47 protein-coding genes, 1 tRNA gene and 10 pseudogenes (1 of these 58 running past the window's edge) are annotated in these 57671 nt (G+C 56.8%); 37 read left to right on the top strand and 21 right to left on the bottom strand.

What is annotated here, in order from left to right; all coding sequences use genetic code 11:
• Both OLZ32_RS09250 and OLZ32_RS09255 read left to right on the top strand, forming a co-directional pair.
• The coding region (locus OLZ32_RS09250) for a transposase domain-containing protein (protein WP_264420649.1) at positions 1-443 on the top strand (443 nt) is incomplete at its 5' end.
• Between the two features lie 73 nt (positions 444-516).
• Complete coding sequence (locus OLZ32_RS09255) at positions 517-831, top strand: hypothetical protein (protein ID WP_264420651.1); 315 nt, start codon at positions 517-519, stop codon at positions 829-831.
• Positions 832-1148: 317 nt separating this feature from the next.
• On the opposite strand, the gene rfbA is transcribed toward OLZ32_RS09255, so the two are convergent.
• From rfbA to OLZ32_RS09280, 5 genes are read right to left on the bottom strand one after another with little or no spacing between them, the layout of a single operon-like run.
• Positions 1149-2012, bottom strand: coding sequence for a glucose-1-phosphate thymidylyltransferase RfbA (rfbA, locus tag OLZ32_RS09260; RefSeq protein WP_264420653.1), 864 nt, complete (start codon positions 2010-2012; stop codon positions 1149-1151).
• Positions 2009-2902 (bottom strand): dTDP-4-dehydrorhamnose reductase, encoded by an 894-nt coding sequence (gene rfbD / locus OLZ32_RS09265; RefSeq protein ID WP_264420655.1) that lies wholly within the window; start codon positions 2900-2902, stop codon positions 2009-2011. Before rfbD ends, rfbA begins: the two co-directional genes overlap by 4 nt.
• Before the next feature lies 1 nt (position 2903).
• Positions 2904-3959 (bottom strand): dTDP-glucose 4,6-dehydratase, encoded by a 1056-nt coding sequence (gene rfbB / locus OLZ32_RS09270; protein WP_264420657.1) that lies wholly within the window; start codon positions 3957-3959, stop codon positions 2904-2906.
• A gap of 13 nt (positions 3960-3972) precedes the next feature.
• Complete coding sequence (rfbC, locus tag OLZ32_RS09275; RefSeq protein WP_264420659.1) at positions 3973-4539, bottom strand: dTDP-4-dehydrorhamnose 3,5-epimerase; 567 nt, start codon at positions 4537-4539, stop codon at positions 3973-3975.
• Entirely contained in the window at positions 4527-4778 is a 252-nt protein-coding gene (locus OLZ32_RS09280; protein ID WP_264420661.1) for a hypothetical protein, read from the bottom strand. The genes rfbC and OLZ32_RS09280 overlap by 13 nt, the downstream gene beginning before the upstream one ends.
• Positions 4779-5164: 386 nt before the next feature.
• Between OLZ32_RS09280 and OLZ32_RS09285 the strand changes: the two genes are divergently transcribed.
• Positions 5165-6076: a glycosyltransferase family 2 protein gene (locus OLZ32_RS09285; RefSeq protein ID WP_264420662.1), complete on the top strand. Its 912-nt coding sequence runs from the start codon at positions 5165-5167 to the stop codon at positions 6074-6076.
• Positions 6077-6279: 203 nt separating this feature from the next.
• Here OLZ32_RS09285 and pseI read toward each other — a convergent pair whose 3' ends face one another.
• The 3 genes from pseI to OLZ32_RS09300 form a co-directional block, all read right to left on the bottom strand.
• Entirely contained in the window at positions 6280-7332 is a 1053-nt protein-coding gene (gene pseI / locus OLZ32_RS09290) for a pseudaminic acid synthase (protein WP_264420665.1), read from the bottom strand.
• A gap of 285 nt (positions 7333-7617) precedes the next feature.
• The gene (gene pseF / locus OLZ32_RS09295) at positions 7618-8319 is read right to left on the bottom strand and encodes a pseudaminic acid cytidylyltransferase (protein ID WP_264420667.1); all 702 of its coding nucleotides are present in this window, start codon (positions 8317-8319) and stop codon (positions 7618-7620) included.
• Entirely contained in the window at positions 8316-8567 is a 252-nt protein-coding gene (locus OLZ32_RS09300; RefSeq protein WP_264420669.1) for an SAF domain-containing protein, read from the bottom strand. The genes pseF and OLZ32_RS09300 overlap by 4 nt, the downstream gene beginning before the upstream one ends.
• 234 nt (positions 8568-8801) lie before the next feature.
• Between OLZ32_RS09300 and OLZ32_RS09305 the strand changes: the two genes are divergently transcribed.
• Positions 8802-9716 (top strand): glycosyltransferase family 2 protein, encoded by a 915-nt coding sequence (locus tag OLZ32_RS09305; protein ID WP_264420671.1) that lies wholly within the window; start codon positions 8802-8804, stop codon positions 9714-9716.
• Positions 9717-9825: 109 nt separating this feature from the next.
• Here the strand turns inward: OLZ32_RS09305 and OLZ32_RS09310 are convergent, their stop codons facing one another.
• The gene (locus OLZ32_RS09310; protein WP_264420673.1) at positions 9826-10260 is read right to left on the bottom strand and encodes a GNAT family N-acetyltransferase; all 435 of its coding nucleotides are present in this window, start codon (positions 10258-10260) and stop codon (positions 9826-9828) included.
• Between the two features lie 696 nt (positions 10261-10956).
• On the opposite strand from OLZ32_RS09310, the gene OLZ32_RS09315 reads away from it, so the two are divergent.
• The 9 genes from OLZ32_RS09315 to OLZ32_RS09355 all read left to right on the top strand — a co-directional run bounded on the left by OLZ32_RS09315 (position 10957) and on the right by OLZ32_RS09355 (position 20053).
• Entirely contained in the window at positions 10957-11994 is a 1038-nt protein-coding gene (locus tag OLZ32_RS09315) for a 4-hydroxy-2-oxovalerate aldolase (protein ID WP_264420675.1), read from the top strand.
• A 7-nt stretch (positions 11995-12001) separates the two neighbouring features.
• Positions 12002-13429, top strand: coding sequence for a class I adenylate-forming enzyme family protein (locus OLZ32_RS09320; protein ID WP_264420677.1), 1428 nt, complete (start codon positions 12002-12004; stop codon positions 13427-13429).
• A gap of 1 nt (position 13430) precedes the next feature.
• Positions 13431-14237, top strand: coding sequence for a hypothetical protein (locus OLZ32_RS09325; protein ID WP_264420679.1), 807 nt, complete (start codon positions 13431-13433; stop codon positions 14235-14237).
• Positions 14234-14890 (top strand): cyclase family protein, encoded by a 657-nt coding sequence (locus OLZ32_RS09330; protein WP_264420681.1) that lies wholly within the window; start codon positions 14234-14236, stop codon positions 14888-14890. Before OLZ32_RS09325 ends, OLZ32_RS09330 begins: the two co-directional genes overlap by 4 nt.
• A 14-nt stretch (positions 14891-14904) precedes the next feature.
• Complete coding sequence (locus tag OLZ32_RS09335) at positions 14905-15162, top strand: acyl carrier protein (protein WP_264420683.1); 258 nt, start codon at positions 14905-14907, stop codon at positions 15160-15162.
• Positions 15159-15944, top strand: a complete 786-nt coding sequence (locus OLZ32_RS09340) for an AAC(3) family N-acetyltransferase (RefSeq protein ID WP_264420685.1) — start codon at positions 15159-15161, stop codon at positions 15942-15944. The genes OLZ32_RS09335 and OLZ32_RS09340 overlap by 4 nt, the downstream gene beginning before the upstream one ends.
• A gap of 79 nt (positions 15945-16023) precedes the next feature.
• A complete protein-coding gene (locus tag OLZ32_RS09345) occupies positions 16024-16716 on the top strand; it encodes a class I SAM-dependent methyltransferase (protein ID WP_264420688.1) in 693 nt (230 codons plus the stop codon).
• Positions 16717-16777: 61 nt separating this feature from the next.
• Complete coding sequence (locus OLZ32_RS09350; RefSeq protein WP_264420690.1) at positions 16778-18619, top strand: hypothetical protein; 1842 nt, start codon at positions 16778-16780, stop codon at positions 18617-18619.
• A 63-nt stretch (positions 18620-18682) separates the two neighbouring features.
• Positions 18683-20053 (top strand): DUF4910 domain-containing protein, encoded by a 1371-nt coding sequence (locus OLZ32_RS09355; protein ID WP_264420692.1) that lies wholly within the window; start codon positions 18683-18685, stop codon positions 20051-20053.
• Positions 20054-20069: 16 nt separating this feature from the next.
• Here the strand turns inward: OLZ32_RS09355 and OLZ32_RS09360 are convergent.
• A pseudogene (locus tag OLZ32_RS09360) lies at positions 20070-20234 on the bottom strand (IS3 family transposase); the annotation flags it as partial.
• 213 nt (positions 20235-20447) lie between these two features.
• On the opposite strand from OLZ32_RS09360, the gene OLZ32_RS09365 reads away from it, so the two are divergent.
• The 3 genes from OLZ32_RS09365 to OLZ32_RS09375 all read left to right on the top strand — a co-directional run bounded on the left by OLZ32_RS09365 (position 20448) and on the right by OLZ32_RS09375 (position 24868).
• Complete coding sequence (locus tag OLZ32_RS09365) at positions 20448-23207, top strand: glycosyltransferase family 2 protein (protein ID WP_264420694.1); 2760 nt, start codon at positions 20448-20450, stop codon at positions 23205-23207.
• An 83-nt stretch (positions 23208-23290) separates the two neighbouring features.
• Positions 23291-24112 (top strand): ABC transporter permease, encoded by an 822-nt coding sequence (locus OLZ32_RS09370; protein ID WP_264420696.1) that lies wholly within the window; start codon positions 23291-23293, stop codon positions 24110-24112.
• Between the two features lie 3 nt (positions 24113-24115).
• Complete coding sequence (locus OLZ32_RS09375; RefSeq protein ID WP_264420698.1) at positions 24116-24868, top strand: ABC transporter ATP-binding protein; 753 nt, start codon at positions 24116-24118, stop codon at positions 24866-24868.
• Between the two features lie 26 nt (positions 24869-24894).
• Here OLZ32_RS09375 and OLZ32_RS09380 read toward each other — a convergent pair.
• Positions 24895-25117 (bottom strand): annotated as a pseudogene (locus OLZ32_RS09380) (IS5/IS1182 family transposase); the annotation flags it as partial.
• Positions 25118-25317: 200 nt separating this feature from the next.
• On the opposite strand from OLZ32_RS09380, the gene OLZ32_RS09385 reads away from it, so the two are divergent.
• The 8 genes from OLZ32_RS09385 to pseG are packed head-to-tail and all read left to right on the top strand — an operon-like array spanning position 25318 to position 35013.
• Positions 25318-26778, top strand: a complete 1461-nt coding sequence (locus tag OLZ32_RS09385; protein WP_264420701.1) for a UbiA family prenyltransferase — start codon at positions 25318-25320, stop codon at positions 26776-26778.
• A gap of 38 nt (positions 26779-26816) precedes the next feature.
• Entirely contained in the window at positions 26817-28109 is a 1293-nt protein-coding gene (locus tag OLZ32_RS09390) for an FAD-binding oxidoreductase (RefSeq protein WP_264420703.1), read from the top strand.
• Between the two features lie 10 nt (positions 28110-28119).
• Positions 28120-28857, top strand: coding sequence for an SDR family NAD(P)-dependent oxidoreductase (locus tag OLZ32_RS09395; RefSeq protein ID WP_264420705.1), 738 nt, complete (start codon positions 28120-28122; stop codon positions 28855-28857).
• Positions 28857-29789: an NAD-dependent epimerase/dehydratase family protein gene (locus OLZ32_RS09400; protein ID WP_264420707.1), complete on the top strand. Its 933-nt coding sequence runs from the start codon at positions 28857-28859 to the stop codon at positions 29787-29789. Before OLZ32_RS09395 ends, OLZ32_RS09400 begins: the two co-directional genes overlap by 1 nt.
• Positions 29790-29799: 10 nt before the next feature.
• Positions 29800-31080: an NAD(P)/FAD-dependent oxidoreductase gene (locus tag OLZ32_RS09405; protein WP_264420709.1), complete on the top strand. Its 1281-nt coding sequence runs from the start codon at positions 29800-29802 to the stop codon at positions 31078-31080.
• Positions 31077-31499 carry a GtrA family protein gene (locus OLZ32_RS09410; protein ID WP_264420710.1) on the top strand — a complete coding sequence of 141 codons (423 nt, stop codon included), beginning with the start codon at positions 31077-31079 and terminating at the stop codon, positions 31497-31499. Before OLZ32_RS09405 ends, OLZ32_RS09410 begins: the two co-directional genes overlap by 4 nt.
• Before the next feature lie 35 nt (positions 31500-31534).
• A complete protein-coding gene (locus tag OLZ32_RS09415) occupies positions 31535-33847 on the top strand; it encodes a hypothetical protein (protein ID WP_264420711.1) in 2313 nt (770 codons plus the stop codon).
• 8 nt (positions 33848-33855) lie between these two features.
• Positions 33856-35013: a UDP-2,4-diacetamido-2,4,6-trideoxy-beta-L-altropyranose hydrolase gene (pseG, locus tag OLZ32_RS09420; protein ID WP_264420712.1), complete on the top strand. Its 1158-nt coding sequence runs from the start codon at positions 33856-33858 to the stop codon at positions 35011-35013.
• Between the two features lie 34 nt (positions 35014-35047).
• Here pseG and pseC read toward each other — a convergent pair whose 3' ends face one another.
• The 3 genes and pseudogenes from pseC to OLZ32_RS09435 all read right to left on the bottom strand — a co-directional run.
• Positions 35048-36217 carry a UDP-4-amino-4,6-dideoxy-N-acetyl-beta-L-altrosamine transaminase gene (gene pseC, locus OLZ32_RS09425; RefSeq protein ID WP_264420713.1) on the bottom strand — a complete coding sequence of 390 codons (1170 nt, stop codon included), beginning with the start codon at positions 36215-36217 and terminating at the stop codon, positions 35048-35050.
• Positions 36214-37212 (bottom strand): UDP-N-acetylglucosamine 4,6-dehydratase (inverting), encoded by a 999-nt coding sequence (gene pseB / locus OLZ32_RS09430; RefSeq protein WP_264420714.1) that lies wholly within the window; start codon positions 37210-37212, stop codon positions 36214-36216. The genes pseC and pseB overlap by 4 nt, the downstream gene beginning before the upstream one ends.
• A gap of 224 nt (positions 37213-37436) precedes the next feature.
• Positions 37437-38142 (bottom strand): annotated as a pseudogene (locus OLZ32_RS09435) (nucleotidyltransferase domain-containing protein); the annotation flags it as partial.
• Between the two features lie 1185 nt (positions 38143-39327).
• Between OLZ32_RS09435 and OLZ32_RS09440 the strand changes: the two are divergent.
• The 5 genes and pseudogenes from OLZ32_RS09440 to OLZ32_RS09460 all read left to right on the top strand — a co-directional run.
• Positions 39328-40038 (top strand): annotated as a pseudogene (locus tag OLZ32_RS09440) (Ppx/GppA phosphatase family protein); the annotation flags it as partial.
• Positions 40039-40293: 255 nt separating this feature from the next.
• Entirely contained in the window at positions 40294-41355 is a 1062-nt protein-coding gene (gene gmd, locus OLZ32_RS09445; RefSeq protein WP_264420715.1) for a GDP-mannose 4,6-dehydratase, read from the top strand.
• On the top strand, positions 41356-42306 hold the full coding sequence (gene fcl, locus OLZ32_RS09450) for a GDP-L-fucose synthase (RefSeq protein WP_264420716.1): 951 nt from the start codon (positions 41356-41358) through the stop codon (positions 42304-42306).
• A gap of 398 nt (positions 42307-42704) precedes the next feature.
• Positions 42705-43171, top strand: a pseudogene (locus OLZ32_RS09455) (methyltransferase family protein); the annotation flags it as partial.
• Positions 43172-43915: 744 nt separating this feature from the next.
• Complete coding sequence (locus tag OLZ32_RS09460; protein WP_264420717.1) at positions 43916-44674, top strand: membrane-anchored protein; 759 nt, start codon at positions 43916-43918, stop codon at positions 44672-44674.
• A gap of 72 nt (positions 44675-44746) precedes the next feature.
• On the opposite strand, the pseudogene OLZ32_RS09465 reads toward OLZ32_RS09460, so the two are convergent.
• From OLZ32_RS09465 to OLZ32_RS09480, 6 genes and pseudogenes are all read right to left on the bottom strand, one after another.
• A pseudogene (locus OLZ32_RS09465) lies at positions 44747-45272 on the bottom strand (transposase); the annotation flags it as partial.
• Between the two features lie 94 nt (positions 45273-45366).
• Positions 45367-45956, bottom strand: a pseudogene (locus tag OLZ32_RS39345) (ISAzo13-like element transposase-related protein).
• A pseudogene (locus OLZ32_RS39350) lies at positions 45895-46071 on the bottom strand (ISAzo13-like element transposase-related protein); the annotation flags it as partial. The pseudogenes OLZ32_RS39345 and OLZ32_RS39350, both read right to left, overlap by 62 nt.
• Complete coding sequence (locus OLZ32_RS39355) at positions 45986-46588, bottom strand: ISAzo13-like element transposase-related protein (RefSeq protein WP_406647985.1); 603 nt, start codon at positions 46586-46588, stop codon at positions 45986-45988. The pseudogene OLZ32_RS39350 and the gene OLZ32_RS39355, both read right to left, overlap by 86 nt.
• A gap of 43 nt (positions 46589-46631) precedes the next feature.
• A pseudogene (locus OLZ32_RS09475) lies at positions 46632-47058 on the bottom strand (IS110 family transposase); the annotation flags it as partial.
• Positions 47059-47229: 171 nt separating this feature from the next.
• Positions 47230-47303, bottom strand: a tRNA-Gln gene (locus OLZ32_RS09480).
• A gap of 242 nt (positions 47304-47545) precedes the next feature.
• Here OLZ32_RS09480 and OLZ32_RS09485 point away from each other — a divergent pair.
• From OLZ32_RS09485 to OLZ32_RS09505, 5 genes and pseudogenes are all read left to right on the top strand, one after another.
• Positions 47546-49114, top strand: a complete 1569-nt coding sequence (locus OLZ32_RS09485) for a Ppx/GppA phosphatase family protein (protein WP_264420718.1) — start codon at positions 47546-47548, stop codon at positions 49112-49114.
• Between the two features lie 14 nt (positions 49115-49128).
• A complete protein-coding gene (locus OLZ32_RS09490; RefSeq protein ID WP_264420719.1) occupies positions 49129-49848 on the top strand; it encodes an RlmE family RNA methyltransferase in 720 nt (239 codons plus the stop codon).
• A 235-nt stretch (positions 49849-50083) separates the two neighbouring features.
• Positions 50084-50803: pseudogene (locus tag OLZ32_RS09495) on the top strand (transposase); the annotation flags it as partial.
• A gap of 404 nt (positions 50804-51207) precedes the next feature.
• Positions 51208-52482, top strand: coding sequence for an O-antigen ligase family protein (locus OLZ32_RS09500; protein WP_264420721.1), 1275 nt, complete (start codon positions 51208-51210; stop codon positions 52480-52482).
• Positions 52483-52613: 131 nt separating this feature from the next.
• Positions 52614-52997 (top strand): VOC family protein, encoded by a 384-nt coding sequence (locus OLZ32_RS09505; protein ID WP_264396990.1) that lies wholly within the window; start codon positions 52614-52616, stop codon positions 52995-52997.
• A 111-nt stretch (positions 52998-53108) separates the two neighbouring features.
• Here the strand turns inward: OLZ32_RS09505 and OLZ32_RS09510 are convergent, their stop codons facing one another.
• Positions 53109-54533, bottom strand: a complete 1425-nt coding sequence (locus tag OLZ32_RS09510) for a DHA2 family efflux MFS transporter permease subunit (protein ID WP_264420722.1) — start codon at positions 54531-54533, stop codon at positions 53109-53111.
• Between the two features lie 249 nt (positions 54534-54782).
• On the opposite strand from OLZ32_RS09510, the gene OLZ32_RS09515 reads away from it, so the two are divergent.
• From OLZ32_RS09515 to OLZ32_RS09525, 3 genes are all read left to right on the top strand, one after another.
• Positions 54783-55775, top strand: coding sequence for an MBL fold metallo-hydrolase (locus OLZ32_RS09515; protein ID WP_130788822.1), 993 nt, complete (start codon positions 54783-54785; stop codon positions 55773-55775).
• Positions 55776-56054: 279 nt separating this feature from the next.
• Entirely contained in the window at positions 56055-57539 is a 1485-nt protein-coding gene (guaB, locus tag OLZ32_RS09520; RefSeq protein WP_017990375.1) for an IMP dehydrogenase, read from the top strand.
• Positions 57540-57541: 2 nt separating this feature from the next.
• Positions 57542-57671: the start of a hypothetical protein gene (locus OLZ32_RS09525; RefSeq protein WP_130792470.1), read on the top strand. 425 nt of this gene lie beyond the right edge of the window; 130 of the gene's 555 nt are visible here — the first part of the coding sequence; it begins with the start codon at positions 57542-57544; its stop codon lies off the right edge, out of view.

Raw genomic sequence — 57671 nt, forward strand, 5'->3', positions numbered from 1 at the left:
TCCGGCGCCTTGCTGCCCGCATCAGAATGGACGATGTATGGCGCCATCGGGCTTGTTTCGGGCGGCGAGATCTCGGCGAGCGATTTGCCCATCATATTGCAGGAGCACGGCGCGTTAATGCCCGGAAGCGAGACGGCTTCGGGGCAAAGCGACAGGCCGCACGCTGGGAAGGCTTGCCCCGTTTCATCGACGACGACCGGATCGAGATCGACTCCAATATCATCGAGCGGCCAAAGTCGTGGCTCTTCGCCGGTTCGGATCGTGGCGCCGATCGTGCTGCCTTCATGGGCACGCTGATCATGACCGCCAGGCTCAACGACATCGATCCGCAGGCCTGGCTTGCCGACGTCCTCGTCAACATTGCGGACACGCCGATCAGCAGGCTGGAGCAATTGCTGCCGTGGGGCTGGACACCGACGCAAACAGCAGCCGTTGCGGCATAGGATCAACGATGGATCGCAAAGCCAACCGAGCTATCATTCGGAAAATATTGCTCACCGAGTGGGACCCATCGGGGTGTCGGACATTCTTGAAGCGCAGGACGAATATGATGCCTATGCCGATACCGTCTCTGGCATGCTGGCCAACCAAACTGCCTCAGTTGATGCCATCGCGCAGTATCTCTTTAAGATCGCGACTGAGCATATGGGCTCTCATACCCAGGACTTGCTCAGCGTTGTGACAAGGCTGCAAGAGCTGCCGCGGCTTCCAGCCAGACCTCTGAGCCTGCACACCATCAGGGCCAGATGCGGTACTGACCGGATGCTTACCGGCATAAGCGAAGTATCAGCCTTATTCCCTCAGCGCGTCAAACCTGATTTGAGGCACTGAGCGTCTCGGCCTGCGGGCGTGGGCCGGATCATTCCGTTACAGCGGCTGCAACTCGTCGAGTCTGCGCGCAAAACATAGGAAGGTCCTGCCTGCGTAGACCCATTATGCGGCGACCAAGCGTCGACCGCGCAGACAACCCTGCGCCCGGCGCTGGACAGCTTTGAAGAAAACATCACCGCAAACAAGCGAATATGGCGCACTGCGCGTTCTCAAAAAACGGAGCCAATGACAAAATAACCTTGACTACGGCAATGCGATTAGACAACTGCTGCGCACTTTCCGCGCGAGATGCTTTTAATTCGCTGGATCGCAGCTATCTAATCCACCAGACCACGCAAGTATTGGCCGTAATCGCCTTTGCCTGCTTTGGCGGCAATCTGGGCGAAGTGCTCCTTCGTGATGAAGTCTTTGGCCAGCGCAATTTCCTCCGGGCAAGCGATTTTGAAGCCCTGGCGTTTTTCAAGCGTGCGGACAAACTCGCCGGCCTCGAGCAGGCTTTCGGGCGTGCCAGTGTCAAGCCAGGCGTATCCCCGGCCCATCATCGAGACCCGCAGCTTCCCCCGCTCCAGATATGTCTTGTTGACATCGGTAATCTCGTATTCGCCGCGCGCCGAAGGCTTCAGATTGGCTGCGATATCAACGACGTCGGCATCGTAAAAATAAAGGCCGGTGACAGCCCAGTGCGATTTCGGCTTCGCCGGCTTTTCTTCGATTGAAATTGCAGTCATATCGCTGCCGAATTCAACGACACCGTAACGTTCGGGATCGTGCACGTGATAGGCAAATACCGTCGCGCCATCATCCTTCGATACACCCTCTTCAAGCAGCTCGGGCAGCCCGTGGCCGAAGTAGATATTGTCTCCAAGGATGAGACAGGATGGTCCGCCCGCCACGAAGTCTGCGCCGATGATATAGGCTTGGGCCAGGCCATCGGGGCTCGGCTGGACAGCATAGCTCAGAGACATGCCCCAATCGCTGCCATCGCCCAGCAAACGTTGAAAGAGCGGCATATCGTGCGGCGTGGAGATGATCAGAACTTCCCGTATGCCAGCCAGCATCAAGGTAGTCAGCGGGTAGTAGATCATCGGCTTGTCATAGATCGGAAGCAACTGCTTCGAGACCGAATGAGTCATCGGGTGCAGGCGACTGCCGCTGCCCCCTGCAAGCACAATACCTTTCATACGGCCTCCTTCGGCTCTTCCAAGAGCGTTGTCACAGCAGCTCGCGTTGATACCTCCCACTCCGGCATGCTGACCCCATAAAGGCGCTTCAGCTTATCGCAGCACAATCGGGAATTGGCGGGCCGTTTCGCGGCTGTGGGGTAGTCGGCGGTCGCAATGTCCCTGACGGTGACACGCCTGCCGGCCTTTTCCTCGAGAACTGAGAGTATAAAACGTGCAAACCCGGCCCAGCTCGTTTCGCCGCTGCCGGCCAAATGAAAAACGCCCCGCAAGTCCGGGCTGGAATCCTTTGCTAGCCTGTCAGCTATTTTGACGATAGCCTCAGCGATGTCGTTGGCGGAGGTCGGGCAACCCAGTTGATCGCTGACAACGCTCAACTCTTCCCGCGTCTCCGCAAGCCTGAGCATGGTTTTCACAAAGTTGTGGCCAAACGTTGAATAGACCCAGGCTGTCCGCAGGATGACATGGTTTTCATTGGCTGCGGCGACCGCATATTCGCCCTCGAGCTTCGATCTGCCATAGACGGATACCGGTCCGACCGGGTCGCTCTCAACATAGCGTTCGGGCTTGTCTCCGTCGAACACATAATCGGTCGAGAGATGGATGACGGGAAGGGACAGCTCGGTAGCTGCGACAGCGATGGCTCTTGCGCCGTCTCGATTGATGGCGAAAGCCGCCGCCTGATCGCTTTCGGCTTTGTCAACGGCAGTGTAAGCTGCCGACGAGACGACGACGTCGGGTTTGAGCTTCGCAATGGTTTCACGCACCATCGAAGGCTCGAGCAAATCCAGCTCGGGCCTGCCGATGGCGATGACCTCGATATCCCCAGCGTTCAGCGCTTGCAACGCAGACGTGACCTGGCCGCTCTTGCCTGTTACCGCGATGCGCATCTCACACCTTTTTCAACACGCCAAGGCGTTCACCGGAATACACACGCTCACGCAGCGGCTGCCACCACCAAGCATTTTCCAGATACCACTCAACGGTCTTGCGAATACCGCTGTCGAAATTCTCCAGTGCTTTCCAGCCGAGTTCGGTCTCGAGCTTGGTCGCATCGATAGCATAACGTGCATCGTGGCCCGGCCGATCGGCAACATAGCTTATAAGATCGCTATGCGGCGCGGTTCCTGGTCGGACGTCGTCCATGATCGCGCAGACACGCTCGACAACCTCGATGTTTCGCCGCTCGTTGCGCCCGCCGACATTGTATTTTTCGCCGGGACGGCCTCGTTGCACGATCAGCCAAAGCGCTCGTGCGTGGTCGTCGACATAGAGCCAATCTCGAATATTCGAGCCACTCCCATAGACGGGCAATGGCTTCCGTTCCAGCGCATTTAATATGATGAGAGGAATAAGCTTTTCCGGGAAATGAAAAGGACCGTAATTGTTCGAACAGTTGGAAATGATCACGGGCAGGCCGTAAGTCCTCTCCCACGCCGTTGCGAGGTGATCGCTGGCCGCCTTGGACGCGGAGTAGGGAGAGGACGGGTCGTAAGGCGTCGTCTCGGCAAACAGCCCGTCTTCGCCGAGGGAACCATAGACTTCGTCTGTAGACACGTGCAGCATCTTGAATGCCGCCTTTTCGTCCGCCTGAAGACCTTGCCAATATTGCCGCGCGGCCTCTAGCATGCTGAAGGTGCCGTTTATATTTGTTTCAATAAAGTCCGCCGCGCCGGTGATCGAGCGGTCGACGTGACTTTCCGCCGCCAGATGCATGACGTAATCGGGACGAAACTCCTCGAAAGCGCTGCTGACCGCACTTCTGTCGCAAATGTCGGCCTTGAGAAACCTGTAGTTCGGAGCATTCTCGATCGCTTTCAGCGAGGCGAGATTGCCGGCATAGGTCAGCTTGTCGATATTGAGGACGTCGGCGCCGATCTCGCTCATGAGATAGCGCACCAATGCCGAACCGATGAAGCCAGCGCCACCCGTCACAAGAACACGCATGAGGCCCTCCGTTTCACGAATATTGAAAATATGTGGGGAGTTCGGAAAGCAGCGGCTGCTTACTGTCCTTATCAGAAAGAACGTAGGCATCCATCCGCGGCCACTCGATCCCGATCTCGGCGTCGTTCCACCGCACGCCACGGTCATGCTCTGCGCTGTAAGGAGCTGTGACTTTGTAGCTTATGATCGTATCAGGCTGCAAAGTTACGAACCCATGCGCAAATCCGGCTGGCACCCAAAGTTGTGAGCCATTCTCAGGGGACAGTTCTGCGGAGACCCACTTCCCATATGTCGGAGAGCCATGTCTGATATCGACGGCCACATCCAGGAGCGCGCCACGGAGACAGCGCACAAGTTTGCCTTGCGCAAAGGGAGACAGCTGAAAATGTAATCCCCGGACGGTTCCCGGTTGCGCTGAAAGGGACTCATTATCCTGCACGAACGAGACGTCGGCCACCTCAGTGCGAAACCAGGAATCTTTGAAGACTTCGCTAAAATAGCCCCTCGAGTCACCGAATCTGGCGGGAGTGATCTTTTTGACGTCCCCGATCTCCAGTTGTTCTAGATTCAACGCATACATCCTTGCATTAGGCTCGATCGCTGGATTGTGACAGCGCCAAACTCGGGCAATATAGCCAATTGTGCTGCTGAGCACATACCTTGGCGAGGCTTGGACGGCAAGATGAGAATCCAGTTCTGCCGCCGGATGCGTGAAACGCCGGAGCAAACGATTGAAGCTGCGGCAATGTATTGGCTTCTGGCTTTAAATTGTGGTTCCATGCCGGTTAAAAAGCCTTCATGCGCAGTTATGTCGAGCATCTGGTGTCTCATGACGGGCTGACATCAATCGGGACGCGTGGGAGGCCCCGGTGCCGGGCGCCTCCATCCGAGATCGCAAGGTGCTTTGAAGTGGCATAACGGCTGCAGCCAGGGAGAATTCACGCCCGACATCCTTTGAATTTCAGTTGGCGCTTGGCAGAGATGACGATCATGCTTTATGGCGCACGCCGGCACAGGCATTTGCCGGATGGGGTTTCGATCCATGTGTGATGAAACAACCGATCGACAAATCGCCCGGTGCCCGCTGTATGAACTGGATGGGAGGGGTGGCAAAAGGCTATAGGTCCTTCTGGTGTCACATCGCGGGCCGTGCCAATTGCTAGCGAGCGCGCGCCGCCGCCTGTTGAAAATTCGGAGATGTTCGGTTGATAGAGATTCTTTGCGCGACCTATAATGGTGTGCGCCATCTTCGGGAGCAGATTGCATCCATTGAGGCGCAGACGCTCACCGACTGGCATGTCACGTTCTTCGACGACGGCTCAACGGATGGTACCGTCGAAATGCTCGAAGCTCTGGCCGAAAATGATGCTCGTTTCAGCTTGATACGAAATCCCGTCAATCTCGGCTTTTGCGGTAACTTCCTCAACAACCTTTCGAAGCTCAAAAACGCTGACGCTTATGCGTTTTGCGACCAGGATGACATTTGGTATCAGGACAAACTCGAACGTGCGTTTGACTGGCTCTCGCGGATCGACCCTGGCGCACCGGCAGTTTATTTCGCTCGGACTGAAATTGTCGATGAACAGCTCAATCATGCAGGAATGTCGCCCGATTTCAAACTCGAACCGAGTTTTCGCAACGCCTTGGTCCAGAGCATCGGTGGAGGCAACACCATGATGTTCAACCAGGCGGCGCGGGATCTTGTGGTCAGCACATTGCCGAAAACACGTCTCATTTCCCATGACTGGTGGTTCTATATTGTTGTCGCGGGCAGCGGCGGGATTGTCCGATATGACTCCGAGCCCGTGTTGAAATACCGTCAGCACGCCGCCAACCTGGTCGGCGCCAACAACAGCATCTCAATGCAAGTCGCCAGGTTGTGGATGGCCTTCCGGGGGCAATGGCGTGCGTGGAACACTGCTCACGAAGAGGCGGTCAAGACCTTCGAGGATCGCCTTACTCCCGAAAATCGCGCAGTTTTCCATGCTTTTCAGCGGGCTCGTAACGGTAGTTGGCCCTTTGAGAGATTGTCGGTGCTTAAGCGAACCGGGATAAGGCGCCAAAGCACGCTTCAAACAAAATTTCTTCCCATTCTCGCTCTCCTGAATAGGTTGTAGACGTCCGCTTCTTATCTTCGGTTTCGAAGGAAGCAGGCCTCCCGGGAAAAGGGCTAGCCTTGGTCTCGAAGGGAGACTTCCCGTGAGGATCTAAGTTTCTCCAAAATGTTCGCTCAGCACTGCAGGAAGCTCGTCAAGATCGGGAATCGTCTTATGGCCGTCGTATCACTTCTCCGCTCTTACGGCCGACCTTGAACAAATCGCTAATCCAAATCCTTCCACGTCAGCGGCTGACCTCGGCTAAGGTCGTGTGCAGCCTTTCTACCGATGACGTCTGGAAGATGCTTCGGCGGCATACCGTATCCCGGGCGGATCGAACGAACGTGAGCGTGGGTGATTGCTTCACCGGCCTTAACGTCTTGCACTACGAATAATGACCGGCGGAATATCTGACTTCCGCGTTCACTTTTGGAGAGGTTGTAGCTAACTGAACCAAGGGCCTCCCACGCACTGCGGCAGTCAGAAACAAGTCTGACGAGTTCATCGGGCTCCAGCGAGAAAGAAGAATCCGGCCCACCGTCATCTCGTGACAACGTGAAGTGTTTCTCAATGACGCGGGCGCCAAGGGCAACGCTGGCGACAGCTGCGGCGGTACCGGGAGTATGATCCGACAACCCGCCGATTACCTGGAATGCTTCTTTCATGTGCGGGATAGTTCGCAGTCTCGCATCGGTGAACGGAGCGGGATAAGCGCTTGTGCAGTGCAATAGAATAATTTCGGAAGCCCCGTTGTCTCGTGCAGTCTGCACGGCTGCCTGGATTTCTGCGAGATCGGCCATGCCCGTCGAAATGATCATGGGTTTTCCACGTCTCGCGACCGCAGCCACCAATGGCAGGTCGATGACTTCGAATGAGGCAATCTTGTAGGCCGGAGCGTCAAGGCCTTCGAGAAGCTCGATCGCGGTTTCATCGAAAGGCGTCGATAGCGGGATGATGCCTTTACTTCTAGCATGTGAAAACAGTTCGGCGTGCCATTCATATGGAGTGAACGCCTCTCCGTAGAGATCGTATAACGTGCGCCCATCCCAGAGGCCGCCGCTTATTCGGAAATATTCATTGTCAACGTCAATGGTAAGTGTGTCGGGAGTATAAGTCTGGAATTTCACTGCATCTGCGCCACATTCGGCCGCCACATCGATCGACTTCAACGCGCGGCCGATATCTCCCAGATGGTTGGCAGAAAGCTCGGCAATGATAAACGGCGGCTGATCATCCCCGATGCGGCGACCAGCAATAGAGATCTCATGTTGCGTCATCTGCGATCCTTAGAGTTTTGCTCTCATAATTACCCATGCATATTCGTCAACGCAACTCGGTGTTCAGGACGATGACAGCGACCCCAGCTTCGGCAAAGCGGGCTCTGTGCCGGGACCGCGGAAGCACACGATGGGTGGTGACGCGAATTGTTCTGTTACCAGGTACGAAGTCAGCGGCTTTGCCCGATCGCATAGAGCAGCAGGCAAAGCCCATAATTTTACGGTTATAATTGCAAGGCTCGTGGATGCCGCGACGATTGGAGAACAGGGAGGAGGCGGGCGCAGTTATCCGAAGAGCCTCTCGTGTTTATATTCGGCAATCGCCCAATCTTCCTCGGTGTCGATATCCTGCATGCGGTCCGCCGGTACCACGATCGACCCGGTGTTGCTGCCCATAAGCTCGTGAGTGCGCAGGAAGGCCGCAGTTCGGAACCAGTACCACTGACCTACGTCATGGTAAGCCGTCGGCAAATCCTGGCTACGGACATTGAGGTTTTCTGGGAAATTCAAAAGCACCCTTCCTGCCGCGTCCCGCGCCAGCGATCGCCAGATCGGGTAGGAAAAGGCTGCGATCGGCATCACGACGTCGAAATTGCTGTCCTCGAGGCGTGCCCGTCCGTTGGCCAGGTCTCCGCCCTGCACAAACGGCGCAGTCGGATAAAGGCAGCAGCCCAGTGTGTAGTTGTGCCCAATTTTGCCGAGTTGCCCGAGTACCTCTTCCAGGACGTCGGCGGTCGTTGCGTAGTCGTTGGACGTACGAGCCGACCGCAGGAAGGGCACTTCAGCTCCCGCCGCGCGGGCGACGTCCGCGATCTCGTCGTCGTCGGTCGAAACAAGGATCGAGTCGAAAGCGCCGGACATCAAAGCAGCCTCAACCGACCAGAGAAGCATCGAGCGACCGCGGAAAGGACGAATATTCTTCCGAGGAATGCGCTTGCTGCCACCGCGGGCCGGAATGATACAAACGGCGTTCGAGCCCTCGTTCAAGCCTCGAACCCACCCTCAATCATTGAGGCGTCAAGGGACTTCACGAAAGCGATGTCGCGCGCGGCACGCCGGCCGAGCAAGGCATCGAAACGCTTCGCTTTCATGCCGAAGCCGGGGCGGATCGATCGCAGATTGACGTTGGTAAACATTTCGCCCTTCCTGACAGGCTTACGCTGCAACAACTGGGCCGCTCCATCAATCTCAGCACTGGCGGCAGGTGCACTGTGACAAACGGATGTGATAGCCATACCGTCTCTTATTAGCGTCAACATATTCGCCTATGCAACCGCTATTCCTATGCCGATGCGGCGGATTGCCGTTCAGTTTTGTGAGCCGTGAAAGATTCTGCGCACCGCAAAATTCCGATACTCTTTTGGTCCTGCCGATAATATGAAGCATGGCTGGCGGCATGCTTTTGCATTCCGCAATGCAATGGCCTGCGCAGTGACCGCAAGATTGAAAAACCAGTCGAGGATATGCCCTTGTTGATAGCTGAATCGGCTTTGACGGATAAGCCTCGGACGGTCGCAGTTATCGTCACATATCAGCCTGATCCCGAAGCGCTGTATCCGCTTATAGAGAGCGTCCGCACCCAAGTTGATGATATATGTCTGGTCGATAATGGCGACGGGACGAAGCTTCCTTCGTTCGTGTACGACTTCAATATCGAGGTCATCTGTCTGGGCGAGAATTGCGGTATCGCCTACGCGCAAAATGTTGCGATCCGCCGAGCCGAGGTGCGGGGTTCTGAATATATCCTGCTGTTGGATCAAGATAGCGTGCCTGCCGCCGGAATGGTTCGGCAACTCATAACCGCTCTCGAGGGCTTGAAGGAAAGGGGGATTGCGGTTGCGGCAGTGGGACCGAGCTATCTCGACCGCCGCCAAGGCGAAACGGCGCCTTTTGTATATCGACAAGGGCTGAAGCTTAAGAGGCGTCCCAGGTCGGAGCAAGAGGAAACAAGCAGTGCCGATTTTCTGATTGCCTCAGGTTCTCTTATTCCCGTCGCCGTCTTCAAGAGTGTTGGTCATATGGAGGAAGGGCTATTCATTGATTATGTCGATATCGAGTGGGGCCTGCGTGCCAAGGAAAAGGGTTTTGGCTTATTTGGCGTGAATGATGCCTTCATGGAACATTCGATGGGGGACGAATGGATTGATTTCAACGGCCGCAGCGTCCCGGTTCATAGCCCTTTGAGGCACTATTATGCGGTTCGCAATGCTGTCTGGCTCTTCCGGCGGCGATGGATCGGCTGGGCATGGCGCTTTATATTGGCTTTGCGCATTTTCCGTCAGTTCGTCTTTTTCAGTGTATTTGGGGTTAAGAGGTGGCACCATTCGAAGATGATGCTTCTCGGAATCTATCATGGCCTGATCGGCCGAACGGGTCGATTGTAATCCGCTCCTTCGTAAGGTCGTCCCCGATGATGGAAACCGGCTTCGCTGACATGGACTTCACGCCCGAGCAGATCGACGTTTTTTCCTCGCTGCCTCGAAACTTTGACGATTATCGGGAGAAGTACAGTACGTCGCCGTCTCTCTTGAAAAGGACCATCCCGGCAGCAACAGCAACTTTCGCAGAGGCTATGTTGTCGGCCTTTACTTTAGCGCGGACTGTGTGTGTAGGGGCTGTTTCTTCAGCGGCCATCTGAACCATGCGTTTCGCCAATCCTCGCCCGCGAGCATCAGGGGCAACCGTCCAAGATAGCTCTGCGGTTCCATTCGGCTCGCGGTCTACCCTGACGGTTCCGACCGGGATTCCATCTTCCTCCGCAACAAGGAGGCTCCTAGCGGTATTGCTGAGCGTAGCCGTGAGCCACGCCACATGAGAATCATACTCGATCTCTCCGGTGGAGATGCTAGCCGCTCGTGTGGCAGGGTCGTTTCGCCAATCGAAAAGCGCCTTCGCGTCGGAGATTGTTGCCTTACGAAGTATCAACACAGTGGTCCGTCCCTTCGGTTTGGCCGCCAATGCAAGCGGGACTCGCCATTAACATTCCACTAGACCCTAGGATAGACCGCCCCATTGTAGAAGGGGTGTGATTCCCTCAGTCTTTCAAAGATAGCATCATAATCGCCAGGCTTTACTCCGTCGAAGGTCGAACGCAACGCCGCAAGTGATTTTGCCTCGGAGGCTTCCAGGGCAGCGCTCATCTCGCTCTTTGCTGGTAAGACCTCGACCTGAATTGGTGGGCCGCAAACGAATGAAAAAATCTCCAACGCGCGCGGGCAATGAAATGCGCTTGTAGCGACAAGAACGCTTTGCCAATTCAGCGGGCGAGCGTGCTTTGGGGTTAAATAGGTACCCGGCGCCAGCCGTTCATGTCATGCATTGTTTAACGAATTAACGAATTGATCGGCCCGGATGGCGTTGCCGAGCACCAGCTACGCAGCTTGGCGTGCCGTAAGCACACATCCCTTGCTGAGTGTTAGAGGGCTATTCAAATGCCGATTGTGCGGATGAAAGGCTCTTCGGCGGGGCTTCGCCGAGCGCGCCCATAACCGCAAGAATTCGGCTCGGAAGACCCAAAGAAGGGGAGACTCAATGTTAAATGCTTGATCCCGTCAATGTGAAGGACGTATGTAGTGACTCCAAAGCTGTCCAAGCCGCTGGCATCGGTTGTCTGAGAAGGCCTCAATGAAATTACTGGATACAACCCTGCGTGATGGATCGTATGTGATCAATTTCGGTTTTGATCGCAAGCAAACGGCGGACATATGTCTGGAACTTGATGAAGCAGGTGTTGACTTTATCGAAGTTGGACATGGTGTTGGTCTCAATGCCTCCAATAAGGGGCAAGGTGAAGCCAAGGAGACCGATGAGACGTACATGGCGGCTGCATCCGGAGCGGTAAGTGACGCTAAATGGGGGATGTTTGCGATCCCTGGCATATGCGATCTTGAACACCTTGATGCCTGTATTGATTTTAAAATGGGATTCTTGCGTTTTGGCGTCTCAATAGATGCCTATAAAAAGGCGGTCCCCTTTATCGAAAAAGCCAAGGCAGCCGGTATTGTCGCCTGCGTCAACTTTATGAAATCATATTCAAGGCCGCCGATTGTCTTCGAAGAGGCTGCGCGCTATGTCGTTGCTGCGGGAGCAGACTATGTCTATATTGTTGATTCCGCAGGCAGTATGGTTCCAAAAACTGTCCGGCAGTACTGTGAGCGGATTAAGGATTTGCCATTCGGCTTCCATGGCCATAACAATTTAGGCTTGGCGGTGGCAAATGCGCTGGAAGCCGAAGCCTGCGGCGCCGAATTGGTAGACGCGTCGCTACAGGGGATGGGCCGCTGCACCGGAAACACGATGACAGAGCATTTCGTGGCCCTAATGCATCGTGAAGGCAAATTGGTAAATCTCAATCTCATGCGTCTGCTTGATGCGGCTGAAGAGTATGTGCGGCCGCTTTTAACACAAGTGGGTCATGACAGCGTCGATCTGGTGTGCGGTTATTCCGGATTTCATTCAAGCTATATGCACGTGGTTAGACGGTATGCTCTCAAATATGACGTAGATCCGCGTCTCCTGATCATCGCGGTCTGCCAGGAGAACCAGTCGGAGGCGCCTGATGCCTTGGTGGAGCAAAAAGCCATCGAATTGAAGGGCCATAGCGCGACAAGACATCATTTTACCCTCAGCCAATATTACGGGCACGAGCAGGAAAATCTCTGAGTCGGCAATGTCGAAACTGATAAACCGCTATTTCGAGCGCTTTCGCGAGCTAGAATACGCAATTCTTATCGATATTTCTGGCGATCGGCGACGTGAAGTCGCGGGGACGGAAATCGTTCCGATATTGGATCGGCTGGCATCGCTGTTGGGGCAAATGGGTATCCACCCCGGAGACCGTGTAGTCGCCATAGTGGATAATACTCTTGAAGCTGCCTTACTGCTGCTGGCTGCAATGCGTCACGGCATTACGCTGTGCTTGCAGCCGGCCGATGCAAGCGCTGCCGACATCGAGAATGCTGCTCGTTTGGCCGAGGCGAAATTCACAGTGAATGCCACGGGGAAGACCGTATGCAGCACCGAGGCCTGGTGCCTGGATGATCTGCCGGCGGTCGAGAAAGTGCCAGTGGATGTTAAACCAGGAACCCCTTTCACAGTCACATTCACCAGCGGATCGACTGGCGCACCCAAGGGAATCGTCCATGCCGCGGAGAGTTTCCTCACTTGCGCGGACGCCTTCAACAAGCAGACCAGCATAACGAATAAGGATCGCTTCTTGAATGTCATGCCTGTGTATTACATGGCGGGGATATTCAATGGCATTCTTGCGCCGCTTCAAGTTGGCGCGGCGGTCGTAATAGATTCCGCATTTTCTACGGGGACTGCCCTTAAATTTTGGCGAACCGTGGCGGAAAACGAAGTATCGGCTTTGTGGCTCTCTCCGACCATGTTGTCGCTGGCGACAAAGTTGGATCGTGGAGACAAGCAACTACCCAAAGCATTCCGGAGGCTTTTCGTCGGTACGGGTGCGATGCTCAAGTCCGACGCCGAAACATTTGAAGCAAATTACGGACTTGCTCCGCTTCAATCCTATGGGCTCTCAGAGCTTTTGTATGTTTCGGTCGACGACGCGGAATCGCCGTGCTTTGGTACTGTCGGTTGCCCTCTGGAGGGAATTGAAATTGCGACCAGCGATTCTGGAACCCTTGCCATCACAACGCCCTACGCATTCTTAGGCTACCTCGAAGATGGCAGGGTCAAACCTTCGCAACAACCGTTCGTGACAAGCGACATCGCCAGCTACGACGACAACCGCCTTTCGATCCTTGGACGCAGCGACGATGTGATATTGCGTGGCGGCGTCAATGTGAATCCTTTTGAGGCAGAAGCTTATCTATCGCCTCTCTTTGGCCAGCGATCTTTCTGCTTGATCGGACTGGCCGACGCGATACTCGGTCAGAAAGTCATTCTCGTCTTGGAGGAGGTACAGCGCCCGCAAGGGGCAGATATTCTTGTCAAAGCCCAGAGGCTGATGCGTGAAAGAGGCGGTAGGATACAAATAGACGGCATCGCCTATGTCACGACCTTTCCGATAGGGCCAACGGGAAAGATTCGGCGGAAGGACCTCCGGGAGATGCTTGCCGAGGAGACGATTTGAGATGCTTATCCTGGGCCTTAGCCACATCGCACTGAATACCCAGGATATTGAGCGTTCTACCTCGCGTCTTGCCACGCTTGGATATACGATGCGGTTTGACGAACCCGATCTCGAAAACCACCCGACGAAGTCCGCGTTCCTCGAGCGTTACCAGCGAAGGCATCATATCCGCTCACTTGGCGCTCCGGGCGGGATGACCATTGAACTTCTGGACCATGGGCACACAGGGGGAAAGCAATCAGCAGACCTCATTCCGGTTTTTCAGTCCCCCGAGCCTCTTGCGGGATGGCAAACTCTTAGCCCTGACTGCTTACCGCTGACGCAGGAGGCTTGGAAGCGACTAGAGGTTACGCTGAATGCTCCGCTTGAAGTCTTTTATGACCCGGAGCTTATGCTCATCTTCGTCTGGTTCAGCGCAGGTGGAGCATCCGGCCTTTTCGCATGTCTTATGCCGAGCCTCAATGTTGATGCGTCAAAAGAGATTCTTTCGTCGCTGCGATTTCGTCCCGACGCGGCATCCGGCCTGTGGTCGTTGTTGAGTCCAATTCCAACCCTGCAGGCCAGGCTTGTGCCCATAGAGTACTGCGATCATCCGAACTGGATATTGCGCTCACCTCTGGACGCGGCGGGCAGCCCGTGCATCGCGCTTGTCGTGCGGGGCTCCGGGCATCCTCATCATCCCATGCTATCCGCGCTGGGGGAGCGCAGCGAGTCCTTCGCGCTTATGGTGAACAATAGATCTTTGAAAATAACGCTTGTCCGGTCTCAGCATGGACCGGTTATTGAGTTGGTGGAGCCGATCACATGATTATTGACCTGACGATGACTCTGCGGGAGGGTATAATGACTTTTCCCGTACACTGGCACCCTGTTGTGGAAATTACCCAATTGGGACGTTTCGAAGTCGAAGGGCGGGAAACGCGCAAGATCACTTTGGGAACGCACACTGGCACGCATGTAGATGCGCCCCGTCACTTTGTGCCCAAGGGCACGACGATCGAAAATACCGACCTCGATATCTACTATGGCCCGGCTCGGGTGATGGACTTCACTCATCTTCCTGACAAAACCGAAATCACCCGGGAAATGCTTGTTGAGCGTATCGGAGGGGATTTCCCATCGCGTATTCTGTTTCGCTATGATTGGGAGCGGCGTCTCGATAGCCTGAGGTATTACACCGACCACCCCTATCTGAGCGAAGAGGCCTGCGAGTGGATAGTCGAAAACGGCATTCGTCTGGTGGGCTTCGACGCACCTATGCCCGATGACCCGCGCAACGGCCGCGGAAGCGACCGAGACTCTCCCAATCATACGATCCTGTTGGGAGCAGGAGTCGCCATTCTTGAATATCTCGTCAATTTGTCTCAAATTCCTACCAAAGACTTCATCTTATCGGCATTGCCGCTCAAGATTGAAGAAGGCGATGGCGCCCCCGTGCGTGCTATTGCCATTGTCGAATAGCAAGGGTTCCAACAGTGGCAGATCTGACCGAATGGGCATGTACCTTCGTTGAGCAAATCGATCCGAGCTTTTCTGGGCTCGTTAAAGAAGCAAAGCTCGGCGAAAATCTCTTTACCTCGGGGCGTCTCGATTCCATGGCGCTCATGAATTTATTACTCGAAGCGGAGGCGCAATTCGGCTTCACATTTACGCCCGAGGCGTTTCAGGATCGACGCCTTCAAACTATTCGAGGTTTGGCCGAGGTCGTTGAGAGCTTGAAAAGCGCAGCATGATTACCAAGGGCAATATTATTGAAGCCCTGCGGTCTGCGGGGCTGACCGCAGGAATGACTGTTTTCAGCCATGCCAATATAGCGTTTTTCGGCCCGGTAGCTGACGCCGTGAATATGTCCGAGCTTATCGATATTATGCTTGCCGCGTTTAAGTCCGTTCTTGGACCGGACGGGACCCTTGTTTTGCCTGTTTTTACCTATTCGTTCAGCTCCGATAAACAGGATGGCATTTTCGATCTTCAGAATAGCGTTTCAACGACCTCTGGGCTGGGCAATTGGCTAATCGCAAATGGAATGGGGTGCCGTTCCGCGGACCCGATGCTTTCTGTTGTGGCTCTCGGTGGTTTAGCTGACAGTCTAACTCGCGATATTGACCCGATTTGCTTTGGCTCCCGGAGTATCTGGGCACGGCTGTACGAGGCCGATGCCACTATATGCAATCTGAATCTCGATAGCGGCTCTACCTATCTGCATTGGGTGGAACGGGAGCTGGGCGTCGCCTATCGCTCAGATATTCCGATGATGGGAACGATTATCGACCATGGTAGGCCGCGCGCTGCGAAAATTGTCTACACTGGCCGCTCACTTGCCGATCCAAATGCCGTTCCAAAATTTGAACATTATCACAATGCATCGGTCGCCGCCGGCCTGTCAAAGTTAGTGCCGCTTGGACGCGGACAGATTGTTGCGCAATCATGTCGAAAGGCACGCGATTTTCTCGGCGAGTTGCTCGAGAGGAATCCTTATATATTGACCGCTCGGCACGAGAGGCTGGTCGATTGAAAATTATGGCGTCGATGCTGGACACGTGAGGCTGCAGCGACTGGTCAGTCGCACGAGATTCATATGAATGGGGGTTGGAATGGGCTATGATTCAAAAAAGGCCTGGGGTGAGCTTTATTCGGGCGATAGTCAGATCGCTTACCCCGCGGAAGGCGTTATAAGGATATTCAAGGGGACGTTTCCTGCGCTTACGATGCCGCGCGATCACGCAAACCTTTCCATTTTGGATATGGGCTGCGGCGACGGCAGACATCTTCCATTCCTAAGCGGACTAGGCTTCAATGTCTGCGCAGTGGAGGTTACCGAGACAATTTGCAGTACGGTACGCAGACGGATGGAAGCCTACGACATGAAAGTAGACATCCGCGCCGGTCATGCGGGTTCCCTGCCATACGAGGATTCGTTTTTCGACCGTCTACTGACATGGAACAGCTGCTACTACATGTCATTTAGCGGCCCGAGGTTTGGTGCCCACGTCGCGGAGATGGCCAGGGTCTTAAAACCCGGCGGCTGGATCGTTGCTTCTCTTCCAAAGAAAACCAACTTCATTTTTCAAGATTCGAGGGCGAGTGACGCAACCGGCTATCGAATCATTGCGAACGACTACTTCGGTATGCGCAATGGCGAAATCATGCGCTGTATCGAAGACCGTGCCGATCTGGTCGAGTCTTTTGAACCGAAATTTGAAAACTTCTGCCATGCTGATCTCGACATGGAGTGGTTTGGATTGCCCTATCATTGGCACGTCTTTTGTGCACAGCGAAAGGTTTGATCTAGCCTAATGGGACAAGGCGACTAGGAGACGATTAGTCGGTGCCAAAGCAAAACATGCATTGTCGAGGAACGGCTACGCTGAACGCTTACAAGAAGCCTTATCGGCAACGTTGGCTTTTACAAAAGTTGCAATGCCGGGCGATTGCGCCGTTAGGGAAGATGAGAAGAATATGATTGCCAGTTTATCTATGATAGCTGACTTTTTCCGGCGTCGAAACTTTGATCGTCACCTAAATAATACGTCTTTTTCGGATATTATAATTACAAATAATGCGCGATTCTATGAGTGTTTGCTTAATTCGTCTGTGGTTGTAGATAGGAAGGCTATTGATATATTGAACGACGACGGCGACTACCCTCTTGGCGCCTTTGATCTTTCCAAATGTATACGGCTGTCACTGGCGTTATCGGGCAGGATATGTCGACGTCTCGCTCGGGTAATGGCACCAAATTCACCGACCGAGGCTGCGGCCCTAGAGGCTGCGTGGCTTTTTGCTGTTTGGACCGAGATCAGTGTTATCTTGCCGATGCGTCATCTAGCACGGTTTCTTCATAAGAAGTTTGGCGAGAACCTTATTATTGTCCCCATCGACTGCGGGCAGGTAACGTGTCTCAATCACTGGTCATACAATGAACTTGAGCCCTTCATTTTGGTCGCGGAGCTGAGGCGGCGCGGTGCTAGAAGTTTTCTGCTTGCAAGGTCTCAAGAGCTGTCGAACCGGTTTTCCGGCGGAAAAGGCGAACTGAATTTTGTCGCAAACTCCGCCTGGTGGCACTCGCGCGTGGACGCCAAAATCCCCACGACAACGTTCGAAAAGGTTTTCGAGCCGGATGGAATGCGTGATCCCGACAAGGTGCGTTGTACGATTGGGCGGGCTGCTCTCGTCGGGACCGTGCGTGACCCGGCATCGGCAGCGGCAGCGGATATCCATCTATGGAGCGAAGTTGACAACCCGCCTTCCATCAATGTGTCGTTCGATATTGTCTCAGCCTGCAAGGCATTTTCAATCGTCGCTCCCTCCAATCCACTTCCCAAACTCACTGATGCCTTTCTGACATTTGTTGGAGGGCTGTCGAAGGCGGCGTGGGAGAATGCCAATAAAGCCGTAGCTGCCTCCAAGGCTCGCGAGGCCCATGTCTGCGATCATTTATTTCTCGAAGGCGCGCTTATGAGCCATGCCGTGGCCGCCGCTGGCGGAGATATCCGTTTGTGGCCGCACTCTTCCAATGCTGGTCATGTTCCCTTTCAAAAACACGATGCATTAGCCGGTGTGACTGCTGTTACGGCGAGCGCCAAGCGGATGTGGTCTAGAGTGCTCACCCCTGAAATCGTAAATATCGACTCGAGTTTCATGCTCTCTGAGGCCTCCAGCGCACGCTCCTACGCGTCGGACGAGCCCGTTCACATAGTAGTTTTTGCTGGCGCGCACCGGCTCAACCGAATGCCGACGCTGGATTGTCGTGCGCACAAAGCAGCGTTGCGGAAATTTTTCGGAGCACTCGGCGAGTTGCCGGACAAATTTCAGGTTCTTGTTAAGCCGAAGGCTTACTGGGAAGAGGCCGACTGGCTTGAACAGTTTTTCCCGATCGGCCATCGCTTTCGCTTCACCGAGCAGACGACAAAGGAGCTGGACCTCCCAAACATGATATTCTCAACCATCTCGCTGGGCTCGACCGCGCTCTTGGAAGGGATCGGGCGCGGCATCCCCGGCTTGATTGTTCGGGAGTTTCCTGTTGTTGACTATACCGCCCTCGATGCTGAGTATTTGCAAGTCGGCGATACCGATTTTGTCATCGGGCAAATCAGGTCCTGCGTCGATCCGGCCTATTATCACATGTTGGCGGAACAGCATCTTCGTTGGTACGAGACTGAGACGAGTTTTCCTCGTGGAGAGATTTGAGGATTCTTGGCGTGGTGATGTCTGCGGAGGACTACGTCAGGTTCTTGTTTGGGGGAATGAGAAATGGGTGATGGCGCGCGTGGTGGTTGGCTTGAGAGGATAGCTGAACCAATGAATTCCGGCGCGGCGTGCGAGTCAGGCCAAGCTGCCTACGATCTGGCTTGCGAGCTATTTCCGATCAACCGGTCGATTACTGGACCCGGCGTGAGGCAAACGCTTGCGATATTGAAGCGGGAAATGCCTGGATTGACGACTCATGCAGTTCCTTCGGGCACCCGGGTCTTCGATTGGGTCGTACCGGACGAATGGGAAGTTCGAGAGGCCTACATCGAAGATTCGGAAGGCAATCGTATCGTCGATTTCAAGGCCAACAATCTCCACCTGATGGGATATTCGGAGCCGGTGAACTGCGAATTGTCCTTGGACGATCTGCAAGCGCATCTTTATTCGCTTCCAGACCAGCCGGATGCTATACCCTATATTACGTCCTATTATTCCCGCCGATGGGGATTTTGTCTCAGTCATCATCAGCGCTTGTCGTTGAAACCTGGACAATATCGGGTTCTGATTGACTCTACGCTCGCGCCCGGCAGCCTGAACTATGGCGAAATTCTCATAGCCGGTGATAGTACCGAAGAACTTTTCCTATCCACCTATATTTGTCATCCTTCCATGGCAAACAATGAACTTTCTGGTCCAGTTGTTGCAACCGAGATTGTCAAATGGCTGATCTCGCGAGATAGGCTTCCCTATTCATTTCGCGTCATATTCATCCCTGAAACGATTGGTTCTATTTGCTATCTCAGTCGCAATATGGGGGTTATGAAAGAACGAGTGCGCGCCGGGTTCAACATCACCTGCGCGGGCGATGACCGCGCCTATTCCTTCCTGCCGTCGAGGGACGGCAATACGCTAGCCGATCGCGCGGCACTCCACGCCTTAGAGCATGTCGCTGGCGAGTTTGAGCGCTATTCTTGGTGGGACCGTGGCAGTGACGAACGGCAATATTGCGCTCCCGGTATCGATTTGCCAGTTGCCTCAATTATGCGTTCCAAATACGGCGCTTATCCGGAATATCACACGTCACTCGACAATCTAGATCTTATTTCACCGGCTGGCCTTGGGGGGGCTATTCGAGTCGTTCAAGGCGCAATTTTAGCTGTGGAACAGGACCGTCATTACAAGATCAATGTTCTCGGCGAGCCGCAGCTTGGAAAGCGGGGCCTCTATCCCACCATTTCCACAAAGACTTCAGGCGCAACCGTCAGGCTGATGATGAACGTTATCTCTCAGCTCGACGGCAGAACATCGCTTTTGGAGGTGTCGAATAAGATCGGCGTGGCGATTTGGGATATCTATCCCATCGTCCTGAAACTGATTGAAGTTGGGCTTATCGAGGACCTTTCCCATACCGCCCAGCCGTCAAATGCCTAAAGGTTAGGTAGGCTCACAGATCAAGGTCACGGGAGATGAATTCGCTACCGTTATCGACGCGGATCGCTGCCAGATGAGCGATCTGCCGGCACACCCGCTCCAGTGTCTGAACCAAATCCTCGCCCCGATAGCTGAAGCGTGCGTCGACCGTCGGAGAGAAGCGAGAGAACGTATCGACCACTCGGTCGCGGCATATTCACGACAAATTCGGCAAGCGGATCATTATCAACCCGATCCACCAGAAGTTGGCCCGCGCACGAGGCCGAGACTGGATAATTCCGGTGGTAAAATCCTGTGGGAAGACCTTTTGTCAAATACCCTATTTCCAACACACCAATTATCGATAGAACCCAAACTTAATAACGCAGTCTTCCAAATGCCGAGAGAGAGCTAGATGCTTCTATCCAAAAATTCGCTCGAACCTTCTCAGCACGTCAGAAAATCGGCTTGGCTCGAACATGCGCCTTTCGCTTTCTGGGTGATGCAGGAGCTGCGGCCTCGCACTGTGGTCGAACTCGGGACACACAACGGCTTTTCCTTTCTTTCATTCTGCCAGGCAGCCAAGGCGGGTAGGATCGGCACAAAGATCTACGCCATAGATACGTGGCAAGGGGACGAGCATGCCGGTCTCTACGAGTCTGAAGTGCACGATTCACTCCGAGCCGAATTGCTCAAGGAATATGCAGATATCGGCACTATGGTGCGATCGACTTTTGCCGATGCGAGGCCTCAGTTCGCCGATGGATCGGTCGATCTTCTGCATATCGATGGGCGCCATCGCTATGAGGATGTGCTGGAAGACTTTCAAAGTTGGGAAAGCGCGCTATCCGACAGAGCGGTGGTACTGTTTCATGATACGCGAGTAGAGACCGGCGACTTCGGTGTCTGGAAGTTTTGGGCGGAGATTTCGGCCGCGCATCCGAACTTCGAGTTTCATCACGGCAATGGTCTGGGCGTCCTCGTCGTGGGCAAGAACGCGCCGGAGGCGCTGAAGGCTCTCTGCGCTCTTACGCCGGAAGAACAAACCGTCAACCGCATGCTCTACTCGAGGCTGGGCCTCGTCAATTCTCTTGATCACCAGATAGACGTGGCTCGTGAGCAGCTGGGAGTCATTGGGAAGCAGGCAAAGCTGCTGACGGCCGATCGCGACCGTATCGCCAATTCCTTCGAACAACATCGCCAGGCGATGGACATGATGCTGTCTTCGACGAGCTGGAAATTGACGGCTCCGCTCCGGTTGGCGAACCGCGCGGGTGCGCGTATTCCGCAGCTTGCCAGCATGATGCAGATGTTGGCCAAGAGACACGGCGGCTATGCGCGCCTTGCACAGAGATCGCTGAACATCCTGAGGCGGGATGGATTGGCAGGCGGCAAAACAGCATGGGCGCGCGCCAAGGCATTGCGTCATGGAGGCAACCCGCTTTCCGGGAACGACTATGAGAGCTGGCTTAAGCGATATTCCGGGCTCGATGAGGTGGGACGCGAAAAATTGCGGTCCGAAATTGCGTCGTGGGAAAAGCCGCCGCTGATTTCGGTCGTCATGCCGGTCTACAATCCGGAGGTCGATTGGCTGAAGGAAGCGATTGCGTCCGTGCAGGCGCAGATCTATCCCTCCTGGGAGTTGTGCATTGCGGACGATCAGTCGACGTCCGAGCATGTACGCCCCCTTCTTGAAGAATTCGCCGCTGCCGATCCGCGGATAAAGGTGGTTTATCGCGCTACGAACGGGCATATATCTGAGGCCTCCAATTCCGCCTTGGAACTCGCATCCGGCAGCTGGATGGTTCTTCTCGATCAGGACGATCTGCTTACGGAAGATGCGCTGTATTATGTCGGTCGTGCCATCAGCCGTGAGCCAAACGTTGCGTTGATCTATTCCGACGAGGACAAGATCGAAAACGGCCGGCGATATGATCCTTACTTCAAGCCGGACTGGAACCCAGATCTGTTGCGTTCGCACAACATGGTTTGCCATCTTGGCGCGTACCGGATGGATCATGTGCGGGCCATCGGCGGCTTTCGGAAGGGCTTTGAAGGCGCGCAGGATTACGATCTGGTGCTGCGCTTCTCTGAGGGCCTGCTGCCGGGGCAGATCTGCCATATCCCGCGGGTTCTGTACCACTGGCGAAGCCATTCCGGCAGCACGGCGCAAAGCGGCGGCAACAAAAATTACGCCGCCATCGCCGGGCAAGCCGCCCTGAACGAACATCTGCAGCGCACGGGGCTGGCTGGTCACATCGAAATATTGCCGACTGGAATGTACAGGGCGCGGTACGATCTGCCGCCCAATCCGCCGAAGGTAAGCCTGATCATTCCAACGCGAAACGGATTGCGGCTTCTGCGTCAGTGTGTCAACTCCATACTCGAGAAAACCACCTATCCCAATTTTGAGATCCTGATCGTCGATAACAATTCGGACGACCATGCGACGCTGCGCTATTTCGACGAAATTCGGTCGCACGAGCGGGTGAAAGTCGTTCGCGATGGACAGGCTTTCAATTATTCCGCAATCAACAACAAGGCTGTCAGTCTTGTAGATGGCGAATATGTGGGCCTCATCAATAACGATATCGAGGTCGTCTCTCCGGATTGGCTCAGCGAAATGGTGGCGATCGCCATGCAGCCGAAGGTCGGCGCGGTCGGCGCGCGGCTGTGGTATCCGGATGGCCGACTGCAACATGGCGGCATCATTCTCGGTATCGGCGGGGTGGCCGGTCACGCCCACAAGATGTTGAGGCGCGGCGAACATGGCTATTTCTCGCGCGGCGAGCTAACGCAAACGCTCAGCGCTGTAACGGCGGCATGTCTTGTCGTCAAAAAATCCACTTACGAACTGGTAGGCGGCCTGGACGCGGAAAATCTCAAGGTCGCGTTCAATGACGTCGATTTCTGCCTGAAGCTCCAAGAGGCGGGCTTCCGGAATGTCTGGACGCCCTTTGCTGAACTACGCCATCACGAGTCGGCTACGCGAGGGGTAGAAGATACTGCCGAAAAGAAAGAGCGCTTCCAATCCGAGGTGCTTTTCATGCTCCGGCGCTGGGAGAAAGTGTTGATGGCGGATCCGGCCTACAACCCCAATCTGACGCTGGAATACGAAGATTTTTCGCTTGCATGGCCTCCGCGAAACGATATTGATCCCACCTTGGCGTCCTGACATCCAGATGGACAAAAGATCGAAGTTTATTATTGCCATCGAGCGGTCACGGCGCATGCGCCAGGAGACAACGATGGAACAGCATGATCGAGAAGAGCACGATGGCGACGCGAGCTAAAAGCAATACCATGCGTGCGCTGGATGATATCCTTGGCGGGTTCGACCAGCGTGAACTATGGCTCTACCTGGGCTGGCGAGAGATAAAGTCGCAATACAGCCGCTCCATCATCGGTCCGTTGTGGCTGACACTTTCCATGGGAATGATGGTTCTTGGTCTCGGTGTGCTCTATTCTCAGATATTGAAGATCGATGTCGCCAATTACCTGCCCAGGCTTGCGATAGGTTTCATCGTCTGGGGCCTGATCAACGGAATTATCATCGGGGCATGCAGGATATTCAGCGTTGCCGGTGGGGCCATGCGGCAGATCAGGATGCCCCTCAGCATGTTTATCTTCCAGTTCATCTGGAGTCAGCTTCTGGTTTTTGCGCATAACTTTCTAATATATATAATTATCGCTGTTGTATTCCTGATGAATCCGGGCTGGAATGCTCTTCTGTTCTTTCCGGCGCTCTTTCTTGTTGTCCTAAGTGGGTTTTTTATTTCGATGATACTCGGTCCGTTATGCGCGCGGTTTCGTGACGTGCCGATGATCATTGGGAGCGTTATGCAAATCGTTTTCTTCATGACCCCAATCATCTGGAGTGCCGACCAGATGCCAAGCCGCGCATGGATCCTGACTGCAAATCCCTTCTATCATTTTATCGAAATCATCCGGGATCCCTTGCTCGGAAAAACGGGTACCGCACTCAACTGGACGGCGAGTATCGGCATTACGATTGCCCTTGGGGCGATCGCTACGGTCTTTTTCGCCCGTTACCGCGCACGCGTGGTCTATTGGAGCTAATCCTTGGCTAAAATTTCTCTGAAGGATGTCGTGGTCGACATTCCGATCTACGGCGCCAGCCATCGTTCTTTGAAGAACAGTATTCTCGCTTCAGCCACAGGCGGACAGATAAGGCCCCGTGAAGGCACCGGTTCGGTCGTGATTCGGGCGATCGAAGGTCTGACTTTGGATATCGAACATGGCACGCGCCTTGGCCTGCTCGGCCACAACGGCGCAGGAAAATCGACAATCCTGCGGGTGATGGCCGGCATTTACGAACCGTCGGTCGGAACAGCGGAGATCGACGGCGAAGTCGCATCAATGTTCGACATCGGCTTCGGTATGGATGTCGAGGCAAGTGGCTGGGAAAACATCATTCTGCGGGGAATGTATCTCGGATACAGCCGCAAGGAGATCGAGGCCCGCGCTGAAGAGATCGGTGCTTTGACGGGGCTGGGCGAATTTCTCGATATGCCGCTTCGCACTTACAGCGCCGGCATGTCGACAAGGCTTGCCTTCGCGATCTCGACATCGATCAAGCCGGAGATACTGCTTATCGATGAGGGTATCGGCGCAGGCGACGCGGCATTTCTTGCCCAGGCGCAGGAACGGATGCGCACTTTCATTTCCAACGCTGGAATTCTGGTGATGGCGTCTCACTCAAACGATCTGTTACGGGCATGGTGTAAGGAGGGCCTCTGGATGGAGCACGGTCGCATGCGGATGCGTGGCCCTATCGACGATGTGCTTGCGGCCTACACGAAATCGCTCGGATAGGTGCAGCCAGCGAGTTACTCGATGATCTGGCCGGCGGCCAGTACGAGACGAACAGGACATCCAAGACCACGTGCGGCCATATGGATTTTGGTGGTCAGGCCGCCGCGAGAACGGTCAAGGGCCTGGTCTTCAGTCCCTTTTTTCGTCGAAAGCGTGCTGGTGGGCGCGAATTATGGTGCTGTCGACAATCAGCTATTCGAAATCACTGTCGTGCGACATCGCCTCATAGAAACGCCACCAGACACCCTTTTAGCTCTACCGGCTTTAGCGACGAAACATGCGGTTCCATGTCGCCGAACAGTCCGCTTCGGTTGGGCGCTGCAGATCGCCACAACCCGATTGGTGTGTTATTGGACCCCCTGACAGGTCCTAGGCCAGAATCATTATTGATATTGGATCTTGGGATTCCGTATAGCGAATGGTCGGCAGAAAAGTAGACTTAGGTGGTCATGGAGACTTCAAATCAGTTGTTTGACGGTTGTCTGAACCCAGAATCGAAATTGCCTATCATTGTGGATCTGGATGGTACGCTGATCCTGTCGGACACCTTGCATGAGTCCGCTGCAGTTGCGCTTTTCCGTAAACCGCTGGTTCTGTTCCACGCGCTGAGACAGCTTGTGAAGGGCCGCCATGCACTGAAGGCTGCGCTCGCGAAAGAAGTCGACTTGACCCACGAGGTATTGCCGCTTCGGGAGGATCTCGTTGAATGGTTGCGCAGCAAGGCAGAAGAGGGACATGAACTCCATCTTTGCTCGGCCGCGAATCAATCCGTGGTAGACGCGGTCGCGAAAAGAGTCGGCATATTCGCGTCGGCCGTCGGCTCTTCAAGCTCAAATCTGAAAGGCAAGGCCAAGGCGCTGTATCTCGAAGGTCGCTTTCCCGACGGCTTCATCTATGTCGGTGACCATGCGGCGGACCTGCCTGTCTGGCAGGCGTCAAAGGGCGTCGTGCCCGCCGGCGTCAGTCAAAGTGTGTCGCGGGAGCTCAAGCGGCGCAACCTGCCGGTGATCGCCGAATTTCATTCGCCGTCCCTGAAGTTCAGAGAATTCTTGAAGGCCATCCGCGTTCATCATTGGACTAAGAACGTTCTGCTTTTTGTTCCACTGATTCTCGCCCATGAATGGACCAACGTCTTACTCATTCTGCAAACCGTCTCAGCATTCGCCTGTCTCCTGGCGGTCACCTCTGCCACCTATTTGCTCAACGACATCGCCGACCTCAATACGGATCGTCAGCATTGGTCGAAACGCTACAGGGCCTTGGCCAGTGGCAAGCTGTCTATCCGGGCCGGTTTCATGCTTGCGGGTGGGCTGCTGGTAGGAGGTTTCTTTTTCGCGACCTTGCTGTCCCCGCAATTCACGCTCGCCCTCCTTGCGTATCTGGTGATAACGGGAGCGTATTCGCTAGGCTTGAAGCGGGTTCCTCTGCTTGACACCCTTATTATTGGCATACTTTTCACGACACGCCTCATCATGGGGACGGTATTGCTCGAGAGTTCGAAGCCGGCGTGGCTGCTGACCTTCGCCGTGTTCCTGTTCTTTTCGCTGGCCGTGGCAAAGCGTCATACGGAAATTGTTCGGGCAGCAACCAGCGGCTCCCTGAGTCTCAAGAGTCGCGGTTACGAAATCGAGGACGCGCCTTTGACGCTTTCGCTCGGCATCGGCACCGCCCTGGCGTCACTCGTCGTCCTGATGATCTTCGTCTTGCAGGAAATGTTGCCTGGCAAAGCCTATTCCTCTCCGGAGTTCCTGGGTGGAATTCCTATCATGCTGTCAATTTGGCTTGGCCGAATCTGGCTTCTGGCTCACCGGGGGAAGATGAACGACGACCCGGTCAGCTTTGCCATTCGCGACCGTATCAGCGCGGGTCTCGGCATCGTGGTCGCGATCTTATTCCTGGTCGCACTATGACCAGATTCGAGCCGGCCGACGTCCGTTCGTGGGGTAATGTGCTGCAGGCGGAACACCATGCAGCTTTTCCAGCCTGGCGAGACCAGCTTGCCCGCATCGTGCTGTCCGGCCGCCAGGAAGGGCGAGCGCTTTTGGCCACGGGCCTGCGCCGCTCCTATGGTGACAGTGGCCTCAATCCCGAAGGCGGATTGATTGATATGGCCGGTCTCGATCGGATCATTGACTTTGATCCCCTGCGCCGCCTTGTGCGGGTGGAAGCAGGCTTGTCGTTCGATGCCTTGCTCGGGGTTATTGTCCGCCAGGGGTTCTTTCTACCTGTGACACCCGGCACGCGTTTCGTGACGATGGGCGGCGCCGTCGCAAACGACGTTCACGGCAAGAACCATCATGTCCACGGCACCATCGGACGCTGGGTCCGCAGGATCGGGTTGATGCGCTCCAACGGCGAGGAACTTGAGCTAACGCCTGAAAGCGCTCCCGAGCTGTTTTCTGCGACGATCGGCGGCCTGGGGCTGACCGGTGCAATAACTTGGGTTGAACTGGAAGTCCTGCCGATCGAGAGCGCGGTCATGGACGCCGAAAACATTCCCTTTGACAATCTTGACATGTTCTTCTCTCTGGCAGCCGAGAGCGACAACGCGTTCGACTATACGGTCTCCTGGATCGATTGCCTCGCAAAAGGCGCATCCCTGGGCCGCGGAGTTTTCACGCGCGGCAACCACGCAAAGACCGGCTCTCGCTTGCCAGGCCGCGGGAACACCAAGTTCACCATGCCGCTCAGCCTTCCCAGCCTCTGCATGAACCGTTATTCGATCGGCGCTTTCAATTCGCTGTATTTCTGGAACGGCAGGCGAAAGGCCGGGAGGCAGAACATACCGATATATCAGTTCTTCTATCCGCTCGATTCCATCGGGCGTTGGAACCGGATGTATGGCAGCAAGGGAATGTATCAGTTCCAGTCGGTGGTACCGCCCGCCGTCGAGAAAGACGCCACGAAAGAAATGCTAAAGACGATCTCCGCCAGCGGGCAGGGGTCGTTTCTAGCCGTTCTCAAGACATTCGGCGCGATTTCCTCGCCGGGAATGCTGTCTTTCCCGCGACCGGGCACGACACTGGCCCTGGATTTTCCAAATCACGGCGAGACGACCTTGAGGCTGATGGCTCGGCTCGATGATATCGTGCTGGAGGGGGGCGGTCGGCTTTACCCTGCCAAGGATGGCCGTATGCCGGCAAGAATGTTCAAGGCCGGTTATCCGGCTTGGCAGGACTTCGCTAAATACGTAGACAGCGGGTTCAGTTCGCATTTCTGGAAGCGTGTGTCGCAAGAGTAAGGGGGCTCCATTGCGGGTTATCATTTTAGGGGCCACCTCGGCTATCGCCTCTGCGGCGGCGAGGCTTTATGCAGCAGAAGGCGCGAGCCTACTGCTGGTCGGGCGGGACGAAAATCGTCTGGCGCAAGCTGCAGCGGATCTGAAGATGCGTGGCGCGGAGACCGCCGAAGTCGCCATCAGCGATCTCGGTGACCCAGCTGATGTTGAGAAACGGTTGAACGCATTCGTCAGGCAGCTTGGCGGCGTTGATCACGTTCTCCTGGCCTATGGTATTCTCGGCAATCAGGGCGAGGCCGAGCGCGATTTGGCTGACGCGGAAACTATCCTGCGGGTCAATTTCAACTCGGCTGCCGCGTGGTGCCTTGCGACGGCCAACGTTCTCGAGAAACAGGGCCGCGGCACGCTCGCCGTCATCGGTTCGGTTGCAGGCGACAGGGGCCGCCGAGCCAACTTCATCTATGGAGCGTCGAAGGCCGGTCTGGAGGCGATCGTTGTCGGCATAGCGCATCGTTTTGCCGATAAGGGGCCGCGGGCTGTGCTCATCAAACCCGGTCCGACGATGACACCGATGACCGAGGGCATGAACCGCAAGGGTGCGCTCTGGGCCAAGCCGGAGCAGGTCGCTGCAATCGTTCATGCGCGTGCGTATCGAGGCGGCCCGGTGGCGTATGCTCCAGGCTTCTGGCGCTACATCATGTTGATAATTCGGAACCTGCCGAGCGCCATTTTCAACCGGATGGAAATCTGATGTCGAAGATAGTCATTACCGGCGCCGCGGGTCTGGTCGGTCAGAACGTCATTGCGCGATTGAAGAGCGAGCCCGATCTGCAGATCGTCGGCATCGACAAACATCCGAGCAATACCGCCTTGCTTCGCCGGCTTCATCCCGAAATCGAGGTGATCGAAGCCGATCTTGCAGTGGATGGTCCATGGAAGGACGCTTTTGCCGACGCAACTGCCGTTCTGTTGAACCAGGCGCAGATCGGCGGTCTCGACGAGCAGGAGTTTATCGACAACAACATCTTGGCCACCGAGCAGATCGTCGCAGCTATGCGCAAGCACGGCGTCCCGTATTTCGTGCACATCTCTTCATCCGTCGTGCATTCCAAGGCTGAGGACTTTTATACAAGCTCCAAGACTGCGCAGGAGCGCTTTATCGATACTGTAACCGATATCCCGCACGTTGTGTTGCGGCCGACATTGATGTTCGGGTGGTTTGACCGGAAGCATCTGGGCTGGCTTCGCCGCTTCATGGACCGCGTGCCCGTCTTTCCTATCCCCGGCGACGGAAAGTTCATCCGCCAACCGCTGTATGTTGGCGATTTCGCGGCTATCATCATCTCGTCGCTGCGCAACAAGCCGGTCGGGAGCTTCGACATATCCGGGCTGGAGCAGATCTACTACGGTGACGTGATTCGAATGATTCATGACACCGTGAAGCCGAGAGCACGCATCATCAATGTGCCCTACCGGCTGTTCTGGCTGTTGCTGTTTGTTTACGGCAAGTTCAGCAGCAAGCCGCCCTTTACGAGCAGCCAGCTTGAGGCTCTCGTCATCCCTGAGACGTTTCCGGTCATCGATTGGCCGGGATTGTTCGATGTTTCACCGACGCCGCTGCGCGAAGCGATCCGCCAAAGCTACCTGGATCCGGTTTACAGCAGCATTGTATTGGAGTTTTAGGAGACGTGAGATGAGCCGGGTTGTGGTTATTGGCGCTGGCGCCATGGGACTGGCGGCAGCGCACAGAGCTGTGAGTTTAGGTCACGACGTTGATCTCATCGAGGCGGATACCGTCGCGGGTGGGATGGCGGCGCATTTCGATTTCGGCGGCGTGTCGATCGAGCGGTTCTACCACTTCGTATGCAAATCGGATGAACCGACGTTTGCCTTGATGAAGGAACTCGGCATCGGCGATCGCATGCGCTGGCGGCCGACATCGATGGGCTACTACATGAAAGGAAAGATCCATTCCTGGGGTGATCCGATCAGTCTGTTGAAATTCCCGCATCTCAGCCTCATTGCCAAGATTCGCACCGGTCTGCAGATGTTCCTGACCACGAAGGCGAAGAGCTTCGCTTCTATCGAAAGCAAGACCGCCCGACAGTGGCTGGAAAGCGGTTCGGGGCGTGAAGTATACAACACGCTCTGGAAGCGCCTCATGGAACTGAAGTTCTATGAGCTCGCAAACGACGTATCCGCATCCTGGATTGCCACGCGTGTCCGGCGCATTGGCAATTCGCGGCGATCCATCTTTCAGGAGGAACTGGGTTACATCGAGGGCGGTAGCCAGGCGCTGGTGGACGCCCTTGTTTCCGCCTACACGACGCAAGGCGGCCGTCTGCATCTCGGGATGCCCGTGGAGCGTATCGAGACCGAGGCAGGCAGGGCGACGGGAGTGACGGCAGCGGGAAAATTCTTCCCCGCGGACGCCGTCATTTCGACTGTGCCAACGCCTTATATCTCCACGCTTGTCCCGTCTCTGCCGGAAGAGTCGAAAGCGAAATACGACGCCATCCGAAACATCGGCGTCGTCTGCCTGCTGTTCAAGTTGAAGAAGTCCGTCAGCCGAAACTTCTGGATCAATATCGTCGATGAAACCATCGAGATTCCGGGACTGATCGAGTTTTCCAACTTGCGGCCGGTCGAGGACACGATCGTCTATATCCCCTACTATATGCCGACCAGCCAGGAGAAGTGGCAATGGAGCGATAGCCAGTTCGTTGAGGAGGCCTTCGGCTATCTGCGCAAGGTTAATCCGGCGATCACCCGGGACGACCTCATAGAGGCCAAGGTCGGGCGGCTGAAACACGCGCAGCCTGTCTGCGAACCAAACTTCCTCGACAAGCTGCCGCCGATCCAGACACCGATCGCCGGACTGCAGATTGCTGACACCTGCTATTACTATCCCGAGGATCGCGGCATTGCTGAAAGTGTCCGCTACGGCCGGAATATGGCGGAGGCATTGACTTGATAAGGGACGGGGTCGTCAGCCTTTTCTCGATGCCGTTCGTCCGATTTGCAGTATCAGGCGGGATCGCGGCGGCAGCCAACATTCTTTCACGGATCGCGCTGTCGACGATTATGGACTACACGCCGGCCATCGTGCTGGCCTACCTGATCGGCATGTCGACAGCCTATGTGCTGATGAAGATATTCGTGTTCGAGAAGTCGGGGCGGCATGTCGGCCATGAATATATTCGGTTCGGCCTTGTCAATTTCGTGGCATTTGCACAGGTCTGGCTTGTGAGCGTCGGACTTGTCCACTTCGTAGTTCCGCTTGTCGGGTTTGATTTCCATGCGGAAACAGTCGCTCACGTGATCGGCGTTCTGAGCCCGATAGCAACAAGTTACTTTCTCCATAAATACTTTACGTTTGGGAACGATCGGTGATGTTGAAGACGTCTGGACCGGGAAAGAGATTGTGGATGGCTGCAGTCGGTTTTCTGCTGCTGTTCGTCAGTCTTTATCTCAAGTTTCAGCCGCTCGCCTTCCATCCGGTGCAGGCAGGCCTCGACCCTTCGTGGCAGGCGGCTCTGGCTTACGGTGTCGAACATCACCTGTTGTTCGGCACAGATCTCGTATTTACCGGTGGCCCTCTATCCAGCGTCTATACCCAGCAGTTCGAACCCACTACCGCCTTCGCCGTGGCGTTTATATCCCTTGGCGTCGTCGCCTTCGTGGCTCTTTCGCTAGGGTTGCTTTTTTCCACATCCGGCAACGTCCTCGGGCTGATTTCAGGTTGGGTCCTGCTGTCTATCTGTATGCTTTACAAGGACACTCTCCTGCTGCTCGTGCCGCTTCTGGGCGCTCTGTACGGGTTCGAGAATGACTCGAAACGAGGGCTGCCTGTAACGATTGCATGCGGGTATCTATCGGGCGTACTCGCGCTCGCTAAATTTTCCACGTTCCCGGTGTCCATACTGGCCATGCTGCTGCTTGATGTCGTGGCGGTGCGTCGCGGACGAGTTCCGCTGCATTTTCTGGCGATGGTGGCCGGGCTTTACACGGGCCTGTTTGTCTCCGGCCAGCCTTTGGCGCAGTTGCCTGCGTTCCTGATCGCGAGCGTGCAGGTTTCCGGGGGTTATTCCAGCGCAATGAGCTTGTCCGTCTACGTGGCGGATCTTGTGATCTGGCTCGCAATTGCGGTGGTGTTCATCGTGGTCCTTCTTCGTGATGCCGTATCGCGGGCTGGCAGCATGCCTCACGACATCCTCATCGCCCGACCTCTCGTCATTGCCGGCTTTCTTTTCGTTGCCTTCAAGGCTGGGCTTGTTCGTCATGATCTCCATACGCTTATCTCCTGGAGCGCGTTGGCGATGGTGATTACAGTGGTCGGATTTTCATCACCTTACGCCGGGACGCAGTGGAAAAAGCTGCTGATCCCGATGGCCTGCGTCTGCATTATACCGAGCTATGCCGCCGTTTATTTCGCCTATAAGACGTTGCCTTTTGAAAATACTCCGACACTGCCGCAACAGATATCCGAAGGCCTGGCCCGAGGACGCGAGTTTCTCTTCCAGCCAACCGTTTGGCTTGATAGGCTTAAAGACGAGAATGCCGCCTCTCTGGCTGCCATACGCCAAAAAACGCCGCTGCCGGCGTTGAACGGTTCCGTTGATATCATCCAGTCAGAGCAATCGGATGTCATAGGGAATGGCCTCGACTACCGTCCTCGTCCGACTGTGCAGGAATATACCTCCTACACACCAGAACTGATTGAGCGCGTTCGAGCCTTTTATGATGGCCCTGAAGCACCAGAATACCTGATAATGGCCCCAGGCTCGATCGACGGACGGCATCCAGCTTCCGCCGAGGGAGCGCTGTGGCCACTATTTTTTGCCAGATATGAGCCCTTTATCGAAACCGATCGTCAGATCATATTGCGGAAGCGTCCGACCGCGGTATCGGGCGTGAAAAAGCAGGACATCGAGGTTCAGACGGAACTTGGCCAGGACGTTCAGCTGCCGAAAACAGACAACCCGATCATGATCGCAGTAGACATGCGGCCAACCCTTCTTGGGCGCCTGGCAGACCTTATCTACCGACCACCTATGTCGCAGATATCCGTCAATTACTCCGATGGATCAACCGGTTTCTACCGGCTGATACCCGGGATGGCAGGCAAAGGCTTTCTTGTTTCACCGCTGGTTGTCGACCCTGTTGCATACCTAATGGTTTCTTCCGGGCACTCGGATTACCCGGATCTCAGGCGCGCGCAGTCGGTCAATATCAAGTCCGGGATCCGGAATGGTCTTTTCTATCAATCGGCGATTACGGTGACTTTTACGGAGCTCGACAAGGATGTCCTCAGAAAGGCTTCCGGCGGACCGATCGTAGAAAACTCCCTGCGGCGCGATAAAAAAATTCTCCCCCTTTTACGCATGAACGCTCTGAATGGGGCGACTGTTTCTCGGGTGCCCGAGGGATTGCTGGCCCATGCGCCGACTGTACTGCGTCTACCGGTGACACCCTCATCAAACATATCGCTCTCGTTCGGCATACAGCCTGGCGGCTGGCAAGATGGCGGTCACACCGATGGTGTATGTTTCTTTGCCAGAAATGGAAAGCAGACCCTCGTGCAAAGATGTCTCGATCCAGCCGCTGTACAGGCGGATCGCGGCGAGCAGATAGAGAGTTTCGCCGTACCGGCTGATGTTCACGAGATCACGCTTGAAACCGAGTGCAGGGCCGGATGTTCCTGGGATTGGAGTTACTGGAGCTCAGTCGCTGAAAAATAGGGTAATCGATGATGGAAGGTCCAGGCGCGCAAGATCGGGATTTCATCTGTGAAATGACGCAGAAAATTCTCTTTCGTGCTGACGCATCCGCTGACATCGGAGCAGGCCACGTGATGCGGTGCCTGACCTTAGCGAACACTCTGAAGGCCAATGGCTACCGCTGCGTTTTCGCCACGAGGTTCATGCTCGAAAACCTTGGAAGGCTGATCGAGGATGCCGGGCATATCCTGGTCAGGTTGGATAGCGGCCCTGAAAGTGTTGCCGATGACGAGCCTGTCTTGTCTCATGCCAACTGGCTGGGCGTTGCTCAGGAAACCGATGCGGATCAATGCCTGCTGCTGAGCAGAAGCGGGCAATGGTCCTGGATCGTCGTCGACCATTACGCAATCGATTTCCGGTGGGAAAAAAGGCTTCGCCCGTTCTGCGATCGCCTGATGGTGATCGATGATCTGGGCGATCGTGTACACGATTGCGACTTGTTGCTGGACCAAAACCTCGGAACCGGTGAGCAGAAGTACGCCGGCAAAGTACCTGCCAATTGCAGACTTCTGTTGGGTCCGCGCTATGCGTTGCTGCGTCCGGAATTTGCTGAGCTGCGAGACTATAGTCTGGCTCGCCGGAGAAAGGCGCTACTCCAGCACCTTCTTATCACCATGGGCGGAGTGGACAGGAACAACGTGACATCGGACATTCTGGAGACGTTGAAGAGATCTCCGCTATCTCCAGCGTGCCAGATTACCGTCGTTATGAGTTCTCAATCACAGTGGCTGAGCGGTGTGCGCAATTTGGCGCGGACGATGCCCTGGCCAGCAAGTGTGCGTGTTGACGTGACAGATATGGCGCGGCTGATGGCAGATAGCGATCTCGCGATAGGCGCCGCCGGTGGCAGCGCGTGGGAGCGCTGCTGTCTCGGCTTGCCCAGCCTCACGGTCATACTGGCGGATAATCAAAGGCAAAGCGCTAACGCCCTTTCATCGCAAAAGGCTGTTATCGCGCTGGACCCGAATGGTCCCGAATCCCTTGCCGAAAGCTTGCCGAAAGCACTATCGGCTCTCGTTGGCGATGGCCTTGAGGCAATGGTGGATCGCGTCTCTGCGATAGGAATTGATGGTTTGGGGGCAGTGAAGGTGGCGTCTGAGATGACAGGCGCGCCGCCTGCCAGGTGATATCCGCCGTCCTCGGTCAGAATGATCGACAGCCTTATACGGTAACGGCTTCCCGCAACGCCGCGATGACCTGGTCCTGCTGCGCATCAGTCATCGTTGGGTACATCGGAAGGGTTATGGCCTCTGAGTAATAAGATTCGGCTTCCGTGTAGGTGTTACGTTGAAAGCCCATACGTTGATAATACGGCTGCAGATGCACCGGGATATAATGGAGGTTCACATTGATACCTTGCTTCAGCATCGCATCGTAAATTTCCCTGCGACTCTTCCCGATCTCCCCCGATTTGACACGAATGACGTAAAGATGCAGTGCGGAGTATCCGTCAGGATGCTGCCAGGGCGTGATCACAGGCAAGTCGCTGAACGCGTCGTTATAACGTCTCGCCAATTGATGGCGCTTGGAGACGTAGCTGTCCAGACGATCCATCTGGCTTAATCCCAGCGCGCCCTGCAACTCGGTCATGCGGTAGTTATAGCCGAGATCTATCTGCTGATAGTACCATGGCCCGTCCGGCTGTTGCGTCATCCTGTCGGGTTCGCGCGTGATGCCGTGGCTACGAAGCAGGCGCATCTTATGGGCGAGTTCGGGGTCGTTGGTAACGGCCATTCCGCCCTCTGCCGAGGTGATGATTTTTACAGGATGAAAGCTGAAAATCGCGATGTCGCTATAGCGGCAGTTGCCGATGGGCTCGTTGAGATAGCGACCTCCAATCGCGTGCGATGCGTCCTCGATAACGGCAAAGCCATAACGAAGTGCCAAAGCATGGATCGCCGCAAGGTCACAGGGCTGCCCGGTCAGATGGACTGCGACGACCACCTTCGGCAGGCGTCTCGATCGCTCTGCTTCCAACAATTTTTGCTCGAGCGCTGCCGGCGAAAGATTGTAGCTGTCCTTGTCGATATCGACGAAGTCGACATCAGCGCCACAGTATAGAGCGCAATTGGCGGATGCTACGAACGTGATCGGGCTTGTCCAAAGCACGTCACCGGGACCAAGTCCGAGAGCGAGACAGGCAATGTGGAGCGCCGAGGTCGCGCTGTTCACCGCAACGGCATGAGATGCACCGCAATAGGATGCGACCGCCTGCTCGAAACGAGGCACGACAGGGCCTTGCGTCAGAAAGTCAGATTTCAGAACGGCAACGACTGCGTCGATATCCGCATCGTTGATATCCTGTCTGCCATAGGGAATGGAGGAACTCATATCATTCCGATCTTGAGACGATTTTGCTCGATCCAGGTCTGGAGAGCGACAGCGCTCAGCCATTCCTTATTGTTGTCGCTCGTATAGCTGAAGCCATCCGCGACTTTCACCCCGTCCTTTATGCGCTCCGCGCTGGTGCCCCAATTATTAATTGCCGGCAGTATCTTGAAATGGTCGCTATATTCGTAGGTGTAGAAGGCGTCTTCTTCACCAATCATCTGTTCATGGACTTTCTCGCCTGGGCGGATACCGACAATTTCGATCTGAGCCTCCGGTGCAACGGCGGCGGCTAGATCCACCATTTTCATGGAAGGGATTTTTTTGACGTAGATCTCGCCGCCTTCCATGTCGTCGAAAGCGTGCCAGACCAGTTCCACACCCTGTTCAAGCGTGATCATGAACCGCGTCATGCGCGAGTCGGTGATGGGCAGCACACCTTTGTCTTTGATGGAGAGGAAAAACGGAATGACCGAGCCGCGCGATCCCATGACGTTTCCATAGCGAACTACGGCAAAGCGTGTGCGATGTCCGCCCGAATATGAGTTGCCCGCGACAAAAAGCTTGTCGGAAGCGAGTTTGGTTGCTCCGTATAAGTTGATCGGGCTGCTGGCTTTATCAGTCGAGAGTGCCACGACGCGCTTTATTCCGCGGTCTATGCAGGCGTCGATGACGTTCATGGCGCCGTTGATGTTGGTCTTGATGCACTCGAAGGGGTTGTATTCCGCTGTCGGCACTATCTTCGTTGCCGCTGCATGAACGACGTAGTCAACCCCGTCGAGCGCCCTGTACAGCCGCTCTCGGTCTCTCACATCACCAATAAAGAAGCGTACGCGCTTGTCGCCATTGTATTTCTTGGCCATTTCCCACTGCTTCATTTCATCACGTGAATACACGATGATGCGGCGCGGGTTATAACGTTCAAGTGTCATTGGAAGAAATGCATGGCCGAATGACCCAGTGCCGCCGGTGATGAGGATCGATTGACCTGTCAGCATAATTCACGTTCTCTTCAACATCATTTAATCGTAGATCTTGTAACGACGAGCTCTCGGCCAAGCAAGGGTTTGCGACGTCGATACAGTCCGACTTGAGAGCCCATGAAGCTGCCAGCCCAAGCAAGCAGGCGTTGTCGCTTGCTCACCGTAAATCAACTACGGAGCTGTCGTCGGCTATGAATTCGTCCTCGGTGTCCTTCCCGAGAGAAGGGTGACAGTTCATACCTGCGACAGGCATCCACTAGGCGACGATCACGGCCCTCCGCCAACTTACGCAGGAAAGTCAGGTTATGGGAGGCGGGGCTATAATTGGTAACGTCAAAAGTGCAGCCGAGTAAGCATGCTCAATAACTTGATGGAGGAAAAAAGGCTGCGTGTTTGTAGCGCCGCTTTTCAACGTATAACGTGAATCCGTCCAACAAGTCAGTTGAGAATGGAAATCTCTCTTCAAAATGCTCCTTGGCGATTAGGTACTCCTCGGCCTTAGAGCGGAGCTCCGGTTCGGGCAGCGGTTCATCATCGAGCTCATAAAGATCGATCCCCTCGCGGCGGATGTCTGAGAAGAAGTATTGCCCCTCGTGAAGCGCCGTGTTGACCTCGAGCCGCGAGTGAACAATGAGGCTAACCGGTGTTTTGATGCCGGGATCGTGGAGAGCGGTCCGTCGCCTTATACCAATACGTGGCGAAGTCAGACAGCTTCCTGTTGTCGACGATTACCAGCAGATCATAATCAGAACGATAGCCCTCGAGCGTGTGCGGCTCGTCAACCCAGTCACCGCGAGCATGTGATCCAAACAAGATGACCTTGAGGATCCGCCCCATTTTCTTGAACTCCGCTGCGCTGTCCTTGAGTGCATCCTGAAATTCCTCATGCAGGATATCGACAACGCGGGCAAGCGCGCGCTGCTTACGTTCGGGCAGGTGGTAGATTTCATCGGCGGGGGCATCTTTCGTAGCGAAATTATCTTGGTTGTCGCACTCCACAAAAATAAGTCTCAATGCTCTTACAATGCATATCGGGATCCTCGCTCCGGCGTACGGGTCTGCTAGAAGACGGCAAAATCGCTTCACTTGTTGCACTGGTGCCCATTACGCTTCCACACTCTTTCCTGATCTGACGCCCGAGCGCGCGTAAGTCGCGCCGGTGCAGTGATACTAATTCCGTGTGGTGCATAACGTGAGTGAGCGGTAGCGATGACATCCCCTACATCTGCGTCAGGCGAATTCTGGGTGCGGCTGCGCGTCCATACGCAAACCTTTCGAAAATTTCGCATCTAGTTTTCCTGTCAATGCAGTTCGCTGCAATATTTTGTTGTAACAAAACCAAAAACAAGCTCGAGAGCTGTCCGCAAAGCATCTTAGGATCAGTTTGTTTAAGACCGACGAGCGGCGTGAGATGCCAATAGATGAGGCGTTCCGGCGAGAATTATGAAAGTCGCGATCAATCCCAATCGAGGAAGCGTCCCAGCGAGAGAGCTTCGGCATCCTGAACGGCACCGCCCCGTGCTCAGCCCTTAAAAGCGCGTTGACGATGTGCAGTTTTGGCGCGAATCGCGCCGCAGAAGCTTCAGGCTGGTCGCCGAGATGTCGATCGCACAGATGTGCATGAAGGCCAAGCCGTCAATGCTGCGGAACGATTTTGCGAGGGCACGGCCACAGTCGAACGTTATACCACCGATTGGATCATCCAGCGGCATTCCCCAACAGCGTCCTCGGGATATTGTGGAACGCCACTAAAGTCGCTTCATGCTGAGGGTGGGATGGGCTTCAGGTGAGGGTGACAAATATGAATACCATAGCCATGGCTGCTACGGCCGTGACGAGCCCGTCAACCAAACTGCCTTGCCCGCTTCCGACGACAAAGCCAGCTATACCCGCGACCGCAACAAAACCGATTTCCATACGCGTCCGTGTTGGCATCCCAAACACCTCATGTTGGATAGAAAATCATACTTAGCGTCAAGACACTTCTCGGCCAGCGGTATGGCTCGATCGCGACGTTCAAACTCGTCTCATCCGGTGATTTGCCGGCGCTGATATTCTTGCCACAACGCAAAAATCGAATGAGTGCCTGCTGAATATCTCAAGACTTGCGCGGCGCGGTGGAAAAAGAACGTGGAAGACCCCGAAGGCGGCGCAAAGCCGCAATTTGACGGGGCGTCGACGGCAAGGCGCAAGGACGGCAAAATGTCCAGGCGCCGCAGGGGCAAACGTGGGCGGCCAATCCCGCAACGCGCCCATCCCGCCTCCCATGACCTTCCGGCGGTGCCGGACAGCCTGCGCGCCCGATGGAAGATGCAGCCGGCAATCCGGCTCGCAAGCGCAAGCGTCGCCGCCGTGGCGGCCATGGTGCTGTGCAGGACGGTTCACTGCAACCTCATGTGTTGGAACAGGCCGGAGCGGCGGATCATTCCGCGCGGTCCGATGGCGATTCGGCGCCGAGCCTCCGCAACCGCCGCAAGCATCGCGGCAAGCGCGGTCTGCAGGGCCGGCCGCTGACATCGGCAAAACCAGCAGGTGTCTCGCAACAGGAACGCCGCGCGGAAGAGACGGCGCTCGGTGCCGAGCTGCGTGAAACACCGAATGGCGTGAGCGCCAACCGGAGGGGTGGAAAGCCATGCCCATCCCGGTCATCAGGGGGATCGCCAGGCCAGCGAGCATGTGTGGCCGGAGGAGCTCTACGCCGCTCTTGATCTCGGCACCAACAATTGCCGTCTCCTCATTGCCCATCCGACCCGTTCCGGTCAGTTCCGCGTCGTCGTCGCCTTTTCCCGCGTCGTGCGCCTTCGCGAGGGCCTTGGGGCAAACGGCCGTCTGTCCGACGATGACTGGTTCATCATGGCGCACAGCCAGTCGAGTTGGAAATTCGCACCGATAAAGCCGGCGCCCCCGTCACCAGAATCATATTTTCCCACTGGACATCTACAAATGGAACGCTCTAGCCTTTTGTGCCAGTCCTAGGTCAACCAAAGGATCCACAATGTTCATTTCGCTGCCCGGTTCGGGCCACATCGGGGGTGCGGCAGTTCGGCCGTTTCCACAAACACCTCCCGAAGATTGCATCGAAAGGCGACGTGAAAGATGACAAAAACTGCGCTAATCACCGGGGTGACTGGTCAGGATGGTGCCTACTTGGCCGAATTGCTTTTGAGCAAGGGCTATAAGGTGCACGGGATCAAGCGCCGATCCTCGTCTTTCAATACCGGCCGCATCGAGCATATCTATCAGGATCCGCACGAAACGCATCCGCGCTTCATTCTCCATTATGGAGATATGATCGATTCCACCAATCTGTTGCGTATCGTTCAACAGACGCAGCCCGATGAAATCTACAATCTTGCCGCACAAAGCCATGTGGGTGTCAGCTTCGAAACGCCTGAATATACGGCGGATGCCGATGGCGTCGGGACGTTGAGGTTGCTCGAAGCGATCCGTATCCTGGGGCTCGAGGCAAAGACCCGGTTCTACCAGGCATCGACCTCGGAACTCTACGGTCTTGTGCAGGAAGTGCCGCAGAACGAGAAGACGCCCTTTTACCCGCGTTCTCCCTATGCCGTAGCCAAGCTCTATGCCTACTGGATCGTCGTGAATTATCGCGAGGCTTATGGCATGCACGCGTCCAACGGCATTCTGTTCAATCATGAAAGCCCGCTTCGCGGCGAGACTTTCGTCACGCGCAAGATCACGATGGCGGTGGCTGCCATCAGCCTCGGCCTTCAAGACAAGCTTTACCTGGGGAACCTTGACGCCCAGCGTGATTGGGGCCATGCGCGCGAATATGTCGAGGGCATGTGGCTGATGCTGCAGCAGGACAAGCCCGATGACTATGTATTGGCAACCGGCAAGACGACGCGTGTCCGCCAGTTTGTCGAGTGGGCCTTTGCCGACGTCGGCATCACCTTGGAATGGAAGGGGTCCGGCGTCGACGAAAACGGTTATGATGCGGCGTCCGGTAGGTGCCTTGTGGAAATCGATCCCCGGTATTTCCGCCCGACGGAAGTCGATCTTCTGCTTGGCGATCCGACCAAAGCAGGTCAGAATCTGGGCTGGCACCACAAGACGCCGGTTCGCGAACTCGCCGCTGAGATGGTGCGCGAGGATATCAAGCACTGGAAGGCTCAAGGCAGCCGGAAAGAGGTCTGAGTGTTCGACTTATCCAACAAGAAGATCTGGGTTGCCGGTCATCGTGGTATGGTCGGCAGTGCTCTGGCGCGCAGGCTTCAATCCGAAGATTGCAATGTCGTCACGGCCACGCGCGCCGAGGTCGACTTGAAGCGCCAGGACGAGGTCGAGAACTTTGTTGAAGCAACCCGGCCTGACGCGATCGTTCTCGCAGCTGCCAAGGTTGGCGGCATCCTCGCGAATGACAGCTATCCCGCAGAATTCATCTATGACAATCTGATTATAGAAGCCAACATCTTCGAAGCCGGCCACCGCGCGGGAGTGGACCGGCTTCTCTTCCTGGGCTCGAGCTGCATCTATCCGAAGCTCGCTCCACAGCCGATTCCCGAAGAGGCTCTCTTGACCGGTCCGCTTGAGCCGACCAACGAATGGTACGCGATTGCCAAGATCGCCGGAATCAAGCTCGCGGAATCCTATCGCAAGCAATATGGCCGGGACTACATTTCGGCCATGCCGACCAACCTCTACGGTCCCGGCGATAATTTCGACCTGAATTCCAGCCATGTGCTGCCCGCGCTCATCCGCAAGGCGCATGCTGCGAAACTGCGCAAGGAACCGCAAATGGTCGTATGGGGCACAGGAACCCCGCGCCGCGAGTTTCTTCACGTCGACGACTGCGCCGACGCCCTGGTTTTTCTGCTCAAGACCTATTCGGGCTCGCAGCACGTCAATGTCGGCTCGGGCACGGATCTCGAAATTATCGAGTTGACGCGTCTGGTCTGCCGCGTCGTCGGTTACGAGGGTGAGATCGTCCATGATCTTTCCAAGCCGGACGGCACGCCGCGAAAGCTGATGACCAACAAGAAGCTGCAGGACATGGGCTGGCAACCGAGCATCTCGCTCGAGGATGGCATCAGAGCCACTTATGCCTGGTTCCTGGAATTCGAAAATGGTGCCGATCCAGCGGTCTGATGCCAGGCTGGTGAAATTCGGCATTTGCAAATTCCGTATCGATCTTCGCAGCATGGAGGCTCGCCAACCTTCGTTGCATCGTTGTGTCCAGGCTATCCTGTGAATGGCGCAAACGGCATGTCAGCCGGGCGAAGAATGTGGCCAAGGCCCTGTCCGCCTTGGCGTAGCAGGCGGCGATGCGCCACAACTGCTCCAGCCGGTTAACATTCGCTTCATTCGTTCCTGTTCCTGTCAGTTCAAACATCATTGCGTGGCGGCCGGCGGCCGCAGGACAGCTCTGCCATTGCGGCGGGGGAACCCGATAGGGTTAGCGCGATCAGTATTGAAGGGCGAATATACGCATAATTTCCGCGGCTAGCACTGCCAGGCAAGATCGGTCGATACTCTGGGGGGATTCCATGGAAACGATCATCGAGGTCGCCCATGCTGGCGCCGTGTCGCCCGAACTTGTGGTCGATGCGCTGTTTGCATGCCGAAAGACGGCAGCGATCAAGGCGGCCATCGAGCTTGATCTCTTTACTCATATCGGCGAGGGCAAACCGGCAGCAGTGCTGGCGTCGGCAACAAGCGCCTCGGAGCGTGGGGTGCGCATTCTCTGCGATTACCTTGTGGTCCATGGCTTCCTGACCAAGGAGGGCGGACAGTACCGAATGACACCGTCGACCAGAATTTACCTCGATCGCAATTCGCCGGCCTATATGGGCTCTGGTATCGAGTTCGTCGCCGCACCGTGCGAAACGGCGGTTCGGCCGGGCTGGCAAACCTGTCGGCGGACAACCCCGTCTGGTTGAAGTTCGCGCACGGCATGGGCTCCTTCACCGGGCTCAGCGCCAAACTGCTGCCTCGCCGGGTTGCGTCGGCGGGGGCAAGCAGCGGATCTCGTCGGGCGAACGGGCCGACTGGCTGCGCCAACGCTGCCGATCCGGACGTTCACGACGCGGGGCCTGTGGCGGAAGTGGCCGAACGCTGCATCAAGACCGAGCGACGCGCCGTTTGGGTGTTCTCCGGGCGGAGGATCTGAACTTCAAAGCAGTTCTAGCGGCCGAGCAGACTTGGGTGGACATCGCCAGGAAACTGTTGCGTTGAAGACCCATCAACAGCGGATCGAAGCGCGGCGGCTGGTCTTTCTCGATGAGGCCTGGATCAAGACGAACATGGCGCCCGGGTGGGGCACGGGGCCGACGCCTATGTGCGGCGGTCTCGCCCGAGCATTGGAAAATCCTGACCTTCATTGCCGCCTCACGCTGCGGCCGCATCTATGCCCCGTGGTTCATCGATGCTCCTACGGTGAGCCCTTTACCCTCTATTTCGAGAGGATCCTCGTCCCCACGCACGCCAAGGGAGATATTGTCATCCTGGACAATCGCGGCAGCCATAAGAGCCAAGCCGTCCATCGTGTCGTCCGGGCTGCAGGCGCGCACCTAAACAAGCCACAACTTTGTGGTCCTCGAAGCCTAAAATTCGAGCTGCGTGGACATGCAGTATGGTTGCATCGGCCCCAGCCTTGCAATCTGATGACCCTTTGGTACAAAAGCATCTCAGATTCTTGGGCAGTTTCACCCCTTGTTTTGAGATTTCAGGCTACGAATGAGCTGGAGTGATACTTCGAATGCCAAATTTGCTCGCGCAGATGCATAAAATCATCTACCGGCGCATTAGATATACCGTGACTAGGCCAAAGCCTCCGAAAACCAGTGTACCACTTGCCGGTCCTGTCGTGGTCGTCGGATCGGCACCCGTTTCCCACAAGCCCGTCGGCTTCGATGAGACATATCGCATCATTTCGGTGAACGCCTCGCAAATAGCCGTCCGCGCCTGGGGCATCGATGAGCCTGACATCACTCTGATGGGCTTCAACGAACTCCAAGGCGGCAATACGGCAGCCGTGGAAACAAGGCGCGTTCTCACCGGGCACCGCACCGGCGCTCTCTATGTTCTCACCTGGCGGCGGGGTCAGAAACGCCAGTCGCGCGTGAAAAACAATCTGAACTCGTTCAACTATTCTTACCGGGATCTCCATCTCGTGGGCCGCTATCAACGCATAGCGTTGATGCACAAAGCCAGCGGGCTGGTGAACCTTGAACTCGACGCCGAAACCAAGTGCTCGAACGGAATGATCGCAGTGTTGTTTGCATTATACAACGGCGCCGGCGCGGTCATCATAACCGGCATAAATCCTCAATCGAACGGCCACATGTACAACAGCGCCAATCTAACTCGCAAACATACCCGTTTCGACCGGGAAATCCTGATAAGGCTGCTCAGGCAAGGTTATCCCATCTACACAGCCGATGCGCAGGTCTCGGAAGAAGTCGGGCTCCCGCTCTGGCAGGGTGACAAAGAACCGAAGACCAAGGCGGCCCAATAAGCACCGACAATTCACAACAGCGATCTTCCCCGGCTTGTCAATCGAGATGACCCGGTTCAGCTTCAAGCTGTCAGAGAGCACCGCCAAGACGATCCGCGCCACCTTGTTCGCCAAAACAACAGCGACGTTGTACGGCTTCGTCGCCAGAAGCTCGGCGGCCCAACGCGTCGGTGCAACTTTAGCCCTGCGGCTGAAGCGAAGCACCGCATGCGCCCCGACGACGAGAAATCGGCGGAGTTAAGGATCGCCTTGTTTGCTGATCCTTCCGAGCCGGTCTTTGCCATCCGATGAGTTCTGCTGTGGTATCAGTCTTATCCACGCCGCCAATTGTCGGCCGGATTTGAAGAGCGACGCGTGTGTCACTGTCGCGGCGATTGCGCTGGCATCCAATTCCAGGGACCGTCTCGAGGCGACGGCTCAGTTCGTTCGAGCGATGCTACACGTGAATTTGGCGTTTCATCTCGCTGACCTTCTCGTGCACCGCCCGCAACTGCCCCATCAGTGAAAGAAGCGCGGACCGCGCAAGCGGCGGGATGAGATCGCGATCATCGTCTTCGACCAACGCGATCAGCATTCCGACGCCGGCAATGCCCTGTCGCGGCGGCAATGCCCTGTCGCGGCACAATACCGAACTCAGCTAAGGAAGCGTCGATAAATTGCGACTCTGTTTTTTCCGATCTTGGGCTAATTGTCTAGTTCCATTCGCCGTGGAAGGTATGGCGGATGATATTGATCGCGGCCATTTCGGCGTCGGAGATTTTGATTCCGGCGGGATGGAGAATTTCATCGAGTTCGCAGCGAACGGTGAGACTAGCGGTCGAGGTGGTCGCGGCGATCAGTTCGACAATGGTGCGATAGTCGGTGAGCTGTCGCCCCTCCAGTTGGGCGAGATGAATGAGAAGAGGCGATGTTCGATGTTGTTCCATTTGCTGGTGCCGGGCGGCAAGTGCAGGACGACTATGATCAGGGCCAGTTCGTCGGCGAGCTCTTGAAGTTCGATCTTCCAAAGCGGACGCGCGAGCCGTTACCCCCCCCGCCATCGGCGGTGATCGAAGGTATGGGCGTGCGGGTAGCGGTCGTGTCCCATGGTCATCCACCAGGAACGTATCACATTGACAACGAAGGCGGCGGTGTCGTGGTCGATCCCGACGCTGACCCATCCTTTGGTCGTCGGCGATATCGTAGACGCCGTAGGGCGCGGCGCGACCGAGCTTAGGATCAATGAAGTCATCGACCCGGACTTGCTCGGGTGATCCGCCCGGCCGATATTCACGTCCGCCATTCTTGAAGTCGCCGACGAGTTCTTTCTTCTTAGTGTCGACGGAGATCGCCGGCTGGTCGGCTGCGATGGCCGCCTTGACCGTTTCGGCGATATGCTGGAACTGCGCGTCGGCGATCGACGTGGCCTGATCCCTCGATCGTCTTTCGTTTGGCTTGAAGAGAGTAGCCCAGTCTTTTCAACAGGGTGCCGACGACATCGTAGCCGACCCGATGACCCATGGCGCAAAGGGCGCCCGCCAGGTTGCGCAGGCTTTTCGAGGTCCACTTCAACGGCGACGTCGGATCGCCGCACGTCGCCGGATCAACAAGATCTTCTAGGTCGGACAGAAGCGTCGGGTCCGTCTCGGTCAGGGGCTTACGGCCCGTGCCCTTGCGACGGATGCCGCCAAGCGCTGAATCCGGCGCTTGGCCGCGCTGTTCCCGCAACCCATAGCCGATGGTGCTGCGCGCGATGCCCGTCGCCTCGCACACCGCCGCGATCCCGCCCCAACCGGCCGCGAGCGCTTCCGCCGCAGCAAAACGCCGACGACCCCGCTCGTCCAGCATCGGACTAAGCGCCTCATAACGCAGCTTTATCGCGGCAACATCGATCACCGAGCTATCTACAAACAAACAACGAAAATGGGAATCCACCAAATGCGATTTCTCGATTCAGAAATTTATCGATGCTTCCTAAGTGGCCGCGCACGGCGTTCACCAGCATCCTCCGCTGCGGCATCAAAAGCTGGCGAACCCGATGCAGCATCAGCACACTCTGTTGCTCCTCGCTCTTCGCCGGAACAAAGCGTATTGTCGGTCGCGTCAACGCCTCGCAAATCGTCTCGGCATCCGTCGCGTCATTCTTCTGCCGCTCACGTATGGCTTGCCGTACGACGCTGGCATCAGACGAACCTCGTGACCCAGCGCCGTGAGAACCCGAGCCTACTGGTATCCGGTCGCGCAGGCCCCGATTCCGATCAGGCACGGCGGCAACGCCTTAAAGAATCCAACGACATCGTCGCGGCGCAGCTTGCGAAGGCTCACGATCGCGCCAATACCATTGACCCCGTGAACCTGAAATACATACAAAGCGATATCAGACCAATTGTGGTAATCTTCTCCATGGACGGCTCTCCCCTATGTGGCTTTCGACAGCCACACTTTGGCACATTGCGATGCCGGGAGCGGAGGCCGTCCACCACATCAGGTCAACCGGATACGAGAGATGGGTCAGACAACTGTTACTGTGGTCGTTTGTGTGCCCCAGATACTTGATTTTGTTGATAGATAAGCTGTGGCTGGGGAACCTGGATTCGAACCAAGATTAACGGAGTCAGAGTCCGTCGTTCTACCATTGAACTATTCCCCAGCAGTTGCCGCCGAAGCATGGCTTGGCTGCTGTGCGGCGCTTATAACCAAAAGCCGGGGGATTGCAAATAGCTGTTTTGAAAAAAATCGGTGCTGCCGGGGAACGGTGAAATCGCTGCAAATCCCCTGTCCAAAAAAGAATTTGGCGATTTCGGCGGGCGCTGATATTCTTGCCGCAACGCAAAAATCGAATGAGCGCCTGCTGCATATCTCAAGACTTGCGCGGCGCGGTGGAAAAACAACGTGGAAGACCCCGAAGGCGGCGCAAAGCCGCAATTTGACGGGGCGTCGGCGGCAAGGCGCAAGGACGGCAAAAAGTCCAGGCGCCGCAAGGGCAAGCGTGGCGGGCAATCCCGCAACGCGGCTCATCCCGCTTCGCATGAGCCTTCCGGTGGTGCCGGACAGCCTGCGCGCCCGATGGAAGATGCAGGCGGTAATCCAGCCCGCAAGCGCAAGCGTCGCCGTCGTGGCGGCCATGGTGCTGTGCAGGACGGTTCACCTCTCCCCAAGGCAATGGAACAGACGGCAGCGGCAGGCAATGCTGTCCGCTCCGATAGTGATTCAGCGCCTAGCCGTCGCAACCGCCGCAAACACCGCGGCAAGCGCGGTCTGCAGGGCCGGCCGCTGACACCGGCAAAACCATCAGGCGCCCAGCAGCAGGAAAGCCGCGCAGAAGAAACGGTGCTCAGGGCCGAACTGCGTGAAACACTGAATGGCACAAACGCCAACCGTAGGGGCCGCCAGGAAAGCCATTCCCATTCCGGGCATCAGGGGGATCGCCAGGGCGGCGAGCATGTGTGGCCGGAGGAGCTCTACGCCGCTCTTGATCTTGGCACCAACAATTGCCGTCTCCTCATTGCCCAGCCGACCCGTCCGGGTCAGTTCCGCGTCGTCGACGCCTTTTCCCGCATCGTGCGCCTCGGCGAAGGCCTTGCGGCCAGCGGTCGTCTGTCCGACGAGGCGATGGAGCGGGCGATCGAGGCCTTGAGGATCTGCGCCTCCAAGCTCAGGAACCGGGAGATCCGCCGCATGCGGCTGATCGCCACCGAAGCCTGCCGCCAGGCCGTCAATGGCGAGGAATTCCTCAGCCGGGTCGTTGCCGAAACCGGCCTCGCGCTCGAGATCATCGATCGCGAGACAGAGGCGCGGCTTGCCGTCTCCGGCTGCTCCTCGCTGGTCGGTCGTGAGACGCGCTCCGTCGTGCTTTTCGATATCGGCGGCGGCTCGTCGGAGATCGCCGTCATCCGCATCGGCGACAATCGCTTCAGCCGCCTTGCCAATCACATCACCCACTGGACCTCGCTTCCGGTCGGCGTCGTGACGCTGTCGGAGCGCCATGGCGGGCACGACGTCACGCCGGAGGCCTTCGAAGGCATGGTGCGTGAAGTCGAAGGCATGCTTGGAAGCTTCGATTGCCCGGAGATCGAGGTCGCCCAGACCGGCGACTTTCATCTGATCGGTACGTCTGGCACGGTGACGACGCTTGCCGGCGTGCATCTCGACCTGCCGCGTTACGACCGGCGCAAGGTCGATGGCATCTGGCTGTCCGACGATGAGGTCTCCGCCATGCAGGCAAAACTTCTCTCCTGGGATTTCGCAAGCCGCGCCGCCAATCCCTGCATCGGGCCTGATCGGGCCGATCTGGTGCTCGCCGGCTGCGCCATCCTCGAGGCGATCCGCCGCCGCTGGCCGAGCCCGCGCATGCGGGTTGCCGATCGCGGCTTGAGGGAAGGCTTGCTCACCGACATGATGGCCGATGACGGCGTGTGGCGGCGCAACCGCAACCGCCGCGGCCAGCGCGTGAGATCGTGAGATAAGGAATAGGCATGACCAAGGCACCGATCGCGGGAAACCGCACCGGCCGCAAGCTCGGCCAGCGCGTCAAGAACAAGAAGATGAAGGCCTCCTCCCGCCAATGGCTGGAGCGCCACATCAACGATCCCTATGTGCAGCGCGCCCAGCTTGAAGGTTATCGCGCCCGTGCCGCCTTCAAGCTGCTGGAGATCGACGAGAAACATCACATTCTGCGCGGCGCCAGGCGCATCATCGATCTCGGCGCTGCCCCCGGCAGTTGGTCGCAGATCGCCGCCAAGGTCACCGGCTCGACAGATGATGATATTCGTGTGGCTGCGATCGATTTCCTCGAAATGACCCAGCTGCCGGGGGTCAAGATCTTGCAGCTCGATTTCCTCGATCCCAGTGCGCCGGAAAAGCTGCTGGAGGCCGTCGGCGGTACACCGGATCTCGTCATATCGGACATGGCGGCGCCCACCACCGGCCACCACCGCACCGACCATCTGCGCACCATGCATCTGTGCGAAGTCGCGGCCCATTTCGCCGTCGAAGTCCTGGGGGAGGGCGGGCACTTCCTCACCAAGACCTTTCAGGGCGGCACCGAGCGTGAGTTGCTCGCCATGCTCAAGCAGAACTTCCGCCAGGTCGTCCATGTCAAACCGAACTCGTCGCGCGCCGAATCGGTCGAGATGTTCCTGCTGGCCAAGGGGTTCAAGGGGCGCAAGACCGAAGGTGAAGCAGAGGAAGCTTGATCTTTGGGCTTGTCCCGTCCGATGATGGCGATCCTAATTTGATCCGGATGGTCTTAAGTCGGTCCAAGTCTTGTGGGACACAAGACTCCCCTAGCGGCGCATTCGATCGTGTCCATACAGTTCCAGGCAAGGATAGCTGCTAGCCCGAATCTCTCAAAGTAAGGAGAGCATCGGGGCCGCGAATCTGAGAAACTGCTTTTGCTACAAAGGCTTACCAGATTAGTAACGGAGCCCGATGCAAACAGACTGTATCTCCGCGCAGTTGGAACTTGAAGGCTTCGACGGCCACAAAGTCGTCGCTGGTTTCGACGGCGGCGCGATCACCTCGGATGCCGGTGCGCTGCTGCTTCGCCACGTCGATGCGGCCATCGGGCTGTTCGACCGGGTGGCCGCCTGCTCAGTTGATGGCCGCGATCGCAAGTGCACGGTCCACAGCATTGGCACGCTGGTCGGGCCGCGCATTGCAGCGATCGCGCTGGTCTATGAGGATGTCGACGATCACGACACGCTGCGCCACGACCCGGTACTTGCGCTGCTGTCGGAGCGGCTGACGCCGAAGCGACAAGACTGTGCGGTGCTTGCCGGCAAATCCACTTTGAACCGGCTGGAGCACGGCTGCCCCGGCGCGCCGACGCGCTATCACAAGATCGCCTATGACGCAGGGGCGCTGGAAGCGCTGTTCGTGGAACTGTTCCTGGATGCACACGACAGGCCGCCAGAGGAGATCGTGCTCGACCTCGACGCCACCGATGATCCGCTGCATGGCCATCGGGAAGGGCGGTTCTTCCATGGCCATTATGACTGCTATTGCTATTTGCCGCTCTACATCTTTTGCGGCCGGCATCTGCTTTCGGCCAAGCTGCGACGCTCCAATATCGACGCCAGCGCCGGCGCGGTCGAGGAGGTCGGACGGATCGTCAAGCAAATCCGCACGCGCTGGTCTGGCGCGCGCATCAACGAAAAAGGATACATTACCGGCCCAGACAAAACGCCCCACATCGCGGCGACGGCCGCGCGCGTCTTCGGCGGCGAGCCTGGCCCCCACCGCCGCCAACAGCCCAACGTCAACCAACGCCACAGGCGCTGTGAGAGATGCGGGTTAGCCGCGTTCGATTAACGGTGTCTCGCATGCAAACGATACCGATGAGAGATCAAATCAGCCTGCACCTCAGCCGTGTCTTTCTGCCGATCAACCTGATCCGTGCGTCGCATCGTTGATCATTGTGGAAATTGGGTTATGCGATTCGGAATTTTGTTGTCTGAATACCGCATTGAACAAGGTTATGGATTGCGCCCCCGGCTTGACAGCCGACATCACGATCCGTAGCGAGGCAGCACCGATACGATCAGGCCGGTAAAATGAAATATTTCAAACAACTCATGATAGAAGTGCTTTATCCTGGGAATGGGGCTGCAAGTGCACACGACCGAAACAACGGCATTGCGGTCTTTCTCTTTGCAATCGTTCCAGGGCTTTCGCCGAACTTTAACTCCTTCTTCCTCCTCGCGTCGATGCTGTGGGGCGCCTACTCCCTGGCGACAGGTCGCCTTGCCTTGAACCTGTCGAGATCCGACCGGTTGGTTGCCGTTGGTATGTCGATATACCCGTTGGTGATGATCGCCAGCATATTCATCAATCCGCCTTACTCCGAAGAATTGCACTGGATACTCCGGCTCCTGCCCTTCTTTTCCATCTGGCTGGTATTGCCGCGGATGCGCCAATCTCCCGATGGCCGTCTCGTGCCGCTCTTCATCCTCGGCGCAGGCATTGGCATGATCGCCACTTTTCTGCTCAGTCTCCTGCAGATCGCGTTTCTTATGGACCGGGCGGAGGGCGGGACTACGAACGCTGCACTGCTCGGGATCATAGGCATTCTTTTCGGCGGCATTGCGCTCCTCAACCTTCAATCTCCCAAAAGCATGGAGCAAAGGATTGCGATTTTGGGATATGCCGCCGGGCTAGGCTGTGTTCTGCTTTCGGGAACGCGCTCGGCCTGGCTGGTCATTCCCGTCCATGTCGTCATCTTTCTCTGGTATTTTCGTAAACACAGCTTCCATCTGAGCTTGCGCAGCCTCGCTATTACCAGCTCCTTGCTGTTGGCGGGACTTATCGCCCTGGGCAGCGGCCAGATCCTCCATCGCATCGAGGCGCTTCAGGAGAATCTGACATCGCTCGAACGCAGTGACGGCGAGATCACGTCGATCGGTGCGCGCTTCGCCTTGTACAAAGGCGCACTATCAGCAATCAGCAAGGACCCGTTGACGGGTTATGGCCCGCAAAACCGGATGGCTTCGGTTTTGGCAGAGTTGCCTGATAACATAAGGCCACAACTGTCCTTCACGCATGTCCACAACGGTTTCCTGACCGCGGGAATCGATGCCGGCGTTTTCGGCATCGCGGCGCTTTCGCTGATGCTGCTCACACCGGTGATCGGCGCGTGCAGAAAGGAAGCGGGACCGGGCCGGGATTTAGCGATTGCGCTCGCTCTTCTGCTGTTCAGCAGCTACGTCATCACGGGCAGCTTTGGCATTATGTTCAATCAGAAGGCCTTGGATCCGATCTTCGCCTACATGGTCGCCCTTATTTGTGCGGATCGCGGCAGCACGGGCTTTGCGCCCGTTGTTTCGAGCTGACGGTCTTGCACATGGGCGGCGGCTTGCCAAGGGCTTCAAAGGGCGCAGGGTGGAAGGCGAAGCACAAGAGGATTGATCTTCACCTTATCCCGTTCGATGATGGCGGCACAGGATTTTAAAACAGCTGGCCAATGCTTCTCTACATTACGCTCGGAACCAACGATCTTCATCGCGCAGGGCATTTTTACGATGCCGTGCTGCCAGTGCTCGGTTATCGCCGCCAGCGCTCTTCGGAGGAGGAAATCGGCTATGCCGCCGACGGCGATACGCGCTGCCGCTTCTGGGTGGTGACGCCGTTCAATCGCCGCCGGGCGACCTCGGGCAATGGCGCCATGGTGGCGCTTGCGGCCGAAACGCGGGCCGATGTCGATGCCTTCCATGCAGCGGCAATCGCGGCAGGCGCCGTGGATGAGGGCGAGCCCGGCTTGCGCTCCTACCATGCCCATTTCTACGCCGCCTATGTGCGCGATCTCGACGGCAACAAGCTCTCTGCGGTCTGCGAAAACCCGGAGTAGCGGCTGCCGAAAGCGCGTCGCAATCTTTCAGATTTGCTCCCCGCGCTTTAGGTCCTTGTTCCCACGCATGTCATTACCGCAAAACCGCTGCGCAGTTTTGCGCGACGCGCTTTATTTCACCGCATGCTGTTCGGCTTCAACAGTTGCTGCCGTTATGGCCTTCGAGCGGTGGCCGGAAACGAGTGCGCCGGCATTGCGGTCCATCCGGATGAAGGGAATGGTCGCAATGACAGTCAGTCCGGCGATGATGTAGAAGGCGAGGTGGAAATCGGCCACCTGCAGCGCTTCGCCGCGGAAATAGATCGAGCTCTCCAGGATCGCGGCGGCGACCGCAACACCGAGCGCCAGGCTAACCTGCTGCATCACCGAACTCATCGATGTCGCCTGGCTGGCTTCGGCATCTTCGATATCGGCGAAGGCAAGCGCATTGACGCCGGTGAACATGAAGGAGCGGGAGAAGCCGCCGAGCAGCAGCACGCCGATGATGACCAGATGCGGCGTCGACGGCGTGAACAGGCCGGTGACGGCAGTCACCAGGGTCGTCACCATGGCGGCGCCGAGAAGCGTCGTGCGGAAGCCGGCGGCGGCGAAGACGCGCTTTGCCATGAACTTGGTGGTGATCGCCCCGATCGCGCCTGCAAAGGTGATGAGGCCGGATTGGAACGGCGTCAGCCCGAAGCCGAGCTGCAGCATCAGCGGCGTCAGGAAGGGCATGGCGCCGACGCAAATGCGAAACAGCATGCCGCCCAAGGTGGAGGCCCGAAACGTCGGGTTCTTGAACAGGTTGAGATTGAGAATCGGCGCCGGATGCCGCTTGGCATGGCGCATGTAAAGGACGCCGCAGATGAGGCCGATCAACGTGGCGGTGACGCCGATGATCGGGGGCAGGGCCGGCAGACTGACCACCGACAGGCCGAAGACGACGCCCGCAGCCGAAAGCGAGGTCAGCACGAAACCGGTGAAATCGAGCTTCGGCGGCGCCGTCGCTTCCACCTCCGGCAGAAAGATCGTCGCAAGCCAGATGCCGATAATGCCGACCGGCACGTTGATCAGGAAGATCCAGTGCCAGCTGAAATAGGTGGTGATGAAGCCGCCGAGCGGCGGGCCGGTGAGAGGGCCGACAAGAGCGGGGATGGTGAGCAGCGCCATGGCCGAGACCAGATCGCTGCGCTGCGTCGTGCGCACCAGCACGAGGCGGCCGACCGGCGTCATCATCGCGCCGCCCATGCCCTGCAGGAAGCGGGCAAACACGAATTCGACGAGGTTGGACGAGACGGCACAGAAAATCGAGCCGATGACGAAGACCGAGATGGCAAGGCGGAAGATCTTCTTGGCGCCGAACCTGTCGGCCATCCAGCCGCTGACCGGGATGAACACCGCCAGCGCCACCATGTAGGATGTCAGCGCCAGCTTCAGCGTGATCGGCCCGACATTGAGATCCGCCGCGATCGCCGGCAGCGCCGTCGCAATGACGGTCGAGTCCATCTGTTCCATGAAGAGGGCGACGGCAAGGATCAGCGGGACGATGCGATTCATAGGCGGGAGCCTTGATGGGCGCGGAATGGAGCGGGGAAGGCCGGTGCTGTTTAGTCCCAGCTGCGGGTTCTGCCAATCCCCAAATCCGGGCCGATGACACGTTTGCTTCACGTCTGCGTGAGACGGCTTGCGCATTAACGTCGCTTGTCAAGATTGACATATGTTTACCTGGCCGGGGCAAGAAATCCGGCCGGATTCGACACTGGGGGCCGTGCGGTGGCGCACCTGCACGTCATGAAGGATGGACATATGACAATTTCGTCGGGAATAAAGCGGCGCACCCTTTTTGCCGCAGGCCTTGGCCTGCTGGCGGCGCCGGTCATTTTAAGACAGAAGGCCGAAGCGGCCGCAACTGGAGCACGCAATCATATGGATGGAACGCCTTTGCCTGAGATCAATCAATTCAAGCTCGGTTCCTATAAGTTCACCGTCGTCCGCGACGGCACCAGCATTGTCGAAAAGCCCTATGAAACCTTCGGCACCAATCAGGATCCCGAAACGGTCAAGGCGTTGCTGACTGCAAACTTCCTGCCGGCCGACAAGTTCATGAATGGCTATACGCCGGCTCTCATCGATACCGGTTCGGACGTCATCCTCATCGATACCGGCTTCGGCGCTGGCGGCCGTGCACGCGGCGCCGGCCAGCTTGTCGAAGGCCTGAAGGCGGCAGGATATTCGGCCGACGACGTCACACTGGTGGCGCTCACCCATCTGCACGGCGATCATATCGGCGGCTTGATGGAAGACGGCGCGGCTGCCTTCAAGAATGCCCGCTATGTCATCGGCCAGGCGGAATATGATTTCTGGTCGGACAAGGCGCGTGAGGGCACACCTGCCGAGGGCGGCCACAAGGCGGTGCTCGCCAATGTCGTGCCGCTCGCCGAGAAGACCACTTTTATCAAGGACGGTGATAGCGTCGCACCCGGCATAACGGCGATGCTGGCGGCCGGCCACTCGCCGGGACATATGGTGTTCCACGTCGAATCCGAGGGCAAGCGCCTCGTGCTCACCGGCGATACAGCCAACCACTATATCCTGTCGCTGCTGCGGCCGGATTGGGAGGTGCGCTTCGACATGGACAAGACGCAGGCAGCCGCTACCCGCCGCAAGGTTTTCGAGATGATCGCGAGCGAGAAGATCGCCTTCCTTGGCTACCACATGCCATTCCCGGCAGTCGGCTTCGTCGAGAGGCAGGATGGCGGTTATCGCTTCGTGCCGAAGACCTATCAGTTCGACATCTGATCCGAAGCGGTTCGGCCCTTCACGGAGGCGCTGGATCGCTCTAACCTTTTGTTTTTACGCAATTTCGAACGGAAAAGTGTTCAGCATTTTTCCTGCAATGCTCTTGGCGCATGGCACCCATGCCGAGCCCGGCGGACATGCCGGGCTTTTTGCTATTTCCTTCCTGTCATAGACGTGTTACCAGCCCTCGCCAACTTCCAAGCAACCCATGCAGACCGCCGGGGCGGACGATTCGTTTCCGGACAGGGTCGCATTTTTATTAAATGAAGGAATTTGGCCATGGCACGCATCATTGAAACGGCAACCGGCGCAGACGCGCTTACCTTCGACGACGTGCTGCTGCAGCCGGGACATTCCGAGGTCATGCCCGGCCAGACGAATATCTCCACCCGCATCGCCCGGGATTTCGAACTCAACATCCCGATCATTTCATCCGCCATGGATACCGTCACCGAGAGCCGCCTGGCGATCGCCATGGCCCAGGCCGGCGGCCTCGGCGTTATTCATCGCAACCTGACGCCGATCGAGCAGGCCGAGCAGGTCCGGCAAGTGAAGAAGTTTGAAAGCGGCATGGTCGTCAATCCGGTGACGATCGGCCCCGATGCGACGCTTGCCGATGCGCTCGGGCTCATGAAGTCCTACAGCATCTCCGGTATCCCTGTCGTCGAGAAGTCCGGCCGCCTTGTCGGCATCCTCACCAACCGCGACGTCCGCTTCGCTTCCGATCCGGAACAGAAGATCCATGAATTGATGACCAGGGACAATCTGGTCACCGTCAAGGAAAACGTCGATCAGCAGGAGGCCAAGCGCCTGCTGCATTCGCATCGCATCGAGAAGCTGCTGGTGGTCGATACCGAAGGCCGCTGTGTCGGCCTCATCACCGTCAAGGATATCGAGAAGTCGCAGCTGAACCCGAACGCTTCCAAGGATGCGCAGGGAAGGCTTCGCGCTGCCGCCGCCATCAGCGTCGGCGATGACGGCTTCGAGCGTGCCGAGCGGTTGATCGAGGCCGGCGTTGACCTTCTGGTCGTCGATACCGCCCACGGCCATTCGCAGCGCGTCCTCGATGCTGTCGCCCGCGTCAAGAAGCTTTCCAACTCGGTGCGCATCATGGCCGGCAACGTCGCCACCTATGACGGCACCAGGGCGCTGATCGATGCCGGCGCGGATGCCGTCAAGGTCGGTATCGGTCCGGGTTCGATCTGCACGACGCGCATCGTTGCCGGCGTCGGCGTTCCCCAGCTCGCCGCGATCATGTCGGCGGTGCAGGCCGCAAATGACCAGGACGTGGCCGTGATCGCCGATGGCGGCATCAAGTTCTCCGGCGATCTTGCCAAGGCGATCGCAGCCGGCGCTTCCGCCGTCATGATCGGCTCGCTGCTTGCCGGTACCGATGAGAGCCCGGGCGAGGTCTATCTCTACCAGGGACGCTCCTTCAAGGCCTATCGCGGCATGGGCTCCGTCGGCGCCATGGCCCGCGGCTCGGCCGACCGTTACTTCCAGGCCGAGGTGCGCGACACGCTGAAGCTCGTGCCTGAGGGCATCGAAGGTCAGGTGCCTTACAAGGGGCCGGTCTCGGGTGTCATCCACCAGCTTGCCGGTGGCCTCAAGGCGGCCATGGGTTATGTCGGCGGCAAGGATCTCAAGGATTTCCAGGAGCGGGCCACTTTCGTACGCATCTCCGGTGCCGGCCTTCGCGAAAGCCACGCCCATGACGTGACGATCACCCGCGAGAGCCCGAACTATCCGGGCGCCGGCCTCTGACCATGAAGGCGGGCAGCGGGATTCCTCTCTGGATCGTCGCGCTGCTCGCAGCCCTCTGCCTTACCGTGCTCGCCTGGACGACCTTCGGCTTCGTCGTTCCCTTCAAGCACGAAACCGGGCAGGCGGTGCTCG

The organism is Rhizobium acaciae (assembly GCF_025941625.1).
GTDB classification, from domain to species: domain Bacteria; phylum Pseudomonadota; class Alphaproteobacteria; order Rhizobiales; family Rhizobiaceae; genus Rhizobium; species Rhizobium acaciae.

Excerpts from the sequence above, each read along its gene's own strand:
- rfbC (WP_264420659.1), bottom strand. The coding sequence starts at position 4,539 with ATGTATGCGTTGAATCTAGAACAACTGGAGATCGGGGACGTCAAAAAG.
- guaB (WP_017990375.1), top strand. The coding sequence starts at position 56,055 with ATGGCACGCATCATTGAAACGGCAACCGGCGCAGACGCGCTTACCTTC.
- OLZ32_RS09280 (WP_264420661.1), bottom strand. The coding sequence starts at position 4,778 with ATGCTCGACATAACTGCGCATGAAGGCTTTTTAACCGGCATGGAACCA.
- pseI (WP_264420665.1), bottom strand. The coding sequence starts at position 7,332 with ATGACGCAACATGAGATCTCTATTGCTGGTCGCCGCATCGGGGATGAT.
- OLZ32_RS09510 (WP_264420722.1), bottom strand. The coding sequence starts at position 54,533 with ATGAATCGCATCGTCCCGCTGATCCTTGCCGTCGCCCTCTTCATGGAA.
- OLZ32_RS09405 (WP_264420709.1), top strand. The coding sequence starts at position 29,800 with ATGAGCCGGGTTGTGGTTATTGGCGCTGGCGCCATGGGACTGGCGGCA.
- OLZ32_RS09415 (WP_264420711.1), top strand. The coding sequence starts at position 31,535 with ATGGCTGCAGTCGGTTTTCTGCTGCTGTTCGTCAGTCTTTATCTCAAG.
- rfbD (WP_264420655.1), bottom strand. The coding sequence starts at position 2,902 with ATGCGCATCGCGGTAACAGGCAAGAGCGGCCAGGTCACGTCTGCGTTG.
- pseG (WP_264420712.1), top strand. The coding sequence starts at position 33,856 with ATGATGGAAGGTCCAGGCGCGCAAGATCGGGATTTCATCTGTGAAATG.
- OLZ32_RS09365 (WP_264420694.1), top strand. The coding sequence starts at position 20,448 with ATGCTTCTATCCAAAAATTCGCTCGAACCTTCTCAGCACGTCAGAAAA.
- pseB (WP_264420714.1), bottom strand. The coding sequence starts at position 37,212 with ATGCTGACAGGTCAATCGATCCTCATCACCGGCGGCACTGGGTCATTC.
- OLZ32_RS09400 (WP_264420707.1), top strand. The coding sequence starts at position 28,857 with ATGTCGAAGATAGTCATTACCGGCGCCGCGGGTCTGGTCGGTCAGAAC.
- OLZ32_RS09515 (WP_130788822.1), top strand. The coding sequence starts at position 54,783 with ATGACAATTTCGTCGGGAATAAAGCGGCGCACCCTTTTTGCCGCAGGC.
- rfbA (WP_264420653.1), bottom strand. The coding sequence starts at position 2,012 with ATGAAAGGTATTGTGCTTGCAGGGGGCAGCGGCAGTCGCCTGCACCCG.
- OLZ32_RS09325 (WP_264420679.1), top strand. The coding sequence starts at position 13,431 with ATGCTTATCCTGGGCCTTAGCCACATCGCACTGAATACCCAGGATATT.
- OLZ32_RS09500 (WP_264420721.1), top strand. The coding sequence starts at position 51,208 with ATGAAATATTTCAAACAACTCATGATAGAAGTGCTTTATCCTGGGAAT.
- rfbB (WP_264420657.1), bottom strand. The coding sequence starts at position 3,959 with ATGCGTGTTCTTGTGACGGGTGGCGCTGGCTTCATCGGTTCGGCATTG.
- OLZ32_RS09320 (WP_264420677.1), top strand. The coding sequence starts at position 12,002 with ATGTCGAAACTGATAAACCGCTATTTCGAGCGCTTTCGCGAGCTAGAA.
- gmd (WP_264420715.1), top strand. The coding sequence starts at position 40,294 with ATGACAAAAACTGCGCTAATCACCGGGGTGACTGGTCAGGATGGTGCC.
- OLZ32_RS09355 (WP_264420692.1), top strand. The coding sequence starts at position 18,683 with ATGGGTGATGGCGCGCGTGGTGGTTGGCTTGAGAGGATAGCTGAACCA.
- OLZ32_RS09490 (WP_264420719.1), top strand. The coding sequence starts at position 49,129 with ATGACCAAGGCACCGATCGCGGGAAACCGCACCGGCCGCAAGCTCGGC.
- OLZ32_RS09315 (WP_264420675.1), top strand. The coding sequence starts at position 10,957 with ATGAAATTACTGGATACAACCCTGCGTGATGGATCGTATGTGATCAAT.
- OLZ32_RS09330 (WP_264420681.1), top strand. The coding sequence starts at position 14,234 with ATGATTATTGACCTGACGATGACTCTGCGGGAGGGTATAATGACTTTT.
- OLZ32_RS09460 (WP_264420717.1), top strand. The coding sequence starts at position 43,916 with ATGCCAAATTTGCTCGCGCAGATGCATAAAATCATCTACCGGCGCATT.
- OLZ32_RS09370 (WP_264420696.1), top strand. The coding sequence starts at position 23,291 with ATGATCGAGAAGAGCACGATGGCGACGCGAGCTAAAAGCAATACCATG.
- OLZ32_RS09345 (WP_264420688.1), top strand. The coding sequence starts at position 16,024 with ATGGGCTATGATTCAAAAAAGGCCTGGGGTGAGCTTTATTCGGGCGAT.
- OLZ32_RS09300 (WP_264420669.1), bottom strand. The coding sequence starts at position 8,567 with ATGGCTATCACATCCGTTTGTCACAGTGCACCTGCCGCCAGTGCTGAG.
- OLZ32_RS09340 (WP_264420685.1), top strand. The coding sequence starts at position 15,159 with ATGATTACCAAGGGCAATATTATTGAAGCCCTGCGGTCTGCGGGGCTG.
- OLZ32_RS09505 (WP_264396990.1), top strand. The coding sequence starts at position 52,614 with ATGCTTCTCTACATTACGCTCGGAACCAACGATCTTCATCGCGCAGGG.
- pseC (WP_264420713.1), bottom strand. The coding sequence starts at position 36,217 with ATGAGTTCCTCCATTCCCTATGGCAGACAGGATATCAACGATGCGGAT.
- OLZ32_RS09385 (WP_264420701.1), top strand. The coding sequence starts at position 25,318 with ATGGAGACTTCAAATCAGTTGTTTGACGGTTGTCTGAACCCAGAATCG.